Origin of the sequence: Chryseomicrobium aureum, assembly GCF_043182735.1 — a bacterium.
GTDB classification, from domain to species: domain Bacteria; phylum Bacillota; class Bacilli; order Bacillales_A; family Planococcaceae; genus Chryseomicrobium; species Chryseomicrobium aureum.
Genome location: NZ_CP171117.1, coordinates 1,546,336 through 1,604,006, shown reverse-complemented (window position 1 = coordinate 1,604,006; position 57,671 = coordinate 1,546,336). Strand labels below are relative to the sequence as shown.

The window sequence follows — 57,671 nt, the reverse complement described above, 5'->3', positions numbered from 1 at the left end:
AGAACTGACCTATTTGAATACGGAGTATTTGTTTACAGTCGTTCCTAAAATTGTCCTGAAAAAGTTTGTCGATAACCATGCCATCAATGAAGAATGCCGAAAGTTGATTCGCCAAGGCAAATGGGGCAACCCGATGTTTTATAAAGGCGATACAAACTTTAAACGGAAATTCTATTTAGTTGCCCGTCAGGTGAACTATTACCGGAAGTATAAGAATAATCAGTGGGAATCTTAACAAGCGCTTCATATGTCCTTTACAATGTTCGCTTATTATAAAGATAACCCCTTTTCCAAACTGGAAAAAGGAAACCGAGTCGGCAAATGCTGGCTCGGTTTTCTTTTTTTATGAAACTTTCCAGAAGGTCGTCCGTATAAAGTACAGACAACTGAAAGGAGATTACATAATGACTACAAAACGCGTACTTACAATTATCAGTGTGTCGATTGCTGGACTCTTCCTACTTATTGCACTTGCTACCTCATGGTATACAGTGGACGAATCTGAACAAGCTATTGTCATCACATTCGGTGATGCAGGTGACCCGATTACAGAACCAGGGCTAAAGTTCAAAATGCCATGGCCAGTCCAGACTGTTGAAAAATTGTCGAAAGAAACGTTTAGCCTTCAATTTGGCTATCAACAAACAGCAGACGGTGAAATCGTTTCGTATGATGATGAAACAAAAATGATTACAGGGGATGACAACATCGTCCTTGCTGACCTCGTGGTGCAGTGGCGTATTACAAATCCACGTGATTACCTTTTCAATTCAGAAAACCCGAGGGAATTGTTGCACTCTGCAACATCCGCTTCCATTCGATCTGTAATTGGTAGCTCACGTATTGACGATGCATTAACTTCTGGTAAAGCAGAAATTGAAGCTTCCACACGCGATCTACTAGCTGACCTTGTAACAAAATACGATATCGGCATCTCAGTCTTATCTGTAAACCTACAAGACGTTGAACTTCCGAATGAAGAAGTGCGTCAGGCCTTCACTGCAGTTCGTGATGCTGAAGAACAAAAAAATATTAAAGTGAACCAAGCTGGTCGTTACGAAAATCAACGCCTTGGAGAAGCAAATGGTGAAAAAGATGCCATTATCTCAAATGCTACTGGAGAAAAGATTGCTCGCATCGAACAAGCGCGCGGAGATGTAGCATTATTTAATGAGCTCTATGCGGAATACGCGCAAAACGAACAAATCACGCGGGACCGTTTGATATTGGAAACGTTAGAAGCGGTGCTTCCGAATGCACAACTCTACATCATGAATGGCGACAATGGACCAATGACGTACCTACCATTAACGGGTCCTCGTGCAGCTGCACCAGTCGTAACAGAAGGGACGGATAATGAATGACCGATAAAGATCCAAAGTTTGTCTCACTTGAAGAGCGGTTTTCTATGAACAAAAAGAAAAAGCCCGCTGGTAAAGCATCTGACTTTCAAATCGACTGGAAAAAACACGGCAAAATCATTGCAGGTGTCATTGTTGGATTCATCGTTCTAGTCATCTTGCTCACCAATGTGTATGTCGTGAAAGAAGGCGAGTACAAAATTGTGCGCCAGTTTGGTGAAATCGTGAAAGTTGTCGATGAACCTGGTCTAGGTGTAACCGTTCCATTTATTCAAAGTACAACGACTGTTCCGAAGTACTTAATGAACTATGAGATTTCAGAAGCAGAAATCAATACACTTGATAAACGACGCATCATCATTGACAATTATGCGGTCTGGAAAGTCAATAATCCGCAATTGATGATTGCCAATGCAGGAACGTTAATCAATGCAGAAGCTCGTATGGAAGAATTCATTTATTCGGTTGTCCGAACAGAACTTGGTCGTTTAGCGTATGCAGAAATCATCAATGATGAAGATTCATCACGCGGCAGTCTTGGAGAACAAGTCACAGCTCGCGTGAACGAATTGCTCTCGGCAGACAACTACGGAATTGAAGTGCTCGATGTGCGCATCAAACGCACAGATCTTCCAGTAGAAAATGAACAAGCGGTTTATCAAGACATGATTTCAGAACGTGAGAAGATTGCACAGAAGTTCTTATCTGAAGGGGATGCAGACAAACGTCGTATCGAAGCAGAGACAGACCGTGAAGTGCGTGAAATCATTGCCAATGCAGAACGTGAAGCAGCTGTCATCATCTCTGAAGGAGAAGCGGAAGCTGCACGTATTTACAACGAGTCTTTCTCAAAAGATCCGGAATTCTATAACTTGTTCCGGACGTTAGAAACGTATAAATCTACAATCGGTGAAGATACTGTCATTATGCTTCCATCTGACTCACCATACGCACAAATTCTTTCCGGGATTACACCGTAAAGACAACACCTTGCTTTCAGTCATGGTAAACTGAAGGCAAGGTTTTTTCGTTTATTAAAAGGAGTGACATGTAGTGACCAATCCAAAATTAGTACTGATTGACGGCAACAGTTTAGCGTACCGAGCATTTTTCGCATTGCCATTACTCACAAACGAGCAAGGCATCCACACCAATGCCACATATGGCTTTACAATGATGTTGCAAAAGATTGTAGAAGAAGAACAGCCGACTCATATGCTGATTGCATGGGATGCAGGAAAGACGACGTTCCGTCATGCAACATTCTCAGAATACAAAGGTGGACGCCAAAAGACACCACCTGAACTATCCGAGCAGTTTGCTTATATCCGAAAACTTGTAGATGCGTATCAGATTCCACAATATGAATTAGATCAATACGAGGCCGATGATATCATCGGTACGCTTTCACGCATCGCAGAAGAAAAAAATATCGAAACGATTGTGATTAGTGGAGACAAAGATTTGACTCAACTGGCTAGTGACAAGACGACCGTTCAAATTACAAAAAAAGGCATCACCGATCTAGAAAGCTACACACCTTCGTATATTCAAGAGAAATACGGTCTAACCCCTATTCAAATCATTGATATGAAGGGGTTAATGGGCGATACTTCCGATAATATTCCAGGAGTGCCTGGAGTAGGTGAAAAGACAGCAATCAAATTACTGTCAGCCTATGAAACCGTGGAAGGTGTGTACGCACATATCGATGAGATGAAGGCGTCGAAAATGAAAGAAAAGCTTGTTGCGAATGAAGAGTTAGCATACATTAGTAAACAGCTCGCAACAATTGAGCGCGCAGCACCGATTGAAGTCACTCTAGATACATTACATTACCCAGGTCCAGATATGGAGGCTGTCCATGAAATTTGGCACCAACTGCAATTCAAGACACTTTTAGAAAAGTCCGCATTCCAAACAGAGGCAAAAGAACTTAAAGACATTGATTTCGAAGTGATCTCTAGTTGGGAAGACAGTCACTTTGAGGACGACATGACGTTTCATATCGAGTTATACGATGAGCACTATCACACAACAGAAGTTTTGGCAGTCGTCCTTGCAACTGATTCAAAGCACTATGTGATGAAAGGGGACGCGGCTTTTTCGCAACCACTTTTCAAAGCGTGGCTTGAAGACGATTCAAAGCAAAAGCGTTGTTATGACGTCAAAGCGTTCCAAGCGGTGTCGAAACGGTTCGGATGCGAACTGAAAGGGGCGAGTTTTGATTTAGTTTTAGCTGCGTATATTTCGGATCCCTCCATTTCATCAAGCCAAGATCTTGCTTCCCTTGCAAAACACTTCGGATATACGGAAGTGGATGAAGAAGAAGCTGTGTATGGAAAAGGGGCTAAGAAAAAAGCTCCAGAAGACGAAGCATTGTTTCATCATGCCCTTCGCAAAGCAACTGCCGTGTGGGAGTTGAAGGAACCAGTCGAAGCAAAACTGAAAGAAACGAAACAGTATGATTTATACCATGAGCTTGAACTACCCCTTGCAAGTGTCTTAGGTGAAATGGAATCATTCGGAATCAAAGTGGACCGAGAAACACTAGAAAAAATGGGTGTCGAACTAAAAGGACGTCTAACTGAAATAGAACAACGTATCCATGCGATGGCTGGTGAATCATTCAATATCAATTCGCCAAAACAATTAGGTGTCATATTGTTTGAAAAAATCGGTTTGACACCCATTAAGAAAACGAAGACTGGCTACTCTACTGCTGCAGATGTACTTGAAAAGTTGCAAGGGGAACACGAAATTATCTCAGAAATTTTGTTGTACCGCCAATTAGGGAAACTTCAGTCGACGTATATCGAAGGTTTGTTAAAAGAGATTCATGACGATGGGAAAGTACACACACGCTATCAACAGGCATTGACGTCTACAGGTCGCTTGAGTTCAATCAATCCGAACTTGCAGAACATCCCGATTCGGATTGAAGAAGGCCGAAAGATTCGCCAAGCGTTTGTCCCATCTGAAAAAGAATGGGTAGTATTCGCCGCCGACTACTCACAAATCGAGCTTCGCGTCATGGCACACATGTCTCAAGACGAAAAGCTAGTCCGAGCCTTCCAAGAAGACCGTGATATCCATACGCAAACGGCAATGGATGTGTTTGGAGTAGCGGCAGATGAAGTAGACGGCAACATGCGCCGAGCTGCCAAAGCAGTGAACTTCGGAATTATTTATGGCATCAGTGACTACGGATTGTCCCAAAGCCTGAACATCACACGCAAAGAAGCGGCTCTGTTTATCGATAACTATTTGACGAGTTTTCCCGGTGTTAAACATTTCATGGATGATGCGATTACGAGTGCGAAACGGGATGGGTTTGTCACAACAATCATGAACCGCCGCAGATACTTGCCGGATATCACGAGTTCAAACTTCAACCTGCGTGGATTTGCAGAACGTACTGCGATGAATACACCGATTCAAGGGAGTGCAGCCGACATCATCAAAAAAGCGATGATCGACATGGACCGCGAACTCGAGTCACGCGGATTGAAAACCAAAATGCTTCTTCAAGTACATGATGAACTAATTTTTGAAGTACCTGTTGACGAGTTAGAAGAAATTCAAAAGCTCGTGCCGGAAGTCATGGAAAATGCCGTAGAACTATCGGTACCTTTGAAAGTCGATTTTGCATTTGGCACGACATGGTACGAAACGAAGTAAGGAGAGAACGCAATGCCTGAACTACCAGAAGTCGAAGGGGTCGTCGAATCCCTTCGCCCCTTTGTCATCGACCAAACGATCGTGGCCGTCCATGTGTCAGATCAAGTGAGAAAGAGTCATATAGAGGGAAAACAAGCGATTATTAAAGGCGCTACACCTGAAGACTTTCAAAACGCGATGGTCGGCTACCGGATTACCAGTTTGATCCGTCGCTCTAAATATATGTTCTTTGATTTGATGAACGAAAAAGGCGCTGCCGTTCTTGTTGGCCATCTAGGGATGACAGGAGCCTGGTTTCCCGTACATTCTCTTGATGAAATAACAGAAACTAAGTTTCGTAATCATGTTCATGTCGTGTTCGAACTGTCCGGTGGCTATTTACTAGTCTATTCCGATATTCGCCGTTTCGGGGAAATGCGTTTACTGAATGACATCTCTGATCATCCGCCACTTTTACAAATGGCGCCTGAACCATTTGCGGAGGAAGGGTTACCGCATTATTTAGAGATGGCACAGCGCACAAAATACGTTAATAAACCTATTAAAGAGTTCATCATGGATGGTCACGTCATTTCAGGGTGCGGAAACATCTATGCAACAGAGGCACTATTCCGCATGCGCATCCACCCAAGTCGAAAAGTGGGACGCATCTCAACGGCACGGAAAATTGCTCTTTATGAAGCAATTGTCGCTGTCCTTCGTGAGAGTATCGATCGAGGTGGAAGTAGTATTTCGGATTACCGTAACGTCAATGGAGGAGCCGGAAGTATGCAACACTTTTTACAAATGTACGGCAAGAAGACTTGTCCGACCTGCGGCACAGCCACAAAACAAAAAGTAATTGGGGGCCGGACATCTACTTACTGTCCGACCTGTCAGAAATAGGAGGGCCCTATGATTATTGGATTAACAGGAAGTATCGCTACCGGCAAAAGTACGGTAGCGAATCGTTTCAAAGAACATGGCATTCCAGTAGTCGACGCAGATTTGATTGCCCGCCAAGTCGTCGAGCCAGGAAGTGAAACGTTACAGAAAATTGCACAAGCATTCGGAGAAAGTGCACTTCATGCAGATGGCACGATGAACCGAGAAGAAATCGGGCGCCAAATTTTCGGGAATGAAGAGAAACGTGCCCTACTAAATGGCATTATCCATCCTGCAATTCGAAAGGAAATGCTTCGTCAAAAAGATCACCATCTGGCAAATGGGAAGAAAATCGTGATTTTAGACATTCCATTATTGTTTGAAAGTAAGCTCGAACATTTTGTAGAGCAAATCTTGGTTGTCGCTACTTCTAGAGAGATTCAGAAGCATCGTCTGATGGCTCGGAATGGATTGTCCGAACAAGAGGCTCTGGAGCGAATGAATTCTCAGTTATCAATCGATGATAAAGCCAAATGGGCGGATGAAGTGATTAGAAATGATGGAACTTTAGAAGAATTAGAGGCTCAAGTGGATGCACTTGTGAACAACTGGATGAAATCGCTTTCAGAATAATTGAACTTTTTTAGAATGTTTGGATTAGCGTACCATAACGACTCTAATGTGTTATACTAATTGCATATTAAGTGAATTAGTATCACATAGTTAACAGGAGGAACGGTATATATGACAGCTTCTATTGCGATTAACGGTTTTGGACGAATTGGACGCATGGTTTTCCGCCAAGCGATTTTAAAGGATGATGTAAACATTGTAGCAATCAACGCGAGCTACCCAGTTGAAACTCTAGCACATTTGATTCGCTACGATTCAGTACATGGTACTTTCCAAGGGGAAGTCGAAACAGCTGAAAACGCGCTTATCGTAAATGGAAAGCGCATTCAAATCGTGAGCGATCGCAATCCAGCAAACCTTCCATGGAAAGAGATGGGTGTCGACATCGTCATCGAAGCAACGGGTAAGTTCAACGAGCGCTCGGGTGCAGCTCTTCACTTAGAAGCTGGTGCAAAGAAAGTCATTTTGACGGCTCCTGGTAAAAATGAAGACATCACGGTCGTTTTAGGTGTAAATGACGACAAACTTGATTTAGAAAAGCATGACGTTATTTCAAATGCTAGCTGCACAACCAACTGTCTAGCTCCTGTAGCGAAAGTATTAAATGATGAATTCGGCATTGTAAACGGTTTGATGACAACAGTTCATGCATACACGAATGATCAAAATAACTTAGACAACCCACATAAAGATCTTCGTCGTGCACGTGCATGTGCACAATCGATCATTCCAACTTCTACAGGTGCTGCAAAAGCCCTAACATTAGTGTTACCAGAGTTGCAAGGGAAGATGCATGGTCTAGCACTTCGCGTTCCTACACCTAACGTTTCACTAGTTGATTTAGTTGTGGATGTCGAGCGTGATGTGACGGTCGAAGAAGTGAATTTGGCGTTTGAAAAAGCGGCAGCTGGTTCAATGAACGGGATTTTAGCAATTACGCAAGATCCATTAGTATCCGTTGATTTCAACACAACGACTGCTTCTGCTACGGTTGATGGGTTAACAACGATGGTAATCGGTGAGCGCAAAGTAAAAGTGCTTGCTTGGTACGATAACGAGTGGGGCTACTCTGCACGTGTTGTAGATTTAACACAGCGTGTCGCAAAATCTTTGGAAGCTATTACAGCTTAATAGTGTACGGATGAATGGAAGTCTCTCTTAATGGAGAGGCTTCTTTTTTACTAGAAAATCAAAATTCTATTGCATTTCCCGACAAGGCGTCCTATAATGAAAATCGTGCCAAATAGCACCGGCTACTTAAAGGGTTAGGACCTCTCTGGACTAACTTTCCCCCGTGGTAGTCACTTTGATTAAAAAATCCAGTCAAAGGGGGAAACGGACATTGGAAACAATGGGACGTCACATCATTGCTGAACTGTGGGAATGCGATTTTGACAAGCTGAATGACATGAACTTCATCGAACAAACTTTTGTAGATGCTGCACTTAAATCAGGTGCGGAAGTCCGCGAAGTTGCGTTTCACAAGTTTGCGCCACAAGGTGTAAGTGGAGTCGTCATCATCTCTGAATCACATTTAACGATTCACAGCTTTCCGGAACACGGTTACGCAAGTATCGATGTTTATACATGCGGTGACCTAGATCCAACAATTGCAGCCAATTATATTGCCGAAGCTTTGAACGCGAAAACGCGTGAATTGATTGAGCTTCCACGTGGTATGGGCCCAGTTGCAGCAAAATCATTACAAACTGTGTAATTTACAAGCAGAGGGGAATCTCCCTCTGCTTTTTCTGTGGGTGCAGAATAGGCCTAACTTTAGTATAATGAATGAAATACGAGCATATAGGAGCGCTAATTATGAGATGTCCTTCCTGCCAATACAACGGCACGAAAGTAGTCGATTCACGACCGGTTGACGAAAATAAATCCATCCGAAGAAGACGAGAATGTGAGCAGTGCGGCTTTCGGTTTACAACGTTTGAAAAAGTAGAAGAAACCCCACTCATCGTCGTGAAAAAAGATGGCTCGCGTGAAGAATTCAGTCGAGAAAAAATGTTACGTGGTTTGATCCGTGCATGTGAAAAACGCCCGGTGACACTCGAACAATTAGAAGAAGTCGTTTTTACGATTGAGAAAGAACTGCGTCGTACAGGCAATTCGGAAATCAAATCTGAAGTGGTGGGCGAGCAAGTCATGGAAAAATTGGCGGCTGTCGATGAAGTCGCATATGTACGCTTTGCATCTGTCTACCGTCAATTTAAAGACATCAATGTGTTCATGGAAGAGGTCCGTGAACTTTTAAAACGTAACCCCACTCAACACTAAAAGGAGGAGAGCAGATGGTACACAACGAACTGCAACCGATGGATCACTTTCAAACCCGTGTCGCTGCTCCTCTATCCAGTGACGATCTACAAACAGTAACGCTACTTTATCAACCACTTATTGGTCCGGAAGCTTTTACACTGTATCAGCACCTTTGGACGATGACGGGAACTCAACAAGTAGAGTATTCACACTATACTTTGATGAATGCGCTATCCTTATCAATCAATCGAATCTTTGAAGCACGCGCGCATTTGGAGGCAATCGGTCTACTACGCACTTGGCGGAGTGATTCTGGTGAAACACGGACATTCTATTACGAAGTTCAAAAGCCACTTTCACCTCAAAGTTTTTTTGCTGACCCGTTATTATCCGTGTTTCTATGGAATAAAGTAGGCGATCAAGGGTTTAAAAATCTTGAAAAACGCTATTTACCTTCTAACACGTGGAAATCATCTGCACTAGAAGTGACTCGCACATTCACGGATGTATTCCAACCAAACTTAAAAAATACGCGTGCTACACGTGATATCCGCCAACCCAAAACACAAAATTATGAGTTTGAGCATGAATTTGACTTCCAACTCCTACTCGACGGATTAAGTGAGCATCTATTACCAAGAAAATTGCTGACGACGGACATTAAACAACTGATTGCAAAGCTTGCATTTTTATATAGTTTTTCACCGCTCGATATGCAAAAAATTATTCTCCTCGCAGTCGAAGATCCGACAAAAATCTCTCCGGAGCGTCTAAAAAAATCTTGTGAAGATTATTTTAAATTGCATGCGAGGGAACAAGTCGGATTGCAATCAATTAAAACACCTGAAGTGCAACGTGAGAATTCTCCAGAATCGGCGTCTCCCAAACTTTCAAAAGAACAAGAGTATCTTGTTTATCTAGAGGAAAGTGCGCCGCTTGATGTGCTTCGTGATAGTGCGGGTGGAAAAGAGCCGTTCCCAGCAGACGTTGAACTGGTCAATCGATTTGCGACCGTTTACGAAATGCCAGTCGGTGTAATCAATGTTCTCATCCAATACGTCATGTTGCGGACGGACATGAAACTCACGAAATCGTTCGCTGAAAAAATTGCCTCTCATTGGGTGCGTAAAAATGTCAAGACTGCAAAAGAAGCAATGGAACTTGCGCGTAAAGAACATACGCAATACATGAAATGGAAAAATGGAGAGACCGCTCAAAGTGCCTCCGGGAAACCATATAAACGTCAAGAGAAGGTTCCGGACTGGTTAGATCAAAAACCAAAAGCTAGTAAAGTGGATGACTCTATAGATATAGAAGCAGAACGTCAAAAGTTGCTTGCTGAAATCAGCGCAACGAAAGGCCGGTGATCGAAGTGGAACCCATCAATCGAACGCTTAAACGGATGATTTCAAATCCTTCGTTTGCGACACGAATGGAAGAAATGAAACGAGAAGTATTAGAAAATCGAGATATCCAAGAGTTTCTACAAGAAAATGAGGCGGAAGTATCTCCTGCTGTATTGGAATCGAGTATGAGCAAACTGTATGAATACATCGAGCAGACCCACGACTGCAAAGGCTGTCCCAATGTTGCCGGTTGTGTGAATCTGATTAAAGGCTTCGAACCGCGTCTTGTAATGGGAAGAGGACGTATTGAACTTGACTATCTTCGTTGCCGAAACGGCCGCATCGAAGACGAGCGCCAATCGATTTCTGCTATGATACACAGTATGCATATGCCAAAAGACGTGTTGCAGGCCACTTTCTCGAATGTCGATTTGACGGATGGTTCGCGCGTGCTCGCAATTCGCGCTGCGAAAACGTTTATAGATTCGTATGAATCCTCAGGAGAACTTCCGACGAAAGGTCTTTATGTGCACGGGCCATTTGGTGTCGGCAAATCCTATATTCTCGGGGCGATTGCAAACGAGTTAGCAGACCGTCAAGTTGCTACGGTCTTAGTCTACGTTCCTGAGTTTCTGCGTGAGATGCGTCAGTCCATTCAAGAGAATTCTCTCAGTGAGAAAATGGAAGTGGTGAAAAATGCACCTGTATTGATGCTTGATGATCTAGGAGCAGAGACCATGTCGAGTTGGACCCGGGATGATATTATCGGCACGATTTTGCAACATCGAATGGCTCAAGGACTTCCAACATTCATCTCTTCAAACTTTACGTATGATGAACTCAAACACCATTTTACAACCACACAACGAGGTGAAAAAGAGCCTGTGAAAGCAGGACGTATCATGGAACGAATCAAAGCTCTTACAACTCCTATACAATTGCAAGGAAAGAACTGGCGAGAAAGTTACTAAACTTTTTCGTCTTTTTTGTTGATTTTCATTCTCAATGACGCTATACTAATCCATGGAAATGAAATTCATTATCAATTAAAAAGGAGCTATATCATGAAGAAATTATTCTCACTGATTGCCATCTTGGCACTATTCCTAGCAGCTTGTTCTTCTAACAACGAGCCAGCTGAAACAGAATCTTCTACTGAACCAGCAGCAACTGAGGAGTCTGGCGAAGTAAACCTTTATACAAGCCGTCACTACGATGTGGATGACGAATTATATGCACAGTTCACTGAAGAAACTGGAATCAAAGTAAACGTAATCAAAGGTGAAGCTGATGAGCTGCTCGAGCGCATCAAGCGTGAAGGCGAAGCAACTGAAGCAGATCTTCTATACACAGCTGACGTAGGTCGTTTGTTCCGTGCGAAAGAAGAAGGCGTTTTGGAAGTTGCGGAAAGTGATGTTTTAAATGAGCAAATTCCTGAGAAGTACCGTGATGGGGACAACCAATGGTTTGGTCTAACAAAACGTGCACGTGTTCTTGTATACAACCAAGACACTGTTCAACCGGAAGACCTTTCAACATATGAAGCATTAACAGAAGACGAGTGGAATGGCCGCGTGTTGATCCGTTCATCTGAAAATGTGTACAACCAATCACTACTTGCTTCATTCATCGCAATCGATGGAGAAGAAAAAGCTACTGAGTGGGCAGAAGGTTTAGTAAATAACTTCGCGCGTGACCCTGAAGGTGGAGACCGTGACCAAGCGAAAGCAATCGCAGCTGGTATCGGTGATGTTGCCATCATGAACACATACTACTTAGGCCAAATGTTAAACTCTGAAGACCCAGAAGAAGTAAAAGTCGCTGAAAACTTAGGCGTCTTCTTCCCGAACCAAGAAACAACTGGAACACACGTGAACATTTCAGGTGCGGGTGTTGTAAAAGGTTCGAAAAACAAAGAGAATGCTATTAAGCTTCTTGAGTTCTTATCAGCAGATGCAGCACAAGAAGTGTTTGCAGAAACAAACTATGAATACCCAGTAAATGAAGGTGTACCAGCTTCTGAACTTCTTCAGTCTTGGGGCGACTTCAAAGAGCAAGACATTCCTTTGTCTGAGCTTGGTACGAACAATGCAAAAACAATTATGATCTTCAACCAAGTAGGTTGGAAATAATACAGTGAGCCTCCCATTTCGGGGGCTTTTTTAGTGTTCTTGATTTGTCCTGAAAGTTTGAACACCCGGAGGTCAGGTTGCCTTTTCCCGGGCAATCGGAGTTTTCCTGAGACCCGGCAACGAAGCTGAAAGTGTTCTTCTTTCAGCTTACGTGGGGAGGCTCAGGGAAACTCCCCCAGGAAAAGGTGGCCTGACCGTAGGGGGTTCAAATTTCAAGCAATTAGTTTCCATAAAATCATTTGGGGCGCTAAACGAGGGTCTACGGTCGTTAAATACCAGTTCACGGTCGTTAAATATATGATTACAGTCGTTAATTGCCGGCTCTCGGGCCTTAAAGAAGTAGAAGGTGACAGGTATCTTTTGCCAGGAAAAGGTGACCTGACCGTAGGGGGGTCAAAAACCAAATAGTTGCTAAGTTGTGAACATTCATCGAGAATGAGTATCATTTCACATACACCAGGGCATTGGTCATGCTATAATGAAACTCGCGAAGAAATCGGATTTCAGAAGGGCCTGAAGCCACGTGAGAAAACTATCGTATTACTTGAACGGGTGGACTATCCTCTCGGTCATCATCGTACTTTCCTTACTCTCACCAATGCTACCCATTATCAGTGGACTAGTAGCACCAGCAAGTGAGAACTGGGAGCATATTCAAGAATATATGCTGTGGAACTATATGGAAACCACTTTCCTGTTGGTCTTCTACACGGCAATTGGAACCATTGTAATTGGAACGAGCCTTGCTTGGTTGATTGCCCAGTATGAGTTTCCATTCAGTCGGTTCTACAAATGGGCGTTGATTTTACCATTGTCGATTCCGCCGTTCATAGCGGCCTATACATACTCTGGTATGATGAGCTACACAGGTATTATCCAATCGACATTACGGAACGTTTTCGATGTTCAAGTCGATCAACGGTTCTTTGACATTATGAATATTCCAGGAGCTATTTTCATTTATACGATGTTCCTGTATCCATATGTTTACACCATCACACGAGTATTCTTGTCCCAGCAAGCGGCGTCACTTGTTGAAAGCGCTAAACTACTTGGAAAAGGGCCATGGTCCATATTCTTGCAAGTAGTGTTGCCGATCTCACGTGCTGCCATTATTGGTGGGGTAAGCTTAGTATCACTAGAAGTGCTTAATGATTACGCTGTTGTGAAATACTATGGCATCCAGACGTTTAGTACAGCAATCTTTCAAACTTGGTTTGGACTCGGGGATATAGATGCAGCAATCAAGCTAGCAGGATCTTTGATGACGTTTGTTGTGTTGATGCTCGTCATTGAGAAGCTGTTACGCGGAACAAAACAATTTAGTTACTCGAACACAAAAGTGAATCCGCTTCCGAAAGTCCAACTGAAGGGGTTTAAAAAATGGGGAGCATTCGGTTATGTAACGTTTATTTTCAGCTTGGCATTCTTGATTCCTGTCATTCAACTTGTCGATTGGTTTGTGTTGACATGGGGGTCTATTCCTAATGGTGAATTTACAACGTACATTCGAAACTCGGTATATGTTGCGGGAGTAGCTGCATTTGTAATTGTCATTGGCGCATTAATCGTTGGGAACTTCCAGCGCTTCACACGAGGACGTATCGGAAAGATCTTGCCGAAGTTTACAATTGTCGGGTACTCGATTCCAGGTGCGGTCATCGCCGTGGCAATTGTGACGATGTTCATTTGGTTAGACCGTCAACTTGCGCCACTTTATGCGGCGGGGGGCTTTAGCTCGTCACTTGTACTGAGCACAAGCGTCGTGATGCTAATTGTAGCGTACATCGTGCGATTCTTTGCAATCGGCTACAATGCGGTTGAATCAGGCTACGATAAGATTGGTGTCAATTTTAGTTTGGCTTCCCGAATGCTCGGTGCATCGGTGACAAAGACATTTTTCAAGGTCGACATCCCATTATTAAAAGGAGCTATTATTTCTGGCTTCATCCTAGTGTTTGTTGATATTATGAAAGAAATACCACTTACGCTGATTTTACGTCCATTTAACTTTGATACACTCGCAACAAAAGCATTCCAGTATGCCAGCGATGAAAAAATCATGCAAGCGAGTCAACCGTCCATTATCATCATCGCGATGAGTGCCTTGGCCATCTTTGTGTTTTATAAACTTCTGGATAAGGAGAATGCGAAATGACGATTGAGATAAAAGATGTATGTTTTTCGTACCGCAACAGCAAAGATTTAGCAATTGATCATTTTTCGATGTCGATCGAGACTGGGGAAGTGATTTCGATACTCGGACGAAGTGGAAGTGGCAAGAGCACAATGCTTCGGATCTTAGCAGGTCTTGAAATTCCTTCTAAAGGAAAATTTCAATTATACGATGACGTATTGTTTAATGAAAATCATTTCGTGCAGCCCGAAAAGCGGGGGATTGGACTGGTGTTCCAAGACTATGCACTCTTCCCACATATGACAGTGCTCGATAACGTGAAATTTGGTCTTAGCAAATTATCACGCACGGACCGATTGAAGCGTGCAAATGAAGTGTTAGAATTAGTTGAGATGACGGAATATAAGAAACGGTATCCGCATCAACTAAGTGGTGGGCAGCAACAACGTGTAGCTCTCGCACGTGCTTTAGCGCCAAATCCGAAGTTGTTACTGCTGGATGAGCCGTTCTCAAATTTAGATAAAGAACTGCAATACAAAATCCGAGAAGAATTGTACTCGATTTTAAAACGTGCTCAGATCACTTCGATTTTTGTGACACACGATGAAGATGATGCACATACGATTGCGGATCGCATCGTCAAACTCGACAAAGGAAAGATATCCAAGATTGGCCGCCCTTGCGACATGTTGGGTACACCACTCAAGCGTCCAGAGGTCATCCTGAAATAAGTCTTGCACAATCGTGCCCGTATCGGTATACTAATTTTCATAATCGTTACATGTAGTGACGAGGACATGATTTTTGGTCCTGCCATTTTAGAGAGAGAAGCCTAGGCTGTGAGCTTCTTATGGATAGCCCTTAAATTACCACCTCTGAACAGTATGCAAACCAATGCATACCGGCACCGGCCGTTATCCGACGTAGAGCTTCGTCTGCATCCGTGTAGACAGAAGAAGGGTGGAACCACGAATTTATTCCTCGTCCCTTTATTGGGACGGGGATTTTTTGCGTTCTGCACCACATGAAAAGGAGAGATTCGTATGATTCAATTGATTTATCCAGACGGCGCTGTTAAGGAGTTTGAACAAGGCACAACGATGGAAGATGTTGCTCAGTCAATCAGTCCAGGACTTCGAAAAAAAGCGCTCGCTGCTAAGATCGATGGCAAACTTGTTGATTTAAAAGCACCGCTTGCTGAAGGTGGAAAGATGGAAATCATCACACCCGACGCACCCGACGCACTTGAAATTTTACGTCATTCATCCGCCCATTTGTTAGCGCAAGCTGTGAAACGACTATATCCAGATGCAAAGCTTGGTGTAGGTCCAGTTATTGAAGGTGGATTCTATTACGATATTGATTCGGAGACTGCCATCACATCTGAAGATCTTCCTACAATTGAAAAAGAAATGAAAAAAATCATTAACGAAAATATTGCAATCACACGACACGATGTATCGCGTGACGAAGCCTATGCACGTTTTTCTGAAATTGAGGATCCTTATAAACTCGAATTGCTTGAGGCGATTCCAGCGGATGAACAAGTATCGATTTATGAGCAAGGTGAATTCTTCGACCTTTGTCGTGGTGTACACGTGCCATCAACTGGGAAGTTAAAAGAGTTCAAATTATTGAGTGTTGCCGGTGCTTATTGGCGTGGAGACAGTGACAACAAGATGCTTCAGCGTATTTACGGGACTGCATTCTTCACGAAAGAAGATTTGAAAGAACATCTTCGTTTACTTGAAGAAGCAAAAGAACGTGACCACCGCAAAATCGGAAAAGAGCTCAATTTGTTTATGAATCATTTGAAAGTGGGACAAGGGCTTCCATTATGGCTTCCAAAAGGCGCAACAATCCGCCGCATCATCGAACGGTACATCGTCGATAAAGAAGTACAACTTGGCTATGATCATGTGTATACACCAATCATGGCGAATGTGGAACTATACAAGACAAGTGGTCACTGGGATCACTATCAGGAAAACATGTTCCCTGTGATGGCAATGGACAATGAGGAGCTTGTTCTTCGTCCGATGAACTGCCCGCATCACATGATGATTTACAAAAACGGCATTCACTCGTACCGGAACTTGCCGATTCGCATTGCAGAGCTTGGCACAATGCACCGTTACGAGATGTCAGGTGCTCTATCCGGGTTGCAACGCGTTCGCGGCATGACTTTAAATGACGCGCATATCTTCGTTCGTCCAGACCAGATCAAAGAAGAGTTCAAACGCGTTGTTCAATTAATCTTAGAAGTATACAAAGACTTTAACTTAGAAGATTACTCGTTCCGTTTGTCATACCGAGATCCGGCTGACACTGAGAAATACTTCGATGACGATCAAATGTGGGAACGTGCACAAGGGATGTTAAAAGAAGCGATGGACGAGCTTGGTCTTGAGTACTATGAAGCTGAAGGCGAAGCAGCATTCTACGGACCAAAGCTTGATGTCATGGTCAAAACGGCTCTTGGAAAAGAAGAGACGTTGTCGACTGCACAACTTGATTTCCTTCTTCCAGAACGCTTTGACTTGAACTATATCGGAGAAGATGGAAAGCAACATCGCCCAGTCGTTATCCACCGTGGAGTCGTTTCTACTATGGAACGCTTTGTTGCCTTCCTTATTGAAGAGTACAAAGGGGCGTTCCCAACATGGTTGGCTCCAGTCCAAGTACAGATTATTCCGGTTTCAAACGAAGTACACCATGACTACGCGAAGCAATTAGAAGAGAAATTCAAATCAAAAGGCTTCCGAGTGCACATTGATGACCGTGAAGAGAAACTTGGCTACAAGATTCGTGAGGCCCAGATGCAAAAGATTCCGTATATGCTGGTTCTTGGGGATAAAGAAAAAGAAGCAGGCGAAGTGAACGTCCGTAAATACGGTGAACAAAAATCAGAGAGCATGGCATTTGAAGACTTCTTTGCGCATATTGTAAAAGAAGTGCAGTCATCTGTTGACAACTGATTATTCAGGTGCTATAGTAAATAAGGTTATTGAATACATGTTTGTGGTATAAGAAGAGGCTGCCCGCTTCTCACCTGTTCGACTCTTTGTTGACTGGTTCGCACAAGAACGACTTTCACATGCAATTTTGCATGTCGTATAGCGGCGGGCAGACAGAGATGTCTGCCCGCTTTTTATATGGGTACAAGTTGTGAATAGCAACTGCACTTCATACCCGACCTTGTATTCGCGATACTATTTGGAGGTGGATTATTATTAGCAAAGACATGTATGTAAACGAAGGCATCCGTGCAAGAGAAATTCGTGTAATTGACCAAAATGGTGATCAGCTTGGACTCAAAACACGTAACGAAGCACTCGAGATTGCTGCTCGCGTTAACTTAGACCTTGTCCTTGTGGCCCCTCAAGCCAAGCCACCTGTTGCTCGTATTATGGATTATGGTAAATTCAAATTCGAACAGCAGAAAAAAGATCGCGAGATTCGTAAAAATCAAAAAATCGTTGTATTGAAAGAGGTTCGTTTGAGCCCGACGATTGACGAACATGATTTCCAAACGAAACTTCGTAATGCCATTAAGTTCCTTGAAAAAGGGGACAAAGTGAAAGCATCGATCCGATTCAAAGGCCGTGCGATTACGCATAAAGAGATTGGACAACGTGTCCTTGATCGTTTTGCAGAAGCATGTGCAGAGGTTTCTACTGTAGAGCAGAAACCGAAAATGGACGGACGCAGCATGTTCTTGGTTTTAGCGCCAAAGAACGAGAAATAAGCATTTAGAAATTGTTTAGGAGGAATTCGACATGCCGAAAATGAAAACTCACCGTGGAGCAGCTAAGCGCTTCAAAAAGACGGGTACTGGTAAACTTAAGCACGACCGTGCATATGGTAGCCACTTATTTGGAAACAAATCTACAAAAGCGAAACGTAAACTTCGCAAGCTTAAAGTAGTTTCTTCAGGCGACTACAAGCGCATCCGCACACTATTAACGTACATGAAGTAATTCGACTATAAATGAAATAGCAGGAGGTTGTTTAATATGCCACGTGTAAAAGGTGGAACAGTAACGCGTCAGCGTCGTAAAAAAGTCATTAAATTAGCTAAAGGATACTACGGTTCAAAACACACACTTTATAAAGTTGCTAACCAAGCAGTTATGAAGTCTGGTATGTACGCATACCGTGACCGTCGTCAAAAGAAACGTGATTTCCGTAAATTATGGATCACACGTATCAACGCGGCAGCACGTTTGAATGGTCTTTCTTACAGCCGTTTAATGTTCGGTCTTAAATTAGCAGGTATCGAAGTTAACCGTAAAATGTTAGCTGACCTAGCTGTAACGGATGCTGCTGCATTCACTCAGTTAGCAGATGCTGCTAAAAAAGCAATGGACAAATAAATTCAAGCTATGAGCTCTCTTTCCTTTATGGAAGGGGAGTTTTTTTTCGTAAGTTGTGCTCCATTCCAGGGCTGCTTTCCGAGGGAGCGTCGTGAGACTCCTCGTCGCACACTCCTGCGGGGCCTCACGTTCCAACTTTTAATCCCTCCAGAGTCAGCCCCTCCATTGCGTACAACTTGCTCTTGGGGAAAACTAGTTACGAATCAACTCGTAACTTTGTTTTGTTCCTCCGGTAATTTTCCTATACACTAAGTAAAGAAAGGGGGCGTCTATACATGGAATACTTATGGATCATCGTCGTTGGGATGTCGATCGCTGCACTATTCACAATGCGCCATGACAAACGACAAGCACAAAAAGGAGGGCAGCGTGTTCCTGAAAACACACTGTGGTTGCTCGCAATTCTTGGAGGAGGACCAGGTGCTTACGCAGGGATGCAAATGTTTCGTCATAAGACCAAACATACATCTTTCCGAATCGGATTTTTAATGCTTGCCGTAGCACAACTGTTTTTACTTGTGTATCTCTACAATTAAAAAAAAGCCCGTTTACACGGACTCTCGGTAACCTTTCATCAACTGTTCGATTGGGTTCTTCCAGCTGATTACGGCATTTGGATAGCTAAGCTGAATCTCTTTTTCAAGGAATAAAAAATCTTCACGCGTCATTCCTTGCAGTTTTGTAGCGTCATGTGCCCAGACAAAAATGGAGACGACGTCGAATGCGTCTTCTGTTGTGCCGAGGTATTTTTCACCTTCAAATAACGCACCTTGGTACGCGATCAAAAAGTTTTTTCGCGCATTTTTACTGTCGTCATAAAAATAGTAGGACTCCTGTTGCACCGCTTCATCCAATTTTCGTTTTGGATCGAGTAAATACCGCATGACTTTATACAATGCGTAGGCGACAACAGCTATCAGTACGAGCCGAAATATCATGACACCACTCCCTTTATACATAACCATTCCATTATCTATACGAACCAAAGTTGATTTGGTTTCAAACTATTTGAAAAAGGTGTGAAAAACTTTGAATCTCCAATCTTTAGTGAAGATGCAACGAGAATTAGATAGCTATATTGAACAAAAACGTGGTATTGAAGAAGATGTTTTTGACCGAAAAGTGATTGCTTTATTAGTAGAACTTGGAGAACTGGCCAACGAAACGAGAAGTTTCAAGTTTTGGAGTGATAAGGGGCCTTCTGAAAAAGCGATTATTCTCGAAGAATATGTGGATTCGATTCACTTCCTGCTTTCGATAGGAATTGAAAAGTCACTTGCCGATGAGCTCATTGAATGGCCAGTCGGAGCAGAATATATGGATTTAAATGAAGCATTTCTAGCGACTTACAAAGGAATTTCGAATTTCCAACAAGTGCCGTCTGCAAAAAACTATACTTCAATATGGGAAGGCTATGCAGAAATTGCACGACTTCTCGGGTTCACAACGGATGAAGTAGTCGAGGCGTACCACGCCAAAAATGAAGTAAATTATACTAGACAACAGACAGGATACTAACTTGTTGTTTACATTCTATTCAGTCTTTTCGTATAATGGGAATAGATTGTTTAGGAGGTCGAAATAATGACGAAGCTAGATGAAACATTGACAATGCTAAAAGATTTAACAGATGCACGCGGAATCCCTGGCAATGAGCGTGAAGCACGAGAGGTTATGGAAAAGTACATCACGCCATTTGCTGATGAAATTTCATATGACAATTTAGGCAGCTTGATTGCGAAAAAGTCTGGTTCTACAGAAGATGGACCGAAAATCATGGTCGCAGGTCACTTAGATGAAGTTGGTTTTATGGTATCTCGTATCGACGACAAAGGATTCTTATTTTTCCAACCAGTAGGTGGATGGTGGAATCAAGTCATGCTTGCTCAGCGTGTGACGATTGTTACACGTAAAAAAGGGGACATTACTGGAGTCATCGGATCAAAACCGCCTCACATCTTATCACCAGAAGCTCGTAAAAAGCCAGTAGATATCAAAGATATGTTTATTGATATCGGTGCCTCTTCTAAAGAGGAAGCAATGTCTTGGGGTGTATTACCAGGAGACATGATTGTACCTTATTTCGAATTCCACGTGATGAACAATGAGAAATTGCTTCTTGCAAAAGCATGGGATAACCGTATCGGCTGTGCCATTGCGATTGATGTTTTAAAAGGCCTTCAAGATCAACAACATCCAAACACGGTCTACGGTGTTGGAACAGTGCAAGAAGAAGTGGGTCTACGTGGTGCGAAAACTGCAGCTATGAAAGTGCAACCAGATATCGCATTCGCAGTTGACGTCGGTATCGCAGGTGACACACCTGGTGTTACACCAAAAGAATCAACGTCAAAAATGGGCGAAGGTCCTCAGATCGTCTTGTTCGACGCTTCTATGGTCTCTCACAAAGGATTGCGTGACCTAGTTGTTGACACAGCAGATGAAGCAGGTATCCCGTACCAGTTCGAAACAATTGCTGGAGGCGGAACAGATGCAGGTGCTATTCATTTGACGATGAATGGAGTACCAGCAGTTGCAATCGGTGTTGCGACACGTTACATTCACTCACATGCAGGTATTTTGCATCGTGACGATTACGAAAATGCTGTGAAATTGATTGTTGAAGTCATTAAAAAATTGGATAAAGATACGGTTGAGACATTGAAGTTCAACTAATAGAAGTTTGACCTCTGGGTTACACGAAAGCGAGTTCGCTCCCTTTTGTGATAACTGCAGGGGTTATTTTATTTCATGCATTGACATACACTGTTATGTATATTTATAATATAAAGTACATGAATATACATTTTAGGGAGATGAGGATATATGAAGTTGTTAGAATGGGTGAACATTAAACCTGTGGAGAGTTTGAAAGGGAAGGATCTGTTGACACTTTTTGATTACTCAACTGAAGAAGTAAAAGAACTTCTTGAACTAGCAATAGATCTGAAGTTTTTAACAAAAGAAGAAAAATGCCCTCCGCTTCTTGCAGGGAAGACACTTGGGATGATTTTTGAGAAGCATTCGACACGCACGCGTATTTCATTTGAAGTAGGCATGCAACAGTTGGGAGGGCATGGTATGTTTATGCATTCTCGTGATTTACAAATCGGACGCGGAGAGAGCATTCCAGATACTGCGAAAGTATTATCCGGTTACTTAGACGGTATTATGATTCGTGCAAATTCCCACGAGATGGTAGAAGAACTTGCAGAGCATGCCTCGATTCCAGTAATCAATGGGTTGACTGATTTGTTTCACCCGTGCCAAGCACTTGCCGATCTCCTCACTCTTCAAGAAGTAAAAGGAGGACTTGCAGGGAAAAAACTTGCATATATCGGAGATGGCAACAATGTCGCGCACTCTTTAGCCATTGCCGCAGCGCACATGGGGATGCATATTCATATCGCATCTCCGAGAGAGTATGAACCTGTTGAGTGGATCAGTGAAAAGATCTCAAAACTTGCCATTACCAATGGAGGGTCATACGCAGTGACAAGTAATCCTGTGGAAGCTGTGAAATCTGCCGACTGTATCTACACAGATGTGTGGACATCGATGGGACAGGAACAAGAAGCGGAAGCACGACTTGCAGCATTTGAACAATTCCAAGTAAATGATCACTTAGTTGCGCATGCAAAGTCGGATTATGTATTTTTACACTGTCTTCCTGCGCACCGCGAAGAAGAAGTGACAGCGAGTGTGATAGATGGACCGAATTCTTATGTATTCCAACAAGCTGAAAATCGTTTACATGCACAAAAGGCAGTACTAGCCTCACTCTTATAATTTTCTAAAACGGCAGGTGTCCGCTATAGAACATTCGTGCCAGAGGGCATAAAAATAAGTACATAAAAATGGCCCGGGAGACGCTGGGCCATTTTTTAATGGATTGCTTTTTCAAGCAATTTAACAGCATCCTCGATCATCGAGTAGATGTCTTCGGAAGTGGAACCTGCGACACTTGATGAGATTGATTCGCGAATTTGAAAAGCCATTTCATCATCCCTCCGTTTCCTGTATAGTATGTTTTCTGATAGTCTTTTTTATACAAAAAGGTATGATACACTGAAAGAAAAAATAGGAGGCTTTTATGAAGCGCATCGAATCAAAAAGCAATGCACTCGTCAAGCATTGGAAGAAGCTTGTAACCGTTCGCAAAGAACGTGAAAAAACAAAAGAATTTCTTGTAGAAGGTCATCATCTAGTAGAAGAAGCACTCAAGGTGCCTGGTATGGTCAAACACATTATGATGGGCGACCATGCTACTCTCGATCATAAATGGCAGACCGAGGACATTCAACTGCTTGAAATCAGTCCAGAAGTTGTCCAGGAACTAGCAGATACGGAACATACTCAAGGGATTTTCGCACATTGCCAACAACCTGCATATAAGCTCGCACTCAGCGCATGGTCTCGTGTATTGCTGATTGACGCTGTGCAAGACCCAGGAAATGTCGGAACTATGATCCGCACGGCAGATGCAGCAGGAGTGGATGCTGTGATTTTAGGCAAAGGAAGTGCAGATGCATTTAATCCGAAAACCCTGCGTTCAGCACAAGGCTCAACATTCCATTTACCTGTTGTGAAAGCGGACCTCGAAGACTGGATCGCCAATTTAGCAGATGAAGGATTTGTCTTGATTGGAACTGCTCTAGAAGGTGCCAAGAATTATAAAGATGTCGCACCTTCTGACAAAATGGCGTTCATCTTAGGGAATGAAGGAGCGGGCGTGCAAGCGAACCTTTTAGAACAAGTGGATGCACGCGTGAAAATTCCGATTTATGGACAAGCAGAGTCGTTGAATGTAGCCATTGCCTCTGCCATCGTACTCTATCACTTCGGTGAAAAAGCTTGATATTCCTAGAACTGACTCGTATAATGAGTATGAAAATACAACAGCAATGACCGGGAAAAGTATAAGAAGAGCACAATGGCTCAGGGAGAATGTGGCTAGACTGAAACCACTTCCCATTGTCTTCTTAGAAGTTCACCCCAGGTAGCTGCCACTTGGACCAGAAATGTAAAGGTGGCCGGTTCCGAGCCGTTATTCGTTTGAGTGATGATGCTTTGAGCATGATAACTAGGGTGGTACCGCGATGATAACTCGTCCCTTTTTGGGGCGAGTTTTTTGTTTTGTCAAAATAAGGAGGAATCGACAATGGAAGCACAACTTTCCGCGTTAAAACAAGAAGTTCTTGAAAAAATCCAAGCCGCTTCAACAGTCAAAGAATTGCAAGACGTCCGTGTAGCTTATCTCGGAAAAAAAGGGCCTATCACGGATCTATTAAAAGGCATGGGGAAACTTCCTGCTGAAGAACGACCGAAGATGGGGGCGCTTGTTAATGAGATGCGCCAAGAAGTCACGGCTGTTTTAGATGCACGTATGACAGAACTTGAAGCGGCTGCAGTGGAAGCGCAACTTGCGAATGAGACAATCGACGTCACGTTACCAGGTCGTCCTGTACAAATCGGGAATCACCATCCATTAACAAAAGTCATCGAAGAAATTGAAGACTTGTTCATCGGTATGGGCTATGAAATCGCAGAAGGACCAGAAGTAGAGAAAGACTACTATAACTTTGAAGCACTGAACCTTCCAAAAGGTCACCCAGCACGTGATATGCAAGACTCGTTCTATATTTCAGAAGAGCTTTTATTACGTACACATACGTCACCCGTGCAAGCACGTACGATGGAAAAGAAAAAAGGGGAGCCGATTCGCATCATCTGTCCAGGTAAGGTATTCCGACGTGACAACGATGACGCAACACACTCACACCAGTTCATGCAGATTGAAGGACTTGTCATTGGCGAAAATATTCGCATGACGGACTTAAAAGGAACACTCGACTTACTCGGCAAGAAAATGTTCGGCTCAGACCGTGAAATTCGTCTACGCCCAAGCTTCTTCCCGTTCACAGAGCCATCCGTTGAAATGGATATCTCGTGTTTCAAATGTGGCGGTTCAGGATGTTCTGTATGTAAGCGCACTGGCTGGATTGAGATTTTAGGGGCCGGAATGGTTCATCCGAATGTTTTAGAGATGGCAGGATACGACCCGGAGAAAGTATCGGGATTTGCATTCGGAATCGGAGCAGAGCGCATTGCGATGCTGAAATACGGAGTCGAAGATATTCGTCACTTCTATACAAACGATATGCGGTTCATTCAACAGTTTGAACGCACGGAAGGGTAAGGTGGAAAGCATATGTTAGTATCACTAAATTGGTTAGCAAACTACGTCGATCTTTCAGGCGAAAACCCGTCTGAACTCGCTGAAAAAATTACGCGTTCTGGCATTGAAGTCGATGCACTCGAAGTTCGTTCACAAGATATGAAAAATATTGTGGTTGGGCATGTTGTTTCCAAAGAGAAGCACCCGGAAGCAGATAAATTAAACATCTGCCAAGTCAATGTAGGAGCAGACGAATTGTCGCAAATCGTGTGTGGCGCACCAAACGTCGATGCAGGACAAAAAGTCATAGTCGCCGTTCCAGGCGCACGTCTACCAGGCGGTTTCAAAATTAAAAAAGCAAAATTACGTGGGCAAGAATCGCATGGTATGATCTGTTCGCTTCAAGAGTTAGGCATCGAAGGGAAAGCAGTACCAAAAGCATTTGCAGATGGCATTTTTGTATTGCCGGAAGAGGCGGAAATCGGAGCAGATGCGCTTGAGTATTTATCACTCCACGACACAGTGTTGGAGCTCGGCTTGACTCCAAACCGTGCAGACGCGATGAGCATGCTTGGTGTGGCCTATGAAGTAGCAGCGATTTTAGGGAAAGACGTGAAACTTCCAGAAATTAGCTACACAGAAGGCTCTGAAAAAGCGGCAGATTACTTAGCATTAGAGGTGCAGGCGAAAGACGCAAACCCTTACTATAGTGCAAAAGTCATTAAAGATGTCCAAGTCGGACCATCCCCACAATGGCTACAAAACCGTTTGATGGCGGTTGGTGTACGTCCACACAACAATGTTGTTGACGTCACGAACTATGTCTTGATGGAATATGGTCAGCCACTACATGCGTTTGACTATGACCGATTGGAAACGAAAAAAATCGTTGTTCGTATGGCATCGGAAGGCGAAAAAATCACAACGCTCGATGATCAAGAACGCACGCTTGCGGAGACGGACCTTGTGATTACAAATGGTGAAGTACCTGTTGCAGTTGCGGGTGTCATGGGCGGTGCAAATAGTGAAGTAAGTGACGAGACGACAACGATCGTTCTTGAGTCTGCTTATTTCACAGGCAGTTTTGTTCGTCAAACGTCGAAGAAACTTGGCCTTCGTTCGGATGCATCGGCACGTTTTGAAAAAGGTGTCGACCCGAACCGTGTAGAAGCAGCAGCAGAGCGAGCGGCACAACTACTTGCAGAACTTGCGGGTGGAACAGTGTTAACAGGCTCAGTTGTTGTCGATGAACTCGATAAAACACCGAAAAAAGTCATAGTGTCTCCAGACTTCATAAACGAACGTTTAGGGATGAAAATCTCATTGGATGAAATGCAGCACATTTTGACACGTCTACAATTCCCGTTTGAGGTTGCAAACGGCTTGTTCTATATTGACGCCCCAACTCGTCGCCAAGATATCGTCATTCCAGAAGATATCGTCGAAGAGATTGCGCGTATGTACGGCTATGATCGCATTCCGATGACTCTTCCAGAAGGCGCACATCAAGCAGGTGGGTTGTCACCTTACCAAGCAAAGCGTCGTCTTGTGCGTCAAACACTTGAGGGGGCTGGCCTCTATCAAGCTGTAACATACTCATTAACGTCCCATGAGCAGTCGCAAAAGTTTGCATTGCACCAAGCAGACGTAACAAAGTTATTGATGCCGATGTCAGAAGAACGCAGCACCCTTCGTCAAAGTTTAATTCCTCACTTAATTGAAGCAGCGAGCTACAATGTTGCACGCCGTGTTGAGAGTGTCGCGCTTTATGAAGTAGGTTCAGTCTTCCTAGACAATGGGGTGGACGAGCTTCCTACTGAAATCGAGCATGTGGCTGGAATCGTGACAGGTCTTTGGGTAGATCACATGTGGCAAGGTGAGAAAAAACCAGTTGATTTCTTCGTTGTAAAAGGTATCGTGGAAGCTCTTGCTGCAAAATTAGGCGTGACACTTTCCTACACACAAGCGAAGATGGACGGCTTGCACCCTGGTCGCACAGCAGAAATCTTTTTAGGGGAAGAGCTAGTGGGCTTCATCGGTCAATTGCACCCGAATGAACAAAAGCGTGTTGATTTGAAAGATACGTTTGTATTCGAATTAAACTTGGAGCGGTTGATTACTGAACAGAAACCAACAATTAGCTACACGCCAGTTTCGCGTTTCCCAGCGATCACACGCGATATTGCATTAGTTGTGGACCGTGCATTGCCTGCGTCAACGCTTGAAACGATTATTCGGGGTTCGGGTGGTCGCTTAGTTTCAGCGGTTCGTCTGTTTGATTTGTACCAAGGGGAGAAGATGGCAGATGATAAGAAGTCTGTCGCATTCTCAATCACATATCAAGATGCAGAGCGTACGTTGACGGATGAAGAGGTTGTGGCGGCGCACGATAAAGTAGTCGCTGCTCTAGCATCAGAAGCAAATGCGGAACTACGTGGGTAAGTTTTAGAGTGAAATCCTGTTGAATCTTTTCCTAGTAAGGGCTTTATGACTTGAGGGCTGATTGTAATCAGCCCTTTTTCTAGTGGTTGGGGAGAAAAAGAGTAGGTTTAGGGGAAGTAGTGAAGGGTTTATAACAAGAAAAGTTGGTAGCTTGAAAACTGAGCGACCGTTCTTCTACCGAAAATGAAATTTCTTCTACCGAAATGCAGTTTTATTGTACCCAAAGTGTAATTTATTCTACCCAAGTCTAGATTTCTTCTACCGAAGTCGTTTTATGGAAACTAATTCGCACTTCTTAGTATAGAAAATAGCACCCTCTAAATCAGAAGGTGCTGTTTATCAATGTTTCAACTTCTCAGCGATCTTAATAGCCTTCTGTGTGTTCGCGAAATGCGCCTTTGTCAACGTCTTTAAATACGCCAATCCTTTCTTGTGGAGAATCCGTGCAGCAACCTCATCAACTTTTGCCCCGGCGCCTTTCGGAATTGTGACGCCGACCTGCTGAGACAACTTGTCCATCTCCTCTAAAAACGCATTGCGCGCTAAAATAGAGGCGGCAGCAACAGCAACATGCAGACCTTCTGCTTTTGTGGCGAAATACACATTCTCTTCGATGATTTCCTTTTGCTTCGCGATATGACGATAATAGATATTTTTCTCCGCAAACTGATCAATCAAAATTGCATCTGGTTTTTCATCACCGAGTTTCCGCAAGACGTGTTTTAATGCTTGATTGTGCAACAACGCTTTGATTTTACCCTGCGACCATTTTTTGTCAGTCGCGTCATTATACTTGGCCATGGGAAGGATAAGAATACTGTGGGTAAAGGCTGCTTTAATATCCGGTGCAACCTTTCGTATGAATGCATCGTTCAATTGTTTAGAGTCTTTGCACCCAAGTTCTTCGGCAAGCGAAATTTTATCGGCAGGAATATAGCATGCTGCAACAGTGATGGGTCCGAAAAAGTCACCCGTACCTGTCTCATCAGATCCGATAACGGACAATTTATGAAAACCTTCTGGCAGCAAATTCGACTGAATAGGTTCAGACGACGTAAAAGCTTGCCACTGTTCTGCTTCACGCGTGGCACCGTCTCCTTGAAACATCACTTTTCCAGACTTGTAAACGCTGATGCGTGTGTCTGGAAGCTTAGCGGCAAATACCATTCCAGGAGCTTTAGCAGGAATTGCGTGCAAATCATACTGCGAAATCAAATGATTTATTTGGGATTTATCTAATACGATGACAATGTTTGACATAGCTATGTTCCTTTCTTTCCATCTCTCTCCACTTCATGGTATCATAGTTATTAGGATTTTCTGAGGAGGTCTTGTCTTTGTCAGATCAAACAATTACACGAGTAGCTGTGGATATTTACGGTACTACATACAAAATGGCAGGGTACGAGCCAGCAGGACATATGCGTTTAGTCGCGACGATGGTCGATGATAAAATGCGTGAGATCCAATCGGCAAATCCAAGTCTTGACACGGCAAAGCTTGCCGTACTAACAGCCGTCAATACGATGCACGACTATTTAAAAGTGAAAGAACAACTAGAAGAACTTGAACAGCAATTGAAACAGTTAAAGGGCGGTCTAAATGATTGATATTTTATTACTGATTATTCTTGTTGGAGGCATCATAGTAGGGGCAAAGCGTGGACTGATTGTACAATTGATCCATATGATTGGATTCGTCGTCGCTTTGATTGTTGCCTTCAAGTATTACAAACCTCTCGCAGAAAAGTTTGTGCTGTGGGTTCCATTCCCAGCCATCACATCGAACTCGCAATTATCATTTGCAGTGGAAACACTAGATCTTGATCAAACGTTTTATCGTATCATTGCATTTGCACTTATTTTCTTTATTGTAAAATTTGCCTTACAAATCGTTGCCTCTATGTTTGATTTCCTTAAGTTTTTACCAGTGCTCGGACAAATCAGCAGTATTTTAGGTGCGATTTTAGGATTTATCGAAATTTACTTCCTACTATTTGTATTGCTGTATGTACTAGCGCTACTCCCTGTAGACATGATTCAGACGGCAATCGGTGGGTCAGCAATCGCTAATTTTGTTTTAGAAAATACACCTTTCTTATCAGAGGCGGTGAAGGACTGGTGGTATATCTACCAGGAGAACCGTTCCGCATAACGAATCAAAAACTTCTCTCGCCAGTTGGGAGGAGTTTTTCTCGCTTTTACGACAAAGGAGTGGTACGTCATGGATAAAAAAACAATCATTCGCGCACTTGAGCGCATTGCACTTCTAATGGAACTGCAAGGAGAGAACCCGTTTAAAGTCAGTGCTTTTCGAAAAGCGGCACAAACATTAGAACTGGATTCTCGAAGCCTCTCCGAGATGGAGGATCCGACAAAGTTAAAAGGTATTGGCGCCGCTACCGGAGGCGTGATTACCGACTTATTAAACGACGGAGAGTCGAGTCTGTTAAAAGAGCTCGAGGAAAAAGTACCACAAGGTTTAGTGGAGATGTTGCAAATCCCTGGAATGGGAGGCAAAAAAATTGCCAAACTGCACGCAGAACTAGGTATTGAAACACTTGAAGGACTGCGTGAAGCTTGCGAGAAGAACGAAGTCCAGGCCCTAGCAGGTTTCGGTAAAAAGACAGAAGAAAAGATTTTAAAAGAGCTCGACCAACTTGCAAGCCGCCCAGACCGGTATCCGATTTGGAAACTTGAACCGATTGTGGCGCACATTGAATCACTGTTACACAATCATGAAGCCGTCTCACGTGCATCTGTTGCGGGTTCATTCCGACGCACGAAAGAGACGAGTAAAGACCTCGACTTCGTCATTGCAACGACAGATGTCCCAGCAGTCAAGGAACTGCTGAAAGAAACATTAGATATCGAAGAAATGATTGCCAATGGAGATACGAAAATGTCGGTAGCACTTGCTAAACCGGAACGCGTGGATGTTGATTTCCGATTTGTGAAAGACGAAGAGTTTGTCTCGACACTGCATCACTTCACCGGCTCGAAAGACCACAATATTCGGATGCGTCAACTCGCGAAAGAGCGCGACTGGAAGATCAGTGAATACGGAGTGGAAAAAGAAGATGGGTCGGTGACGACATACGAATCAGAAGCAGCATTCTTCGCAGACTTCAATTTGCCATTCATTCCACCGAGCGTCCGGGAGTCCGGGCAAGAACTCGATAAACTCGATCTACTTGACGAGCTTGTGCAATTAGAAGACATAAAATCAGACTTACACATGCATACGACATGGTCAGATGGTGCCCATTCATTAGAAGAAATGATTGAGGGATGCCTAGCAAAAGACTATGAACTAATGGTCATAACGGATCATTCGCGCTATCTGCGGGTCGCGAACGGATTGACTCCTGAACGACTACGTGAGCAAAACAAAAAAATTAAAGAACTCCAAAAGTCATATCCCGGTATTCATATCTTATCTGGAACGGAGATGGACATATTACCGGATGGAACACTCGACTTTGAGGACGAACTCCTGGCAGAACTTGATTTTGTCATTGCATCGATTCATTCTAGCTTTTCGCAACCACAAGAGAAAATTATGGAACGCTTATATGCAGCAATCTCGAACCCCAATGTCGACATGATTGCGCATCCGACAGGTCGAATAGTCGGAGAACGTCCGGGATACGAGCCAGATGTAGAACAACTCTTACAATGGGCAAAAGAGTTCGATAAGATTGTCGAATTAAACGCAAATCCATACCGATTAGACCTTGCAGTGAATTGGTTAGAGCGCGCACAAGAGTTAGGGGTGAAAGTGGCAATCAATACAGATGCCCATCATCTTGACCATTTACGCTTTATGGATATCGGTGTACGTCATGCGCAAAAAGCATGGCTGAAAAAAGAATTGATCGTCAACACATGGGAACCCAAACAACTACTCGACTATTTAGCTCGTAAGTAAAAGGAGGCGCACAATGATTACAGAAAAAGCGCTGAAGACATTAGAATTTCCGAAAGTAATTGAACACGTCAAAACCTATACGACCTCTTCCGTCGGAAAGGCAATGATTGAAGAGTTGAAACCTTCAACAGATTTTTCGGAAATTGAACAGTGGACAGAAGAAACAGATGAAGCTTTAGCAGTTTTACGCGTGAAAGGCAACGTGCCACTAGGCGGTTTGTTTGATATTCGCCCGCATGCCCGCCGTGCGCAAATCGGTGGAATTTTGAGTGCAACAGAGCTTATGGAGATTGCCTCCACGATCCGAGCGAGTAAAATTATTCGCCGCTTCATAGAAGATGTGCGAGATGCAGAAGACTTCTCCGTAAAGCACCTACACGGATATACAGAAAGTATTCCAGTCTTGACAGAGCTTGAACATGAAATCAACGCGTGCGTGGATGAAAATGGAATGGTGCTAGACTCCGCGAGTCAAACACTACGCTCGATCCGGTCACAACTGCGCACGGCTGTCCAACGTATTCGAGAAAAACTGGATAGTTATACACGTGGTCAAAATGCCACGAAGATGTTATCCGATGCGATTGTGACGATTCGTAATGATCGCTACGTAATTCCTGTAAAAGCAGAATACCGCAGTCACTACGGCGGCATTGTCCATGATCAATCTTCATCAGGACAAACATTGTTCATCGAGCCAAACGCTGTTGTGCAGTTAAATAACGACGCACGAGCACTACGTGTGAAAGAACAAGAAGAAATTGAACGCATTTTAAAAGAACTGACGTTACAAGTCGAGATTGTGGCATCTGATTTATTCCATCTTGTCAAAACAATGGCTACACTTGATACAATTTTTGCAAAAGCGAAATACGGGACGGCTGAAAACTGTACGCGACCTCTCATTAATCAAGAAGGACGCATTCGATTAGTACGCGCGCGCCATCCACTCATTTCTAAAAGTGAAGCGGTCGCAAATACAATTGAGTTTGGGGATCCTGACACAGCAGTTGTCATTACCGGCCCAAATACAGGAGGAAAGACCGTTACATTAAAAACAGTCGGACTGTGCACACTGATGGCGCAAAGTGGTATCCCGATTCCAGCATTAGACGGTTCCGAAGTCGCTATTTTTGAATCGATTTTTGCAGACATCGGGGATGAGCAATCCATTGAGCAGAGTTTAAGTACATTCTCCTCCCATATGGTCAATATTGTAGACATCTTAAAGAAATTTGATGACAAATCCCTCATTCTTTTTGATGAGTTAGGTGCGGGGACTGATCCGCAGGAAGGGGCGGCACTGGCCATCTCTATCTTGGACGAAGTGCATGGAAAAGGTGCACGCGTGATGGCGACAACGCACTACCCTGAATTGAAAGCGTACGGCTACAACCGGCCGGGTGTTGTCAATGCTAGTGTGGAATTCGATGTCGAGACACTCAGTCCGACCTACAAACTCTTACTAGGCGTTCCGGGGCGAAGTAATGCTTTTGAAATCTCAAAACGACTTGGACTCCCACATCACATCATTCAACATGCCGAAAGCTTTACGGGAACAGACCGTAGTGAAGTCGATACGATGATTGCTTCATTGGAAGAAAGCCGTAAACGGGCAGAACAAGATGCAGATGAAACAAAACGTATTTTAGAAGAGTCAGAGCAATTGAAGCGTCAACTTGCTGAAGAACTTGCAGCCTATGAAGCGAAGAAAGAGCAATTAGCAGAGAAAGCGCGTGAAAAAGCGCGCAAAATTGTGGAAGACGCGCGCCGTGAGTCTGAAGCAGTTGTACAAGAACTTCGGGAGCTTCAAAAACAAGCAGCTGCTGGTGTGAAAGAACATGAACTCATTGACGCTCGAAAACGTTTAGAAAATGCTCTTCCTACAAATCCAGTGCTAAAAAAAGAAAAACAAAAGAAGCAGCGCGCAGAAAACTTGCAAGCTGGAGACGAAGTAAAAGTGTTGTCATTCGGTCAAAAAGGAACGTTGCTTGAAAAAGTCTCAGCTACTGAATGGGCGGTTCAAATCGGTGTGCTGAAAATGAAGTTGAATGAGTCTGACCTTGAATATGTGAAGCCGGACAAACCACTCAAAACTGTTTCCGTGCATAACGTTGCGGGACGTTCGGCTGGTGGTGTTAAATTAGAGCTTGATTTACGAGGCGAACGCTATGAAGATGCCCTGCTTCGAACAGAGAAATATTTAGATGATGCAGTGCTTGCCAACTATCCGCGTGTGTCAATCATTCACGGAAAAGGGACTGGAGCACTTCGAACAGGCATTCAACAGATGTTGAAGAAGGATCGTCGTGTAAAAAGCTATCGTTTTGGTGAAGCAGGCGAGGGTGGATATGGTGTGACAATCGTTGAATTAAAATAAATGAAACCTCTCACGAACTAAAACGTACATCTATGAAACAGTCAAAAGTAGAGGGGAATCGGTGTGACACTTTTATCATTTTGGAAACACCCACTTGTAGAATCAGCAGGTTATTTTAGTGTCGTAATCTTATGCCTTATTATTGCGATGGTTCTATTTGAAGTGGTCACGAAGTACGATAATTGGAAAGAAATTAAAAATGGGAACATAGCTGTTGCTATGGCGACTGGTGGGAAGATATTTGGTGTAGCAAATATCTTTCGCTTTTCCATCGAAAAGCATGCGTCTTTTTTAGAGATGATTGGATGGGGAACATTTGGATTTGCACTTCTCATCATCGCGTATTGGTTATTTGAATTTCTCACCCCATCCTTCAATGTCGATCAAGAAATCGAAAAAGACAATCGCTCGGTCGGTTTCATTTCCTTTATACTATCGGTCGGTTTGTCCTTTGTCATTGGGGCCAGTATCTCAAACTAGGAGTGACGTATGGAAAAGTTAGCTAAAGTTTTACTTGTAGTAAGTGTATTATTTATAGCAGTTGGTATATATTACGTATTTTTGCGCTAAACGACAAGGATTGCCTAGAATTCATTGAAATCAAGGCGATTCTTGTTATTTTTTTGATAGAAGTCATGAAAAACTTGATAAATTCATTGAATACCCATTCATTTTTTCATATACTAAAGTTAGGAATATTCACGCTATTCTAATCAAGGGGGGTCTTCACATGGCAGAAAAGGTATGGTTAAAGCACTACCCGGAACAAATTCCGCACACGTTAACGTATGAAGAAATACCGATTCAAGAGTTTTTAACAAGATCTGCAACAAAATTCCCATCCAACACGGCGATTCATTTCATGGGGAAAGAGATGAATTACCAAGAGTTGTACGAGTCATCATTAAAGTTTGCAAACTACTTACAAACACTTGGCATTGAAAAAGGGGATCGTGTAGCGATCATGCTGCCAAACTGTCCACAAGGTGTCATTGCGTATTATGGTATTTTATATGCTGGCGGAATCGTCGTTCAAACGAATCCACTTTATACGGAACGAGAAGCACAATATCAATTAAAAGATTCCGGTGCAAAAGCCATTATCACACTCGATATTTTATATCCACGTATTTCAAAAATCATGCAAGAGACAGACCTTGAAAACCTCATCATCACGGGAATCAAAGATTATCTTCCGTTCCCTAAAAACATGATTTACCCGTTCATCCAAAAAAAGCAGTACGGGTTCAGCGTAAAAGTAGAACATCGTGGATCCAATCACTTGTTTACAGAAGTCATGAAAGTCGGCAAGGCGGAAAAAATCACGTCTCACGTCGATTTTGAGAATGACTTAGCGATGTTACAATACACAGGGGGTACAACAGGATTTCCGAAAGGTGTTATGTTGACGCATAAAAATCTTGTCACGAACGTGACAATGTGTAAACATTGGCTATATGAGTGTGAAGACGGCAAAGAGCGTGTAATGGGAATCTTACCATTCTTCCACGTTTATGGAATGACCACAGTCCTCGTCTTGTCGGTAATGCAGGCAAACACGATGATCTTGCTTCCTAAATTTGATGTTGAAACCGCTCTCAAAACAATTGACAAGCAAAAGCCTACTTTATTCCCAGGCGCACCAACCATTTATATTGGTATCTTAAACTCACCAAACTTATCGAAATATGATCTTTCTTCTATTAATGCATGTATCAGTGGCTCGGCCGCTTTACCAGTTGAGATTCAAGAGAAGTTTGAACACGTCACGGGTGGACGGCTAGTTGAAGGATACGGATTAACAGAAACGTCACCAGTCACACATGCAAACTTGGTCTATACAGATAAGCGTGTGAAAGGCTCTATAGGAATTCCTTGGCCCGACACAGATTCTGCTGTATTCCAAATGGATTCTACAGAACCTCTACCAGTCGGAGAAGTAGGAGAAATTGCTGTACGAGGCCCTCAAGTGATGAAGGGGTATTGGAACCGCCCAGAAGAAACAGAAATGACACTTCGGGAGGGTTGGTTGCTCACAGGTGACCTTGGCTATATGGATGAAGATGGTTACTTCTATGTAGTAGACCGCAAAAAAGATATGATCATTGCTGGTGGGTTTAATATTTACCCACGCGAAATTGAAGAAGTGCTCTATGAACATGAGGCAATCCAAGAATGTGTGGTTGCTGGAATTCCTGATCCATACCGTGGTGAAACAGTGAAGGCATACATCGTCTTGAAAGAAGGCCATACCATTACAGAAGACGAGCTCAATGAGTATTGCCGTACAAAACTTGCTTCATTCAAAGTACCACGCTTTTATGAATTCCGTGATGAGCTGCCAAAAACAGCTGTCGGGAAGATATTGCGTCGTACATTGATTGAAGAAGAAAAAGAGAAAGTAAAGCAAGCACAAACGAGTTGACAGAAAACAAAATAAATACTACTATAAAAATATGAATGAATAGTCATTCATATTTTTATTTTTGGGGTTGAGATGATGAAGAAGGAAAAACCTAAATACCGACAAATCATTGATGCGGCCATAGTAGTGATTGCCGAGAACGGGTACCATCAATCCCAAGTCTCCAAAATCGCGAAGCAGGCAGGCGTCGCAGATGGCACCATCTATTTGTATTTCAAAAACAAAGAAGACATTTTAATTTCTGTGTTTGATGAAAAGATGGAAATGTTTGCGGATCGTCTACATGAAATCATCGAAGAACCAATCAGTGCATCTGAAAAACTATACAAAATGGTCGAAAATCATTTTACCGTGCTATCTGCGGATCGTCATCTTGCAACAGTGACTCAGTTGGAGCTTCGCCAGTCGAATCTTGCACTTCGTTTACGCATCAACGCAGTGTTAAAAAACTATTTGGTTTTACTCGATACGATACTAAAAGAAGGCATCGCAAACGGAGAATTCGATAAGAATATGGATATTCGCTTAGCGAGACAGATGGTTTTTGGTACAATTGATGAGACAACTACGACATGGGTGATGAACGAATACAAATATAATTTGGTAGCGCTCTCATCAAAAGTCCATCAGTTGTTAGTTAATGCCATCAAAGCTGAATAGGGGATGTGAACGAATGGAATTTCTTTCATGGGAAACTAAAGATCATGTGGCAGTCGTCACATTGAATCGTCCACCAGCAAATGCACTATCACGTCAATTGATTTTAGACATCAATTCGTTTTTAGACGATGTTGAAAACAATGACGACGTACGCGTAATTGTCTTCAAAGGGGAAGGACGCTTTTTCTCAGCAGGTGCAGACATCAAAGAATTCACGTCAATCACAAGCGGAGAAGAATTTTCAAAACTAGCGAAAAACGGGCAAGACATTTTTGAACGTGTAGAGACGTTCTCAAAACCAATCATCGCTGCGATTCATGGAGCAGCACTTGGTGGAGGTCTTGAGTTCGCAATGAGCTGTCACATTCGCATCGTGACGGAAAACGCGAAGCTTGGACTTCCGGAATTGCAGTTAGGTTTGATTCCTGGTTTTGCAGGAACGCAGCGACTTCCACGCTATGTTGGTTTCGCAAAAGCAGCAGAGATGCTCTTAACAAGTGATCCAATTAGTGGTACAGAGGCAGCGCATTATGGGCTTGCAAATCACGCTGTTCCAGAAGAACAGTTTGAGGAAACTGTACATACGCTGGCAGCTAAAATTGCAAAAAAGAGTCCAGTTGCGATGAAATACGCACTTGAAATGCTCCAATATACAAAAGATGACTCGTATCATAAAGGTGTAGACGCTGAAGCGCATTCTTTTGGAACCGTTTTCGTGTCAGAAGATGCCAAAGAAGGAATTACAGCGTTTTTAGAAAAACGTCAACCAAACTTTAAAGGAAATTAATTCACTTTTGGAGGGAATTCAATGAATATTTATGTTTTAGTTAAACGTACATTCGATACAGAAGAAAAAATCGTCGTTTCTGGTGGCCACATCCAAGAGGACGGTGCAGAATTCATCATCAATCCTTACGATGAGTATGCAATCGAAGAAGCTATTCAAGTCCGTGACGCACACGGCGGCGAAGTAACCGTCATCACAATGGGTGACGAAGAAGCAGAAAAGCAACTACGTACAGCTCTAGCAATGGGTGCTGACAAAGCAGTTTTAATCAATACAGAAGATGTGGAAGAATTGGATCAATTCAGTGCAGCACACGTGCTAGCGGAATACTTGAAAGACAAAGAGGCAGACCTTATTCTTGCAGGAAACGTCGCGATCGATGGTGGATCAGGTCAAGTAGGTCCTCGTGTTGCAGAATTATTAGGCATTAACTATGTAACGACCATCACAAACCTTGAAATTAATGGAGATACAGTTTCTATCAAACGCGATGTAGAAGGAGACACAGAAGAGCTTGAAACAAAGCTTCCACTTCTTGTGACAGCACAACAAGGATTGAACGAACCACGTTACCCATCTCTTCCAGGTATCATGAAAGCAAAGAAAAAACCTCTTGAAGAGATCGAGTTAGACGATTTAGATATTGACGAAGATGATGTAGAAGCAAAAACAGAAACAATCGAAATCTATCTTCCTCCGAAGAAAGAAGCTGGAAAAGTTCTACAAGGCGACTTACAAGACCAAGTTAAGGAACTTGTCGGCTTACTCCGCACGGAAGCAAAAGTAATCTAAATCTGATTTGAACAACACTGAAGGAGGAACTTAGCATGTCAACGAAAGTACTTGTATTAGCAGAATCCCGTGAAGGATCTTTACGTAACGTTTCATTTGAAGCAATCGCAGCAGGTAAAAAAATCTCAGGTGGCGGAGAAGTTGTCTCAGTTTTACTTGGTGATTCAGTCGGCGACTTGGCAGCTGAACTAGGTGCTTATGGTGCGGACCGCGTCATCACTGTAGAACACCCACATTTAAAACAATATACTTCAGATGGATACGGTCAAGCATTGATGGCTGTTTTCGAACAAGAAAAGCCAGATGCTATCGTATTTGGTCACACAGCTCTAGGAAAAGATTTATCTCCTAAAGTTGCAGCAAAACTACAAGTCGGACTAGTATCCGATGTAACAGATATCGAAGGAGAAGGAGACGACGCAGTATTCGTTCGTCCGATCTACTCTGGTAAAGCGTTCGAAAAAGTAAAATTAAAAGATGAGTTAAAATTCATCACAATCCGTCCAAACAACATCGCGCCTCTTGCGAAAGAAGAAGGCAAGACTGCTGAAGTTGGATCTGTATCAGTAGATATCACGAACTTACGTACAATCATTAAAGAAGTTGTGCGCAAATCAACAGACGGCGTCGATCTTTCGGAAGCGAAAGTTGTTGTAGCGGGTGGTCGTGGTGTGAAGAGTGCAGAAGGTTTTGCGCCATTAAAAGAACTTGCTGACCTATTAGGTGGAGCAGTTGGTGCATCACGCGGAGCATGTGACGCGGATTATGTGGATTACTCATTACAAATCGGTCAAACTGGTAAAGTTGTTACACCTGACTTATACATCGCAGCAGGTATCTCTGGAGCAATCCAGCATTTAGCGGGTATGTCGAACTCTAAAGTCATTGTTGCAATCAACAAAGACCCAGAAGCAAGCATTTTCAAAGTTGCAGATTACGGAATTGTAGGGGATCTTTTCGAAGTCATTCCACTTCTAACAGAAGAGTTCCGCGCAGTTTTATCGAAGTAAACCAACCACTCGGCTTCCTTCACGGAAGTCGAGTTTTATTATTAGGTGGTTCGGGTATCATTTGATATAATCGCATATAGATACAAATGAAGGAGGAATTATCGTGGCAGTTACACACACAACAGATGCAACATTTGCACAAGATACACAAGAAGGTTTAGTACTAGTAGACTTTTGGGCACCATGGTGTGGACCATGTAAAATGATCGCTCCAGTTCTTGAAGAGCTTGACGGCGAACTATCTGACAAAGTAAAAATTACAAAGTTAGATGTAGATGAGAACCAAGCAACTGCTAGCCAGTTCGGGGTTATGTCGATTCCAACATTGATCCTTTTCAAAGACGGTCAACCAGTCGATAAAGTGGTTGGTTACCAACCAAAAGAAAACCTTGCAAACTTAGTAAACAAACACGCGTAAGTCATAGAGCCGGAGTCCTTAGGGGATTCCGGTTTTTTCAAAGGACCACTCGAACACTTGTACGGAACGCGTGCAGAAAGTAGGTGCACATATGAACGAACTCGTTCGGCAAAAATCAGAGATCCTTCCCGAACAACCTGGGTGCTATTTGATGAAAGATGGCAACGGAACCATCATTTATGTCGGGAAGGCAAAAGTGTTAAAAAACCGAGTCCGCTCGTATTTCACGGGAACACATAATGGGAAGACTCAGCGACTCGTGCAGGACATCCAAGACTTTGAATACATCGTCACGTCGTCCGACTTAGAAGCACTCATTCTAGAGCTTCATCTAATCAAAAAGCATGACCCTAAATACAATGTCATGCTTAAAGACGACAAGACGTATCCATATATAAAAATTACAGGGGACGCCTACCCACGCATTATTACAACGCGCACAGTACGAAAAGATAACGGGAAATATTTTGGGCCGTATCCGAACGTCTATGCAGCGAATGAGACGCGGAAGCTCTTGGACCGTATTTATCCATTCCGAAAATGTGTGAAGATGCCCGACCGCTTATGCCTCTATTATCATATTGGTCAATGCTTAGGGCCGTGTGTGAAAGAAATCCCACGATCGGAATTCCAGTACATGATTGATGAAGTTTCCAAGTTCTTAAATGGGGGCCATATTAAAGTGCGCACAGAGCTTGAACAGAAGATGATGACAGCCGCAGAATCTATGGAATACGAGCGTGCAAAAGAATACCGAGATCAAATCGCGCACATCGATACCGTTATGGAAAAACAAAAGATGCAGATGAATGATTTCACCAATCGGGACGTCTTTGGTTACGCTGTCGACAAAGGGTGGATGTGTGTACAAGTCTTCTTTATTCGCCAAGGGAAGTTGATTGAGCGGGATGCGTCGATGTTTCCGATATACGGAGAGCCGGAAGAAGAGTTTTTAACATTTATCGGTCGTTTTTATGAGCAGCCGTCCCACATCAAACCGAAAGAACTTCTTGTCCCTGGAACTGTCGATGCGGAAATCATTCACCAGTTATTAGATGTAAAAGTAGCCGTACCGCAACGAGGGAAAAAACTAGAACTTGTGAATTTGGCCATCAATAATGCAGAAGTGGCCTTGAACGAAAAGTTCCATTTAGTCGAGCGTCAAGAAGAGCGAACTATTGGGGCAATAGAGCAACTTGGGCTTCATATGGGCATTCCTGCTCCGCGTCGCATTGAAGCATTTGATAACTCCCATATTTACGGGACAGATCCAGTTTCTGCGATGGTCGTATTTGAAGACGGAAAACCTTTAAGAAAAGAATACCGAAAGTACAAAACAAAGACGGCTGAAAAACATGATGACTACGGAGCGATGCGTGAAGTGATTCGTCGTCGTTATACACGTGTGCTTCGGGAACGTTTGCCTCTTCCGGATTTAATTTTGATTGATGGGGGAAAAGGGCAGATGTCGTCTGCGCGTGAAGTATTAGAAGATGAACTCGGCCTTGATATTCCTATTGCAGGTCTGGCAAAAGATTTGAAACACCAAACGGCAGAACTTCTTTACGGAGAGCCTCCGCTTCCTGTTGCCATGAAGCGGACGTCGCAAGAGTTTTATTTGCTGCAACGCATTCAAGATGAAGTGCACCGGTTTGCGATTACATTCCATCGCCAACAACGTCAAAAAAATAGTATCCAATCGATTTTGGATACGATTCCTGGCGTGGGACCAAAGCGCCGTCAACAACTTATGAAGCACTTTGGTTCGGTGAAAAACATGAAAGCAGGTACTGTGGAAGAGTTTATACAAGCAGGTCTTCCGGAGGCGCTTGCTGTTGCGGTTCAAAAAAAATTAACAGAAGAAACATTGCCTTCGCCGGAATAGTGTGCTAAAGTATTCCTAATTTCATATTCACTTTACGTGAAGATAGAGGTGCGAGCGTCAACAGTACCATTTTTGAGGATGACAGATCCGACGACAAAATGGGAAAGGGGCAATCGCCGAAATGAAGAGCTGCTGATCCAGCGCTTCGTTGGTCTTGTGTTGAACAAACCCAAGATTGTCAGAATACACATTCTGGAGGGCTATCTTGCATGGACATATACTTTGACCGTGTTAGACAAAATGCTTTCCATTCGTGGAAAGCATTTTTTTGTCCCATCCGCTACCGGAGGAGATTAGGAAAATGGCAATTGTCGTCATGAAATTTGGAGGAACATCGGTTGGCTCAGTAGAGCGTATCCGAAATGCAGCACGTCGCGTCATCATGGAATCAGAACAAGGGAATCAAGTCGTAGTCGTTGTATCTGCAATGGGCAAAACAACCGATCACTTGGTTACACTTGCAGAAGAAATCACATCGTCGCCATCAAAACGAGAGATGGATATGCTCTTATCGACTGGCGAACAGGTCTCGATGTCATTGCTTGCAATGGCACTTGAGACACAAGGCTACCCAGCCGTTTCTATGACAGGATGGCAGGCAGAGTTACAAACTGAAAAAGTGCATCGCAATGCACGAATCGTTTCACTGAAAGGTGACAAAATTCGTGCGAAGCTAGATGCTGGAAATATAGTCGTCGCTGCTGGTTTCCAAGGTATTACAGAAGACGGGGAAATTACTACACTTGGCCGCGGAGGTTCAGATACAACGGCCGTCGCAATTGCTGCAGCTGTTGGAGCCATACGCTGTGATATTTATACAGACGTGGATGGAGTCTATACATCCGACCCACGCTTTGTTGAAGGTGCACGTAAATTACAATCAATTGAGTACGATGAGATGTTAGAGCTTGCGAACTTAGGCGCAGGTGTCTTACATCCACGCGCTGTTGAGTATGCGAAAAACTACAAAATTCCACTGACTGTCCGCTCGAGTTTGACAGATCAGGAGGGGACAGTTATTGAGGAGGTTACATCGATGGAGTCGAATCTGATTGTACGAGGTGTGGCATTTGAATCCGATGTCGTTCGGTTAACAATAGGATATGAAAAAGCATTTAATGGGTCACTCGCTATGATCTTTACGACACTAGCAAAACACAATATCGATGTCGATATCATTGTGCAATCTATAGTCGATGGCACATCGCCAACGGTTTCGTTCACGATTAAAAAAGAAGCATTGTCCGAAGCGATTCAAGTATTAGAAGAGAAAAAACAAGAGCTAGGGTTCCAAGTGGCAGATTTCGAAGTCGGCCTTGCAAAAGTATCGATTGTAGGATCAGGAATGGTTTCCAATCCAGGAGTAGCAGCACAAATGTTTGATCGCTTACGCCAAGAATCGGTTCCAGTTAAAATGGTCAGTACATCAGAAATCAAAGTATCTGTAGTCGTTCCGCAACAACAGATGATTCAGTCGGCGAATGCGCTTCACGACGAGTTCCGCTTGTCGGAGCTCGAGGTACAAGTGTAAACTTTCGTTTGAGTAGATAAAGAACAGCTCCTTCTCGCACTCTCGTTGCGGGGAAGGGGTTGTTTTTTTGTACTAGAAGACTGCGAATTAGTTTCCATAATATGACTGAGGGCACAAACCAGCCATTTGAGGGCACAGAACCGCTCGATCGCGGCACAAACAACGAAATTGAGGGCATAAACAATTCTGAGAGAAATCTACCCTGTGAAAAAAATGACCATAAAAAAGAATGCTGATTTCGACATCAGCATTCTACAAAATAGTTACAATAGTGTGAACAAAACACGCAATTTGTTCACAAATGTGAGCAGATAAATGGGAGCGCTCTCACACCAGATGTAAACTAAAGACAACTGCTATTCTGATTTTGTTGTAAAAACAACAAGTGTAGATGAGACATCTTCCAGACACTCCGTCATCCGACTCTCTAACTGTTCAAGTTGCTCTGCTAAAAATCCTGCCTCAAGCTTGAAGCAGCGATCGGCCCGCGACGATGAACGAATCGTGTCCTGTAGGTGGAAGATGCTTTCACGCTTTGCTTGTTTATGTACTCGCAACTCGCCCCAGCCGGCTTGTTGAAAGAACGCACAAATCTCATCAACCGACTGACATCGGAATTTTCGAGCCAAATCTTTACCGGCCCAATATAAAACTTCCTGTTCATGTTTTCCTAATAGGTTGGCAATCAGGTGGTCACGAATCAATTCGTACCCAAACTGAGGAATCATTTTTTCTTGTGTCTTTTCCATACAGTCCACTCACTTTCCGAAATCAACGATATCAGTATAGCATGTAGTACTAAAATTTGCGTATGTGAAAAAAGACACAATGCATTGCAACCCTTAGAGACATCTAGACTTTGAGAAGGATTCTCAATCCCAAAGTGCCTTGACCTGCCTATACTAGGGGAGTACAATAGTTATGTTAAACTACAAGGCCGTTACGAACGACGATATTTCGCTCGTCGTAACATTCATTGAATTGTCACATCGCCGTGGCAACTCAATCGCAAAATTTGAGGGGGGTAACCATCTTGGCGAAAAACAACGAATTTCTTTGGCGTCGTCTGCATTCCTTATTAGGAATTATCCCGGTTGGGCTGTTCTTAACACAGCATTTAATTGTCAACCACTTTGCAACACGCGGAGAACAAGCATTTAACGATGCAGCACACTTTATGGAAAGCTTACCATTCCGTTATGCACTTGAAATCTTTGTAATTTTCTTACCTTTAATGTTCCACGCATTTTACGGAATCTACATTGCTTTCACTGCAAAAAATAACACGAAACGCTTTAGCACATTCCGTAACTGGCTGTTCGTGGCACAACGTATCACAGGGATTTTCTTAGTAGTATTCATTGCATGGCACGTATACGAAACACGCTGGCAGGTTGCAATCGGAGCAGATACAGCTGACTTCAACATGATGGCTGATATTCTAGCGAATCCTTGGATGTTTGGTTTCTACGTTGCTGGTGTTGTGGCAGCAACTTTCCACTTTGCGAATGGTATTTGGTCATTCCTAGTAAGTTGGGGGATTACACAATCCGCTGCTTCACAACGTTTGGCTACATACGCAACTCTAGGTATTTTCGTAGCATTGACAGTAGTGGGTATCCGCGCATTGCTTGCATTCGTCTAAACCACTACTAAAAATTCGAGGAGTGAGAAAAGCATGGCAAAAAGTAAATTGATCGTTGTCGGTGGAGGCCTTGCAGGTCTTATGGCAACTATGAAAGCTGCCGAAAATGGCACGCCTGTTGATTTATTCTCATTAGTTCCAGTAAAGCGCTCTCATTCAGTGTGTGCGCAAGGTGGAATTAATGGTGCAGTTAACACAAAAGGTGAAGGAGATTCAACGTACAAACACTTTGACGATACAGTGTATGGCGGTGACTTCTTAGCGAACCAAGGCCCTGTAAAGGCAATGGCTGATGCAGCACCTGGAATTATTCACTTATTTGACCGTATGGGTGTTATGTTCAACCGTACTCCAGAAGGTCTTTTAGATTTCCGCCGCTTTGGTGGAACACTTTATCACCGTACAGCATTCGCTGGTGCGACAACTGGTCAACAGTTACTATACGCACTTGACGAGCAAGTACGTCGCTACGAAGTAGACGGTTTAGTCACGAAATACGAAGGATGGGAATTCCTCGGTATTATTAAAGATGACGAAGGCGTTTGCCGTGGTATTAAAGCACAAAACTTAAACACTGGAGAAATCCAAGCGTTCCGTTCAGATGCTGTAATTATGGCAACGGGTGGACCTGGTATCATCTTCGGTAAAACAACGAACTCTATCATCAACACAGGTTCTGCAGCGTCTATCGTGTACCAACAAGGTGCAAAATACGCAAATGGTGAATTCATTCAGATTCACCCAACTGCAATCCCTGGTGATGACAAACTTCGTCTGATGTCAGAATCAGCGCGTGGTGAGGGTGGACGTGTTTGGACATACAAAGACGGGAAGCCTTGGTACTTCCTAGAAGAGAAATATCCAGACTACGGTAACTTAGTACCACGTGATATCGCAACACGTGAAATCTTTGACGTGTGTGTCAACCAGAAGCTTGGAATCAACGGAGAAAACATGGTATACCTTGACCTTTCTCACAAAGATCCACACGAGCTTGATGTGAAACTTGGTGGAATCATCGAGATTTATGAAAAGTTCACTGGTGATGACCCACGTAAAGTTCCAATGAAAATCTTCCCAGCTGTTCACTACTCAATGGGTGGTCTATGGGTCGATGACGATCAAATGACGAACATTCCTGGATTATTTGCTGCTGGTGAGTGTGATTACTCACAACACGGTGCAAACCGTCTAGGTGCTAACTCATTACTTTCAGCTGTATTTGGTGGTAGCGTTGCTGGACCAAACGCTGTGAAGTACATGAAAGGTCTTGAAAAGTCTGCTGCTGATCTTCCGGACGAAATCTTTACTCGTGAAGTGAAGAAGGAAGAAGAAGAGTGGAACAAAGTGTTGAATATGAAGGGTACAGAAAACGCGTACCTCATCCATAAAGAGCTTGGCGAGTGGATGACAGACAACGTAACAGTTGTACGTTACAACGACAAGCTAGAACAAACAGATAAAAAGATTCTTGAATTGATGGACCGCTGGGAGCGCATCAACATGGACGATACACAACAGTGGTCGAACCAAGGTGCTTCATTCACACGTCAGTTGAAGAACATGTTATACCTTGCACGTGTTATTACAATCGGAGCGCTAATGCGTAACGAAAGCCGCGGGGCGCACTACAAACCAGAATTCCCAGAGCGTAATGACGAGGAATTCATGAAAACAACAGTTGCGGACTTCGATCCAGCAACAGGTGCACCAATCATCACTTACGAAGCAATCGACGTATCGTTGATTCCACCTCGTAAACGTGATTATTCTTCTAAAGGAGGGAAATAATCAATGGTGACAGCTACTGAAGCAAAGAAAATTACTATTGAAATTCAACGTCAAGATACACCTGACTCGGAACCTTATTTCGAAGCCTTTGAAGTCAATTACCGTCCAAATATGAACGTAATTTCTGCACTTATGGAAATTCGTCAAAACCCAGTAAATAAAGAAGGGAAAGCTTCTAAGCCTGTAACATGGGATATGAACTGTCTAGAGGAAGTTTGTGGAGCGTGTTCAATGGTGATCAACGGTCGTCCGATGCAATCGTGTTCGGCACTAGTTGATAAATTGGAGCATCCGATTCGTCTGGAGCCAATGCGTACATTCCCAGTCGTTCGTGACCTTCAAGTTGACCGTACGCGCATGTTTGATTCATTAAAACGTGTGAAAGCATGGGTTCCAATTGATGGTTCATACGATCTTGGTGAAGGTCCACGTATGCCTGAGCGTAAGCGTCAATGGGCATATGAGCTTTCAAAATGTATGACATGTGGAGTTTGTCTAGAAGCGTGTCCAAACGTGAACGACAAATCAAACTTTATGGGTCCAGCACCTCTTTCACAAGTTCGTCTATTCAATGCGCATCCAACAGGTTCTATGAACAAAGATGAGCGTTTGAATGCAATCATGGGCGAAGGGGGTATCGCAAACTGCGGTAACTCACAAAACTGTGTAGTGGCGTGTCCAAAAGGTATTCCATTAACAACATCTATCGCTGCTCTTAACCGTGACACAACGGTTCAAATGTTCCGTAACTTCTTTGGTTCGGATTACATGGTGGATAACTAAGATTTAGATGTGAAGGACGCCCCTGTTACTTGAAAAAGTAACAGGGGTTTTTTCTGTCTGGCAACGCGGTGCCTGTCACCATTTACCATCAGTTCCCATTTGGTGACTGTCACCCTATAAAGTATCTTCCTTCGCAACCCGAACTATGCTATACTATTGACTGAATAGTCATTCATTTTAAGGGGGAGTACGAATGAGAGCTAGCTACATCCAAGATGTCGAGGCATGGCGCGACGAATTTCAATTTTATTCTGAAGTAAGTGTTCGGTTTAGTGAGACCGATATGTATGGGCACTTAAACAACACTGTGAACTTTGCGTATTTTGAATATGCGCGAATTGAATTTTTTAAACACATTCAATTAATGAACGACTGGTTAGATCCAAAAGGGGAAACAATACCAGTTGTGGCGGATCTCCAATGTGACTTCGTGAAACAAGTCTACTTTGATGAAAAACTCCGCATTTATGTAAAAGCAAATTCAGTGGGTACATCTTCTATGGACGTGCATTACATGATGGTCAACGAAAAAAATGAAATGACAGCAACAGGGCGAGGGACAATCGTACAAATTCACCGCCTTACTGGAAAACCAGTTGCTTGGTCAGAGGATACAAAAAAACAATTGCAACATGCGTAAATGGCACGCCTCTTCGTACTTATTCATATCGTATGGATAGACACGGGGAGGGATTTTTTGTTTCAATCCAATTATTTCATTTTGACGAAACGTGAGCAGGACGTATTCCAGCTTTTGCTTGCGGGGCTTTCTACAAAAGAAGTGGCTGCGACACTAGACATTCGAGAGAAGACGATGCGGAATCATATCTCAAATGTGATACAAAAATTAGGTGTTTCCGGGGGGAAAAGCAGCACTTGAAGAACTAGTACGATTAGGGGAAATTCAGTAAAGCACGACAGACTCTTGTAATTTCACGCAGAAGACGTCACAATAAGTACTACAAGGATATGCAAAAGCGAGGGATTTGATGACGAACGAACAGAATAGTCCGGTACAACACGATGCAGATCGCGTGGCCGTGCTCGAAAAAGAATTACGCTATATTTCGGGTGTAATTAAACAAAAAGGTAGACAAATATTAAATTCGTACACAATTACACCGCCCCAATTTATTGCCCTACAATGGTTGCACGAATCAGGAGACATGACGATTGGTGATTTATCGACTAAAATGTATTTAGCTTTCAGTACGACGACGGATCTAGTAGACCGCATGGAAGCGAATCATCTTGTTCAGCGTGTACGTGACGAATCCGATCGTCGCGTTGTCCGTATACACCTTCTATCAGAAGGAGAGCGCATCATTGAAGAAGTCATCAACAAGCGCCGTGCGTATTTAACAGCTGAACTTGAAACGTTCACAAAGCAAGAAGTCGAGCAATTGACAGAACTGCTTCACAAATTACACAAAGAAATGAAAATGTAAAGAACTGAGGAATTCGTGTGGATCGTCCGATTGGTATTCTCGATTCAGGTGTCGGCGGCTTAACTGTTGCAAAAGAAATTATGCGCCTGTTACCGAACGAACAAATTATATATGTAGGAGATACGGCGCGATGTCCGTATGGTCCGCGTAGCCCGCAAGAAGTTCGGAAATTCACCTGGCAGATTTCACTGGCTCTGCAGAAGATGGATGTCAAAATGCTGATCATTGCTTGCAATACAGCAACAGCTGTGGCATTAAACTCTCTGAGCCGCCAGATGCCATTTCCTGTGCTTGGCGTTATTTTCCCTGGTGCACGCGCTGCCTCTAAAGCGACGCGCAATCATAAAGTTGTCGTACTGGGGACAGTAGGCACAGTGAAAAGTGGAGCGTATGAGTATGCAGTCGCTGCTCTGAGTTCTTCGAGTCAAGTGGAAGCGCTGGCTTGTCCAACGTTCGTTCCCCTTGTAGAAAGTAATGAATATGACGGGGAATTTGCGCACAAGATGGTAGAAGAAGCGCTCACCCCTTTAAAAGGGAAAGACTTCGATACAATCATTTTAGGCTGCACGCACTACCCGTTGCTACAATCTCACATTGAGAATGTAGTGGGAGATCATGTGCATGTCGTCTCTTCTGCACAAGAGACAGCGAGCGATGTACGCGATTATTTAGATTTTCATAACCAACACAATACTAAACCCGGGAAAAAGCCGCCAATTTTTTATGCGACTGGCTCAATCCCGATGTTCAAGGATATTGCGGAGCGTTGGCTCGAACTCGACGCTGCGGATGTTCGACGAATTCAATTTTGACCCTCGACAGGATTTCCTGCAGAGGGTCTTTCTACGACAGAAAGGATGATAGGATGCGACATGATGAACGTACACCACAGGCAATTCGCCTTGTAACGATTGAAAAAGATTTTATTACACACCCAGAAGGCTCGGTTCTAATAACAGTTGGAGGCACGCGTGTCATTTGTAACGCAACGATTGAAGAGAAAGTTCCTCCATTTTTACGCGGGCAAGGCAAGGGGTGGGTCACTGCTGAATACTCGATGCTTCCACGCGCGACGCACAGCAGGTCTCCTCGTGAAGCAGCCAAAGGAAAAATCGGTGGCCGTACGATGGAGATTCAACGTCTGATTGGTCGTGCACTGCGCTCAGTAATCGATCTTGAAGCATTAGGGGAACGCACGATTTGGGTGGATTGTGATGTTATTCAAGCGGATGGTGGAACGCGTACAGCTTCCATCACAGGTGCTTTTGTTGCGATGACACTTGCTATTGGTCGACTGGTTGAAGAAAAACAACTTCCTGTATTTCCAATTAAAGACTTCTTAGCTGCTGTTAGCGTCGGAGTCTTAGAAGACGGAGCAGTTGCGGATCTAGATTATGTAGAAGATTATGCAGCGCACGTCGATATGAATCTAGTGATGACAGGAAAAGGTGAGTTCGTCGAGATTCAAGGGACAGGTGAGGAAGCAACGTTCACTCGCCAGCAATTGAACGAGCTTCTAGAACTTGGAGAAGGTGCGATTCGTGAACTGATTCAAATTCAAAAAGAAACACTTGGCGCACTTGCGGATGAAGTGGGGAACGAAACAGGAGGTCTTATGTGATGAAAGAGATTTTAATTGCTACAAAAAATAAAGGAAAAGCCAAAGATTTCGAATCGATTTTTGGTCCTCTTGGCTATACTGTCAAAACACTGGACGATGTCGCGTCACATCTAGATGTGGAAGAGACAGGTTCGACGTTTGAAGAAAACGCGATTTTAAAAGCAGAGGCACTTGCAAATGAACTAAACACAATTGTGATTGCAGATGATAGTGGGTTAGAGGTCGATGCATTAAATGGGGAACCTGGCATCTATTCGGCTCGCTATGCGGGTGTTGCCAAAAGTGATGAGGCCAACATGGATAAACTCCTTGAGAATTTGCAAGGGGTGGAAGGTGCAGCACGTTCCGCACGATTCGTCTGTGCTATTGCGTTAGCAACTCCTGGCGAAGCGACGAAGACGTATCGCGGGACATGTGAAGGCGAAATTGCGACAGAACGCAAAGGAGAATTTGGGTTCGGATATGACCCAATTTTCTGGGTGCCGAATCAACAAAAGATGATGGCGGAATTGCGTCCGGAAGAAAAGGCGGCAATTTCTCATCGCGGTGCAGCAATTAAGAAGTTACGCGCGGACTGGGACGGCCTAAATTAATTTTTCTGAAATACCATTGACTTTGATTCTAGGGATATCTATAATGAGAAATGTCTTTCCTGTCTGTGGATAGGAAAGTACTTTGACCCTGTAGCTCAGCAGGATAGAGCAATAGCCTTCTAAGCTATCGGTCGGGGGTTCGAATCCCTCCAGGGTCGTAATTTACTTGTAAGCCTTCTTCTTTCTACATTACAATAGAAAGAAGAAGGCTTTTTAATTACAGAACGTAAACTGCAGGAAGCAGGTGAGCTCATGAAAAAACAAAAACCAGAACGCCGTGGCAACATGATCATCTTCCCAGGCGCCCTCACCACCCAAATCGACAAAGCACTTCGTGCAGCGGACCGGCACGATTTCATGGAAGCTGTTCGTCAATTCGAGACGGCCACAGAACTTGGGACACTTGAGCCAGAAGCACAACTCATCTATGCATACTCCCTTTACGAAATTCGAGAATTCGAAAAGTCACTTGTACTATGTGACACACTGCTCCATGAAGGATTCGATCAATACGAAGAACTTATGGACCTTTACGTGACATTGCTCGTGGAACTGCGCCGCTTTGAAGAGGCCGATGCACTGATCACTACACTCATTGAAGAACGCGTATTATCACCAGAGCGAAAAGAAAAGTGGCTCCATCTTCGCGATCTGAGCGGACGACTAGCCGCGAATGCAGAAACTAAAGAAGTGCCGGAGCCACTTGCAGAGCTCAAACAACACGAATACGACCCTGAGACATTTTTTATGCAGCCGCTCGCTGTTCAATACCAGCGTCTCCTTGCAGCATTTGAAGGGGACTGTCAAAAACTTGAGCTCGAATGGAAACAAATTGTGGAACACGAATCTGTTCATCCAGTCATCCAGACACTTGCACTTTTACTGCTCATTTCTTCAGATAGTCAAAAAACGATTCGAGTGAAAAAATTTAACTGGGATCAGCCTTGGATTCCGGCAGCTCTGGATGAACCGTTTGAAAACAGTCGATTCACGCAACTCGTGTCGAAAATTGAAGAACGTCTTGAAAATGAACCGACGGCGTACCTTCTCATTCGCGATACGTTCCAACACCATTGCTATCTCCAATATCCATATGTATGGAACGGTTTTTCGGATGAAGAAGTGGTCGATGGGTATACGCTGTACTTTGAAGAACTCTTGCAAGGACAAATCAATAAAGCGGATCATCGCGTACTGCGCATGATTCATAAGATTGACCAGCTCTATGCTCTACTAGAAATACAATAGGTTGAAAGTGCCGTGAACTATGGTATAATGTACAAGTTGTCAATACATTTATTAATGGATTAGTCAAAAATGAAACCAATTGTTGGAGGTCGAATACATGTCTACGAAATGGGAAAAACAAGAAGGAAACGAAGGCGTATTAACGTTTGAAGTTTCTGCAGAAGAATTCAAGAAAGCTATCGACGAAGCGTTCAAAAAAGTCGTAAAAAACATCAACGAGCCAGGATTCCGCAAAGGAAAAATGCCACGTCAAATGTTCAATAAAAAATATGGTGAAGAAGCACTTTACCAAGATGCTATCGACATCGTGCTTCCAGAAGCGTACACGAAAGCACTTGATGAGTCAGGAATCGATCCAGTTGATCGTCCAGAAATCGACATCGAGTCAATCGAAAAAGGCGAGCCAGTTGTTTTCACTGCTAAAGTAACAGTAAAGCCTGAAGTTAAATTAGGTGAATACAAAGGTCTTGAAGTGTCTAAACTAGACGAGACAGTTACAGAAGAAGAAATCAACGAGCAACTGTCTAACCACCAAGCGCGTCTTGCTGAAATGTCAGTAAAAGAAGACGAAATCGTTGAAGGCGATACAGCAACAATCGATTTCGAAGGATTTGTTGGCGAAGAAGCATTCGAAGGCGGTAAAGGTGAAGACTACGATCTAGAAATCGGATCAAACACATTCATCCCTGGCTTTGAAGAGCAATTAATTGGTTCTAAAACTGGCGACTCTAAGGATGTTGTTGTAACATTCCCAGAAGAGTATCACGCTGCTGAACTAGCTGGTAAAGAAGCAACTTTCAAAGTAACAGTAAAAGAAGTTAAAGGAAAAGTACTTCCTGAATTAAACGATGACTTCGCAAAAGAAGTTGACGAAAATGTAGAAGGTCTTGATGCACTTCGCACAAAGTTAACAGAACAAACAACAGAAGAGAAAAAACAAACGGCTGCACAAGCACTTCGTGACGACCTAGTGAAAAAAGCGGCTGCAAATGCAGAAGTGGACATCCCAGAAGCAATGGTAACTTCAGAAGTTGACCGCATGCTTCAAGAGTTTGGCCAACGCCTATCTCAACAAGGTATGAACTTGGATCTTTACTACCAGTTCTCTGGTCAAGACGAAGACGCACTACGTGCACAAATGAAAGAAGATGCAGAAAGCCGCGTGCGTGTATCTCTTACATTAGAAGCAATCGCTGCTGCTGAAGGCATTGAAGTTACAGAAGAAGACATCAATGCAGAGCTTGAAAAAATGACAGCTCAATTCGGTATGTCAGTTGACCAAATCAAAACTGCTCTTGGCGGAACTGCTATCCTAGAAAACGATATCCGTTTCCAAAAAACAGTTGAGTTCTTAGTAGACAACGCGAAAGTAACTGAATAAGATACCATTTACGGAACAAGGTGCAGATGATTCTGTACCTTGTTCTTTACATAATCATTTCATTTGCTATACATACCATAATCTTGTAAACTAAATCTCTGAATAGGGGTGAGTACAGTGTTCAAATTTAATGATGAAAAAGGGAACCTAAAGTGTTCATTCTGCGGCAAACCTCAAGAGCAGGTACGCAAACTTGTAGCTGGCCCTGGCGTATATATTTGTGACGAATGTATCGATCTTTGCTCTGAGATTGTAGAGGAAGAACTAGGAACAGAAGAAGAAGTAGAATACCGTGAAGTTCCAAAACCACGCGAGATTCAAGGAATTCTCGATGAATATGTTATCGGACAAGAGCGTGCGAAAAAAGCGCTAGCTGTTGCCGTTTATAACCATTACAAACGTATCAATTCAAACAGCGTCATTGACGAAGTGGAATTGTCAAAATCAAATATCGTTTTGATTGGACCTACAGGAAGCGGGAAAACTCTTCTTGCTCAAACATTGGCACGTATTCTGAACGTACCATTTGCTATTGCAGATGCGACGTCACTTACTGAAGCGGGTTATGTTGGGGAAGACGTAGAAAATATCCTTCTAAAATTGATTCAATCAGCGGATTACGATATTGAACGTGCTGAAAAAGGAATCATTTATATTGATGAAATCGATAAAGTAGCGCGTAAATCTGAAAACCCATCGATTACACGTGATGTTTCCGGTGAGGGAGTTCAACAAGCGCTTCTTAAAATTCTAGAAGGAACAACTGCGAGCGTTCCACCACAAGGCGGTCGTAAGCATCCTCATCAAGAATTTTTACAAATCGATACTACGAACATCTTGTTCATCGTCGGTGGTGCATTTGATGGAATCGAATCCATCATCAAACGCCGCATGGGCGAAAAAGTCATCGGATTTGGTGCGGATCCAAACAAGAAAGACCCAGAAGCAGATAGCTTAATGGCAAATCTGATTCCTGAGGACTTATTGAAATTTGGTCTGATTCCAGAATTCATCGGTCGTTTGCCGGTGTTAGCAAGCTTAGAGACGTTAAATGTGGACGCACTCGTTCAAATCTTAACGGAACCTAAAAATGCGCTCGTCAAACAATACGAAAAAATGATGGAGCTTGATGGCGTCAAATTGACGTTTGAAACGGACGCTCTTTCGGAGATCTCAAAACTTGCGATCGAACGTAAAACAGGAGCTCGTGGGCTTCGTTCAATTATCGAAAATATCATGTTGGACGTCATGTTCGATCTTCCTTCTCGTGAAGACATCGTAGAATGTGTCATCACAAAAGAGACAATAACGGAAGGCACTCCGCCGAAGTTATTAAAAGAAGACGGTACTGAGTTCCAAAATGATACGAAGACGTCTGCTTAACAGCGAACATCCAGCTGGCTTTCCGTTAGCTCAACTTTGAGCTAATAGAAGGTCGGCTTTTTTAGTTTTAGATGTGTAGCTCGATTCCGTAAAACAAAAAGCATGTCTTTAGGGATATTTCCCCACTATCGAGTATACTAAATGAACAAGCTGGTCATTAGACCATGAAAGGTGGACGAAAGATGACCTCTCAAGAAACAACACGCTACCCAATACTTCCTTTACGAGGACTTCTCGTATTCCCAACATTAACCCTACATATCGATGTGGGTCGTAAAAAATCAATGGCAGCACTCCAAGCTGCGATGAAACAAGACGAGAAAATCGTCCTCATTGCACAAAAGGATATGGAACTAGACAATCCAGGACAAGACGATCTATACGACGTCGGCGTTCTTGTGCATATTCGTCAACTGATGAAACTTCCAAACGGAACGATGCGCGTCCAAGTCGAAGGTCTTGAGCGAGCTGTGGTGGAATCTTATGAAGATGCAATAGAGTTCGATCATGTAGTGGTTTCAACAATCACTGAATCGAAGCAGCCATCTCCAGAACAGGAAGCATTGATGCGAACATTGCACGCAGGCTTCACAAAGTTCAGTAAGCTATCCAAACAAGTGTCCGAGGACTCGGCTCGTGCTGCAACAGAAATCAACGAACCAGGTCGTTTGGCGGATACTGTGGCGACACATCTTCCACTTCGAATCACCGCCAAACAAGAGGTCCTCGAAACGCTTGATGTGACAGAGCGATTGATGTATTTGATTGAAAAGCTCGAAAATGAAAAAGAAATTCTGGATTTAGAAAAGAAAATTCAAATTCGAGTAAAAAAAGCGATGGAGCAAACGCAAAAAGAGTTTTATCTTCGCGAGCAGATGAAAGCCATTCAATCAGAGCTTGGTGATAAAGACGGCAAGACAGGTGAAGTGTCTGACTTGCGCAAGAAGATTGAATCCACTGGCTTCCCTGAAGCGACGATGAAAAATGTGTTAAAAGAACTGGATCGTTTCGAACGGATCCCGGCTCAGTCACCAGAGAGCGGAGTCATTCGCAACTATTTGGACTGGATGACTTCACTTCCATGGACGACGAAGACCGAAGATCAACTCGATATTCACCGTTCTCAAGAGATTTTAGATCGTGACCACGATGGTCTCGAGAAAGTAAAAGAACGAATATTAGAGTATCTGGCTGTTCGTCAACTTACGAAATCACTCCGTGGACCTATCCTTTGTTTAGTGGGACCGCCTGGAGTCGGGAAGACGTCACTAGCTAAATCGATTGCAGAGTCGCTTGACCGGAAATTTGTCCGTGTCGCACTAGGTGGCGTGCGCGATGAATCAGAAATTCGTGGACACCGCCGCACGTATATTGGGGCCATGCCAGGACGAATTATTCAAGGAATGAAAAAAGCAGGCACAATCAACCCGGTGTTCTTACTCGATGAAATTGACAAGATGAGCAATGATTTCCGAGGCGACCCGTCGTCTGCGATGCTTGAAGTACTGGACCCGGAGCAAAACAACTCGTTCAGCGATCACTATATTGAAGAGTCGTACAACTTATCAAATGTATTATTCATCGCAACAGCGAACGATTTATCTTCCATTCCAGGTCCTCTTCGTGACCGCATGGAAGTCATTTCATTAGCCGGTTACACAGAGATGGAAAAAGTCGATATTGCAGAGCATCACTTGCTTCCGAAGCAAATGAAAGAGCACGGTCTGACAAAATCGAAGATCTCGATCAGCCGCGATGTACTGCTTGATGTCGTGCGTTATTATACGCGAGAAGCAGGCGTTCGTTCACTTGAGCGTACAATCGCAGGGATCTGCCGAAAAGCGGCTCTCCAAATCGTTAAAGGTGAAAAGAAAAAAGTTACCGTGACTCCGAAGAACTTGGATTATTTCCTGGGCAAGCGCAAGTTCCGACATGGCCAGGCTGAATTGTCGAATCAGGTAGGTGCAGCAACAGGTCTTGCTTACACGTCTGTTGGTGGAGACACGCTTCAAATTGAAGTGTCTTTATCAGCCGGAAAAGGCAAACTGCAACTAACAGGAAAACTTGGCGACGTTATGAAAGAGTCTGCGCAAACTGCTCTTTCCTATGTACGCTCAAATGCTGAATCGTTAGGGATTGCTACCGATTTCCATGAGAAATATGATATCCACATCCACGTACCGGAAGGCGCTGTTCCAAAAGATGGCCCATCGGCTGGTATTACGATAACCACTGCACTAGTATCCGCATTAACAGGCCGTCCCGTGAAGCGCGAAGTCGGGATGACAGGTGAAGTAACATTACGTGGTCGAGTCTTACCAATTGGTGGACTAAAAGAAAAAACATTGAGTGCGCATCGTGCCGGTATTGATACAATTATCATACCGAAAGACAATGTACCGGATATGGACGACATTCCGGAAAGCATTCGCGAAGAGTTGACTTTCCATCCAGTTTCACAGGTGGAGGAAGTATTGGCCATCGCACTAGAGGAGAGTAATTATGCAAATTAATAATATTGAGTTATTGATCAGCGCAGTGC

Annotated in this window: 54 protein-coding genes, 1 tRNA gene, 1 pseudogene, 1 riboswitch and 2 other annotated features (2 of these 59 only partly in view); of the genes and pseudogenes, 53 read left to right on the top strand and 3 right to left on the bottom strand. The window is 43.4% G+C overall.

Annotated elements, in window-relative coordinates:
• The 19 genes from ACF3OH_RS08400 to ACF3OH_RS08310 all read left to right on the top strand — a co-directional run.
• Positions 1-235 carry the end of a carboxylate--amine ligase gene (locus tag ACF3OH_RS08400; RefSeq protein WP_204590313.1) on the top strand. The gene continues 983 nt to the left of window position 1, outside the view, so the window shows 235 of its 1,218 coding nt (coding positions 984-1,218); its start codon lies beyond the left edge, outside the window; the stop codon is at positions 233-235.
• Positions 236-404: 169 nt separating this feature from the next.
• Positions 405-1,364, top strand: a complete 960-nt coding sequence (gene hflK / locus ACF3OH_RS08395) for an FtsH protease activity modulator HflK (RefSeq protein WP_392454045.1) — start codon at positions 405-407, stop codon at positions 1,362-1,364.
• 44 nt (positions 1,365-1,408) lie between these two features.
• On the top strand, positions 1,409-2,341 hold the full coding sequence (hflC, locus tag ACF3OH_RS08390; protein WP_239584904.1) for a protease modulator HflC: 933 nt from the start codon (positions 1,409-1,411) through the stop codon (positions 2,339-2,341).
• A 73-nt stretch (positions 2,342-2,414) separates the two neighbouring features.
• Positions 2,415-5,042, top strand: coding sequence for a DNA polymerase I (gene polA, locus ACF3OH_RS08385; protein WP_392454044.1), 2,628 nt, complete (start codon positions 2,415-2,417; stop codon positions 5,040-5,042).
• Positions 5,043-5,054: 12 nt separating this feature from the next.
• The gene (gene mutM, locus ACF3OH_RS08380; protein WP_392454043.1) at positions 5,055-5,927 is read left to right on the top strand and encodes a bifunctional DNA-formamidopyrimidine glycosylase/DNA-(apurinic or apyrimidinic site) lyase; all 873 of its coding nucleotides are present in this window, start codon (positions 5,055-5,057) and stop codon (positions 5,925-5,927) included.
• Positions 5,928-5,936: 9 nt separating this feature from the next.
• Positions 5,937-6,539, top strand: a complete 603-nt coding sequence (gene coaE, locus ACF3OH_RS08375; protein ID WP_392454042.1) for a dephospho-CoA kinase — start codon at positions 5,937-5,939, stop codon at positions 6,537-6,539.
• A 111-nt stretch (positions 6,540-6,650) separates the two neighbouring features.
• On the top strand, positions 6,651-7,670 hold the full coding sequence (locus ACF3OH_RS08370) for a glyceraldehyde-3-phosphate dehydrogenase (protein ID WP_392454041.1): 1,020 nt from the start codon (positions 6,651-6,653) through the stop codon (positions 7,668-7,670).
• Between the two features lie 211 nt (positions 7,671-7,881).
• Positions 7,882-8,256, top strand: a complete 375-nt coding sequence (speD, locus tag ACF3OH_RS08365; protein ID WP_204590320.1) for an adenosylmethionine decarboxylase — start codon at positions 7,882-7,884, stop codon at positions 8,254-8,256.
• Positions 8,257-8,357: 101 nt separating this feature from the next.
• On the top strand, positions 8,358-8,825 hold the full coding sequence (nrdR, locus tag ACF3OH_RS08360; RefSeq protein WP_204590321.1) for a transcriptional regulator NrdR: 468 nt from the start codon (positions 8,358-8,360) through the stop codon (positions 8,823-8,825).
• Between the two features lie 14 nt (positions 8,826-8,839).
• Positions 8,840-10,174 (top strand): replication initiation and membrane attachment family protein, encoded by a 1,335-nt coding sequence (locus ACF3OH_RS08355; RefSeq protein ID WP_392454040.1) that lies wholly within the window; start codon positions 8,840-8,842, stop codon positions 10,172-10,174.
• Between the two features lie 5 nt (positions 10,175-10,179).
• Positions 10,180-11,124, top strand: coding sequence for a primosomal protein DnaI (dnaI, locus tag ACF3OH_RS08350; protein ID WP_392454039.1), 945 nt, complete (start codon positions 10,180-10,182; stop codon positions 11,122-11,124).
• A 93-nt stretch (positions 11,125-11,217) separates the two neighbouring features.
• Positions 11,218-12,285, top strand: coding sequence for an extracellular solute-binding protein (locus ACF3OH_RS08345; RefSeq protein WP_392454038.1), 1,068 nt, complete (start codon positions 11,218-11,220; stop codon positions 12,283-12,285).
• A 598-nt stretch (positions 12,286-12,883) separates the two neighbouring features.
• Entirely contained in the window at positions 12,884-14,443 is a 1,560-nt protein-coding gene (locus ACF3OH_RS08340; RefSeq protein ID WP_392456742.1) for an ABC transporter permease, read from the top strand.
• On the top strand, positions 14,440-15,153 hold the full coding sequence (locus tag ACF3OH_RS08335; RefSeq protein ID WP_392454037.1) for an ABC transporter ATP-binding protein: 714 nt from the start codon (positions 14,440-14,442) through the stop codon (positions 15,151-15,153). The genes ACF3OH_RS08340 and ACF3OH_RS08335 overlap by 4 nt, the downstream gene beginning before the upstream one ends.
• Positions 15,154-15,465: 312 nt before the next feature.
• Positions 15,466-17,400, top strand: a complete 1,935-nt coding sequence (gene thrS, locus ACF3OH_RS08330; RefSeq protein WP_392454036.1) for a threonine--tRNA ligase — start codon at positions 15,466-15,468, stop codon at positions 17,398-17,400.
• Positions 17,401-17,444: 44 nt separating this feature from the next.
• Positions 17,445-17,584, top strand: a sequence feature (ribosomal protein L20 leader region).
• 67 nt (positions 17,585-17,651) lie between these two features.
• The gene (infC, locus tag ACF3OH_RS08325) at positions 17,652-18,170 is read left to right on the top strand and encodes a translation initiation factor IF-3 (RefSeq protein WP_338032455.1); all 519 of its coding nucleotides are present in this window, start codon (positions 17,652-17,654) and stop codon (positions 18,168-18,170) included.
• A gap of 31 nt (positions 18,171-18,201) precedes the next feature.
• The gene (gene rpmI, locus ACF3OH_RS08320) at positions 18,202-18,402 is read left to right on the top strand and encodes a 50S ribosomal protein L35 (RefSeq protein WP_094944135.1); all 201 of its coding nucleotides are present in this window, start codon (positions 18,202-18,204) and stop codon (positions 18,400-18,402) included.
• Between the two features lie 36 nt (positions 18,403-18,438).
• Complete coding sequence (gene rplT, locus ACF3OH_RS08315) at positions 18,439-18,798, top strand: 50S ribosomal protein L20 (protein WP_094944136.1); 360 nt, start codon at positions 18,439-18,441, stop codon at positions 18,796-18,798.
• 275 nt (positions 18,799-19,073) lie between these two features.
• Complete coding sequence (locus ACF3OH_RS08310; RefSeq protein WP_392454035.1) at positions 19,074-19,334, top strand: DUF1294 domain-containing protein; 261 nt, start codon at positions 19,074-19,076, stop codon at positions 19,332-19,334.
• 12 nt (positions 19,335-19,346) lie between these two features.
• Here ACF3OH_RS08310 and ACF3OH_RS08305 read toward each other — a convergent pair whose 3' ends face one another.
• The gene (locus ACF3OH_RS08305; protein WP_392454034.1) at positions 19,347-19,736 is read right to left on the bottom strand and encodes a sigma-w pathway protein ysdB; all 390 of its coding nucleotides are present in this window, start codon (positions 19,734-19,736) and stop codon (positions 19,347-19,349) included.
• 91 nt (positions 19,737-19,827) lie between these two features.
• Here ACF3OH_RS08305 and ACF3OH_RS08300 point away from each other — a divergent pair, with 91 nt between their 5' ends.
• The 6 genes from ACF3OH_RS08300 (at position 19,828) to pheT (ending at position 27,418) form a co-directional block, all read left to right on the top strand.
• Entirely contained in the window at positions 19,828-20,316 is a 489-nt protein-coding gene (locus tag ACF3OH_RS08300; RefSeq protein WP_392454033.1) for a dUTP diphosphatase, read from the top strand.
• 66 nt (positions 20,317-20,382) lie between these two features.
• Positions 20,383-21,474, top strand: coding sequence for a M42 family metallopeptidase (locus ACF3OH_RS08295; RefSeq protein ID WP_392454032.1), 1,092 nt, complete (start codon positions 20,383-20,385; stop codon positions 21,472-21,474).
• 150 nt (positions 21,475-21,624) lie between these two features.
• On the top strand, positions 21,625-22,587 hold the full coding sequence (gene argF / locus ACF3OH_RS08290; protein WP_392454031.1) for an ornithine carbamoyltransferase: 963 nt from the start codon (positions 21,625-21,627) through the stop codon (positions 22,585-22,587).
• A gap of 304 nt (positions 22,588-22,891) precedes the next feature.
• On the top strand, positions 22,892-23,656 hold the full coding sequence (locus ACF3OH_RS08285) for a TrmH family RNA methyltransferase (RefSeq protein ID WP_392454030.1): 765 nt from the start codon (positions 22,892-22,894) through the stop codon (positions 23,654-23,656).
• A gap of 37 nt (positions 23,657-23,693) precedes the next feature.
• Positions 23,694-23,916: a binding site (T-box leader), on the top strand.
• 43 nt (positions 23,917-23,959) lie between these two features.
• The gene (gene pheS, locus ACF3OH_RS08280; protein WP_392454029.1) at positions 23,960-24,997 is read left to right on the top strand and encodes a phenylalanine--tRNA ligase subunit alpha; all 1,038 of its coding nucleotides are present in this window, start codon (positions 23,960-23,962) and stop codon (positions 24,995-24,997) included.
• Positions 24,998-25,009: 12 nt separating this feature from the next.
• Positions 25,010-27,418: a phenylalanine--tRNA ligase subunit beta gene (gene pheT / locus ACF3OH_RS08275; RefSeq protein ID WP_204590333.1), complete on the top strand. Its 2,409-nt coding sequence runs from the start codon at positions 25,010-25,012 to the stop codon at positions 27,416-27,418.
• 339 nt (positions 27,419-27,757) lie between these two features.
• Here the strand turns inward: pheT and rnhC are convergent, their stop codons facing one another.
• Complete coding sequence (gene rnhC / locus ACF3OH_RS08270) at positions 27,758-28,678, bottom strand: ribonuclease HIII (protein WP_392454028.1); 921 nt, start codon at positions 28,676-28,678, stop codon at positions 27,758-27,760.
• Between the two features lie 77 nt (positions 28,679-28,755).
• On the opposite strand from rnhC, the gene zapA reads away from it, so the two are divergent.
• From zapA to ACF3OH_RS08205, 13 genes are all read left to right on the top strand, one after another.
• The gene (gene zapA, locus ACF3OH_RS08265) at positions 28,756-29,028 is read left to right on the top strand and encodes a cell division protein ZapA (RefSeq protein ID WP_204590335.1); all 273 of its coding nucleotides are present in this window, start codon (positions 28,756-28,758) and stop codon (positions 29,026-29,028) included.
• Positions 29,021-29,572, top strand: a complete 552-nt coding sequence (locus ACF3OH_RS08260) for a CvpA family protein (protein WP_392454027.1) — start codon at positions 29,021-29,023, stop codon at positions 29,570-29,572. Before zapA ends, ACF3OH_RS08260 begins: the two co-directional genes overlap by 8 nt.
• Positions 29,573-29,641: 69 nt before the next feature.
• Entirely contained in the window at positions 29,642-31,348 is a 1,707-nt protein-coding gene (gene polX, locus ACF3OH_RS08255; RefSeq protein ID WP_392454026.1) for a DNA polymerase/3'-5' exonuclease PolX, read from the top strand.
• 13 nt (positions 31,349-31,361) lie between these two features.
• On the top strand, positions 31,362-33,728 hold the full coding sequence (locus ACF3OH_RS08250; RefSeq protein WP_392454025.1) for an endonuclease MutS2: 2,367 nt from the start codon (positions 31,362-31,364) through the stop codon (positions 33,726-33,728).
• Between the two features lie 63 nt (positions 33,729-33,791).
• Complete coding sequence (locus ACF3OH_RS08245; RefSeq protein WP_204590339.1) at positions 33,792-34,208, top strand: DUF350 domain-containing protein; 417 nt, start codon at positions 33,792-33,794, stop codon at positions 34,206-34,208.
• A gap of 250 nt (positions 34,209-34,458) precedes the next feature.
• Positions 34,459-36,153, top strand: coding sequence for a long-chain-fatty-acid--CoA ligase (locus tag ACF3OH_RS08240; RefSeq protein ID WP_392454024.1), 1,695 nt, complete (start codon positions 34,459-34,461; stop codon positions 36,151-36,153).
• A gap of 75 nt (positions 36,154-36,228) precedes the next feature.
• The gene (locus ACF3OH_RS08235) at positions 36,229-36,813 is read left to right on the top strand and encodes a TetR/AcrR family transcriptional regulator (RefSeq protein WP_204590341.1); all 585 of its coding nucleotides are present in this window, start codon (positions 36,229-36,231) and stop codon (positions 36,811-36,813) included.
• Between the two features lie 13 nt (positions 36,814-36,826).
• Positions 36,827-37,600: an enoyl-CoA hydratase gene (locus tag ACF3OH_RS08230; protein WP_392454022.1), complete on the top strand. Its 774-nt coding sequence runs from the start codon at positions 36,827-36,829 to the stop codon at positions 37,598-37,600.
• Between the two features lie 21 nt (positions 37,601-37,621).
• A complete protein-coding gene (locus tag ACF3OH_RS08225; protein WP_204590343.1) occupies positions 37,622-38,392 on the top strand; it encodes an electron transfer flavoprotein subunit beta/FixA family protein in 771 nt (256 codons plus the stop codon).
• A gap of 35 nt (positions 38,393-38,427) precedes the next feature.
• A complete protein-coding gene (locus ACF3OH_RS08220) occupies positions 38,428-39,402 on the top strand; it encodes an electron transfer flavoprotein subunit alpha/FixB family protein (RefSeq protein ID WP_392454021.1) in 975 nt (324 codons plus the stop codon).
• Between the two features lie 103 nt (positions 39,403-39,505).
• Positions 39,506-39,820 (top strand): thioredoxin, encoded by a 315-nt coding sequence (gene trxA, locus ACF3OH_RS08215; RefSeq protein WP_204590345.1) that lies wholly within the window; start codon positions 39,506-39,508, stop codon positions 39,818-39,820.
• A 91-nt stretch (positions 39,821-39,911) separates the two neighbouring features.
• Positions 39,912-41,705 (top strand): excinuclease ABC subunit UvrC, encoded by a 1,794-nt coding sequence (uvrC, locus tag ACF3OH_RS08210; protein WP_392454020.1) that lies wholly within the window; start codon positions 39,912-39,914, stop codon positions 41,703-41,705.
• A gap of 35 nt (positions 41,706-41,740) precedes the next feature.
• Positions 41,741-41,916: riboswitch (Lysine riboswitch) on the top strand.
• Positions 41,917-42,006: 90 nt separating this feature from the next.
• Complete coding sequence (locus ACF3OH_RS08205; RefSeq protein ID WP_392454019.1) at positions 42,007-43,236, top strand: aspartate kinase; 1,230 nt, start codon at positions 42,007-42,009, stop codon at positions 43,234-43,236.
• A gap of 356 nt (positions 43,237-43,592) precedes the next feature.
• Here ACF3OH_RS08205 and ACF3OH_RS08200 read toward each other — a convergent pair whose 3' ends face one another.
• Positions 43,593-43,985 (bottom strand): DUF2507 domain-containing protein, encoded by a 393-nt coding sequence (locus tag ACF3OH_RS08200; RefSeq protein WP_392454017.1) that lies wholly within the window; start codon positions 43,983-43,985, stop codon positions 43,593-43,595.
• A gap of 284 nt (positions 43,986-44,269) precedes the next feature.
• On the opposite strand from ACF3OH_RS08200, the gene ACF3OH_RS08195 reads away from it, so the two are divergent.
• The 15 genes and pseudogenes from ACF3OH_RS08195 to yihA all read left to right on the top strand — a co-directional run.
• A complete protein-coding gene (locus tag ACF3OH_RS08195; protein ID WP_392454016.1) occupies positions 44,270-44,881 on the top strand; it encodes a succinate dehydrogenase cytochrome b558 subunit in 612 nt (203 codons plus the stop codon).
• Positions 44,882-44,914: 33 nt separating this feature from the next.
• Complete coding sequence (sdhA, locus tag ACF3OH_RS08190; protein WP_392454015.1) at positions 44,915-46,672, top strand: succinate dehydrogenase flavoprotein subunit; 1,758 nt, start codon at positions 44,915-44,917, stop codon at positions 46,670-46,672.
• A gap of 3 nt (positions 46,673-46,675) precedes the next feature.
• Positions 46,676-47,455: a succinate dehydrogenase iron-sulfur subunit gene (sdhB, locus tag ACF3OH_RS08185; protein ID WP_392454013.1), complete on the top strand. Its 780-nt coding sequence runs from the start codon at positions 46,676-46,678 to the stop codon at positions 47,453-47,455.
• 193 nt (positions 47,456-47,648) lie between these two features.
• Positions 47,649-48,095 (top strand): acyl-CoA thioesterase, encoded by a 447-nt coding sequence (locus ACF3OH_RS08180; RefSeq protein WP_392454012.1) that lies wholly within the window; start codon positions 47,649-47,651, stop codon positions 48,093-48,095.
• 57 nt (positions 48,096-48,152) lie between these two features.
• Positions 48,153-48,366 (top strand): annotated as a pseudogene (locus tag ACF3OH_RS08175) (LuxR C-terminal-related transcriptional regulator).
• A gap of 78 nt (positions 48,367-48,444) precedes the next feature.
• Positions 48,445-48,903 carry a MarR family winged helix-turn-helix transcriptional regulator gene (locus ACF3OH_RS08170; RefSeq protein WP_392454011.1) on the top strand — a complete coding sequence of 153 codons (459 nt, stop codon included), beginning with the start codon at positions 48,445-48,447 and terminating at the stop codon, positions 48,901-48,903.
• Positions 48,904-48,920: 17 nt separating this feature from the next.
• Positions 48,921-49,715, top strand: a complete 795-nt coding sequence (racE, locus tag ACF3OH_RS08165) for a glutamate racemase (protein WP_338032454.1) — start codon at positions 48,921-48,923, stop codon at positions 49,713-49,715.
• Between the two features lie 53 nt (positions 49,716-49,768).
• Entirely contained in the window at positions 49,769-50,524 is a 756-nt protein-coding gene (rph, locus tag ACF3OH_RS08160; RefSeq protein WP_392454010.1) for a ribonuclease PH, read from the top strand.
• Positions 50,524-51,117, top strand: coding sequence for an XTP/dITP diphosphatase (locus ACF3OH_RS08155; RefSeq protein WP_392454009.1), 594 nt, complete (start codon positions 50,524-50,526; stop codon positions 51,115-51,117). Before rph ends, ACF3OH_RS08155 begins: the two co-directional genes overlap by 1 nt.
• 84 nt (positions 51,118-51,201) lie before the next feature.
• Positions 51,202-51,275: transfer RNA gene (locus ACF3OH_RS08150), tRNA-Arg, on the top strand.
• Positions 51,276-51,369: 94 nt separating this feature from the next.
• Complete coding sequence (locus ACF3OH_RS08145; protein ID WP_392454008.1) at positions 51,370-52,365, top strand: hypothetical protein; 996 nt, start codon at positions 51,370-51,372, stop codon at positions 52,363-52,365.
• 97 nt (positions 52,366-52,462) lie between these two features.
• On the top strand, positions 52,463-53,746 hold the full coding sequence (gene tig / locus ACF3OH_RS08140) for a trigger factor (RefSeq protein ID WP_392454007.1): 1,284 nt from the start codon (positions 52,463-52,465) through the stop codon (positions 53,744-53,746).
• A 117-nt stretch (positions 53,747-53,863) separates the two neighbouring features.
• The gene (gene clpX, locus ACF3OH_RS08135) at positions 53,864-55,129 is read left to right on the top strand and encodes an ATP-dependent protease ATP-binding subunit ClpX (protein ID WP_392454006.1); all 1,266 of its coding nucleotides are present in this window, start codon (positions 53,864-53,866) and stop codon (positions 55,127-55,129) included.
• A 182-nt stretch (positions 55,130-55,311) separates the two neighbouring features.
• Positions 55,312-57,642 carry an endopeptidase La gene (gene lon / locus ACF3OH_RS08130; RefSeq protein WP_392454005.1) on the top strand — a complete coding sequence of 777 codons (2,331 nt, stop codon included), beginning with the start codon at positions 55,312-55,314 and terminating at the stop codon, positions 57,640-57,642.
• Positions 57,632-57,671: the 5' end (the start) of a ribosome biogenesis GTP-binding protein YihA/YsxC gene (gene yihA / locus ACF3OH_RS08125; protein ID WP_392454004.1), read on the top strand. The gene runs 554 nt beyond the window's last position; 40 of the gene's 594 nt are visible here — the first part of the coding sequence; its start codon is at positions 57,632-57,634; the stop codon falls past the right edge of the window. Before lon ends, yihA begins: the two co-directional genes overlap by 11 nt.

Bases quoted from the DNA above. Each gene is read 5' to 3' on its own strand.
- rnhC (WP_392454028.1), bottom strand. From the start codon at position 28,678: ATGTCAAACATTGTCATCGTATTAGATAAATCCCAAATAAATCATTTG.
- uvrC (WP_392454020.1), top strand. From the start codon at position 39,912: ATGAACGAACTCGTTCGGCAAAAATCAGAGATCCTTCCCGAACAACCT.
- ACF3OH_RS08335 (WP_392454037.1), top strand. From the start codon at position 14,440: ATGACGATTGAGATAAAAGATGTATGTTTTTCGTACCGCAACAGCAAA.
- pheT (WP_204590333.1), top strand. From the start codon at position 25,010: ATGTTAGTATCACTAAATTGGTTAGCAAACTACGTCGATCTTTCAGGC.
- nrdR (WP_204590321.1), top strand. From the start codon at position 8,358: ATGAGATGTCCTTCCTGCCAATACAACGGCACGAAAGTAGTCGATTCA.
- ACF3OH_RS08145 (WP_392454008.1), top strand. From the start codon at position 51,370: ATGAAAAAACAAAAACCAGAACGCCGTGGCAACATGATCATCTTCCCA.
- ACF3OH_RS08235 (WP_204590341.1), top strand. From the start codon at position 36,229: ATGAAGAAGGAAAAACCTAAATACCGACAAATCATTGATGCGGCCATA.
- ACF3OH_RS08340 (WP_392456742.1), top strand. From the start codon at position 12,884: ATGCTACCCATTATCAGTGGACTAGTAGCACCAGCAAGTGAGAACTGG.
- argF (WP_392454031.1), top strand. From the start codon at position 21,625: ATGAAGTTGTTAGAATGGGTGAACATTAAACCTGTGGAGAGTTTGAAA.
- ACF3OH_RS08295 (WP_392454032.1), top strand. From the start codon at position 20,383: ATGACGAAGCTAGATGAAACATTGACAATGCTAAAAGATTTAACAGAT.
- ACF3OH_RS08355 (WP_392454040.1), top strand. From the start codon at position 8,840: ATGGTACACAACGAACTGCAACCGATGGATCACTTTCAAACCCGTGTC.
- ACF3OH_RS08225 (WP_204590343.1), top strand. From the start codon at position 37,622: ATGAATATTTATGTTTTAGTTAAACGTACATTCGATACAGAAGAAAAA.
- ACF3OH_RS08205 (WP_392454019.1), top strand. From the start codon at position 42,007: ATGGCAATTGTCGTCATGAAATTTGGAGGAACATCGGTTGGCTCAGTA.
- coaE (WP_392454042.1), top strand. From the start codon at position 5,937: ATGATTATTGGATTAACAGGAAGTATCGCTACCGGCAAAAGTACGGTA.
- ACF3OH_RS08250 (WP_392454025.1), top strand. From the start codon at position 31,362: ATGATTACAGAAAAAGCGCTGAAGACATTAGAATTTCCGAAAGTAATT.
- ACF3OH_RS08345 (WP_392454038.1), top strand. From the start codon at position 11,218: ATGAAGAAATTATTCTCACTGATTGCCATCTTGGCACTATTCCTAGCA.
- thrS (WP_392454036.1), top strand. From the start codon at position 15,466: ATGATTCAATTGATTTATCCAGACGGCGCTGTTAAGGAGTTTGAACAA.
- polX (WP_392454026.1), top strand. From the start codon at position 29,642: ATGGATAAAAAAACAATCATTCGCGCACTTGAGCGCATTGCACTTCTA.
- tig (WP_392454007.1), top strand. From the start codon at position 52,463: ATGTCTACGAAATGGGAAAAACAAGAAGGAAACGAAGGCGTATTAACG.
- ACF3OH_RS08305 (WP_392454034.1), bottom strand. From the start codon at position 19,736: ATGATATTTCGGCTCGTACTGATAGCTGTTGTCGCCTACGCATTGTAT.
- ACF3OH_RS08310 (WP_392454035.1), top strand. From the start codon at position 19,074: ATGGAATACTTATGGATCATCGTCGTTGGGATGTCGATCGCTGCACTA.
- ACF3OH_RS08260 (WP_392454027.1), top strand. From the start codon at position 29,021: ATGATTGATATTTTATTACTGATTATTCTTGTTGGAGGCATCATAGTA.
- mutM (WP_392454043.1), top strand. From the start codon at position 5,055: ATGCCTGAACTACCAGAAGTCGAAGGGGTCGTCGAATCCCTTCGCCCC.
- ACF3OH_RS08155 (WP_392454009.1), top strand. From the start codon at position 50,524: ATGAAAGAGATTTTAATTGCTACAAAAAATAAAGGAAAAGCCAAAGAT.
- pheS (WP_392454029.1), top strand. From the start codon at position 23,960: ATGGAAGCACAACTTTCCGCGTTAAAACAAGAAGTTCTTGAAAAAATC.
- lon (WP_392454005.1), top strand. From the start codon at position 55,312: ATGACCTCTCAAGAAACAACACGCTACCCAATACTTCCTTTACGAGGA.
- rpmI (WP_094944135.1), top strand. From the start codon at position 18,202: ATGCCGAAAATGAAAACTCACCGTGGAGCAGCTAAGCGCTTCAAAAAG.
- hflK (WP_392454045.1), top strand. From the start codon at position 405: ATGACTACAAAACGCGTACTTACAATTATCAGTGTGTCGATTGCTGGA.
- rph (WP_392454010.1), top strand. From the start codon at position 49,769: ATGCGACATGATGAACGTACACCACAGGCAATTCGCCTTGTAACGATT.
- ACF3OH_RS08170 (WP_392454011.1), top strand. From the start codon at position 48,445: ATGACGAACGAACAGAATAGTCCGGTACAACACGATGCAGATCGCGTG.
- sdhB (WP_392454013.1), top strand. From the start codon at position 46,676: ATGGTGACAGCTACTGAAGCAAAGAAAATTACTATTGAAATTCAACGT.
- ACF3OH_RS08285 (WP_392454030.1), top strand. From the start codon at position 22,892: ATGAAGCGCATCGAATCAAAAAGCAATGCACTCGTCAAGCATTGGAAG.
- ACF3OH_RS08370 (WP_392454041.1), top strand. From the start codon at position 6,651: ATGACAGCTTCTATTGCGATTAACGGTTTTGGACGAATTGGACGCATG.
- ACF3OH_RS08200 (WP_392454017.1), bottom strand. From the start codon at position 43,985: ATGGAAAAGACACAAGAAAAAATGATTCCTCAGTTTGGGTACGAATTG.
- ACF3OH_RS08180 (WP_392454012.1), top strand. From the start codon at position 47,649: ATGAGAGCTAGCTACATCCAAGATGTCGAGGCATGGCGCGACGAATTT.
- rplT (WP_094944136.1), top strand. From the start codon at position 18,439: ATGCCACGTGTAAAAGGTGGAACAGTAACGCGTCAGCGTCGTAAAAAA.
- sdhA (WP_392454015.1), top strand. From the start codon at position 44,915: ATGGCAAAAAGTAAATTGATCGTTGTCGGTGGAGGCCTTGCAGGTCTT.
- hflC (WP_239584904.1), top strand. From the start codon at position 1,409: ATGAACAAAAAGAAAAAGCCCGCTGGTAAAGCATCTGACTTTCAAATC.
- ACF3OH_RS08240 (WP_392454024.1), top strand. From the start codon at position 34,459: ATGGCAGAAAAGGTATGGTTAAAGCACTACCCGGAACAAATTCCGCAC.
- ACF3OH_RS08230 (WP_392454022.1), top strand. From the start codon at position 36,827: ATGGAATTTCTTTCATGGGAAACTAAAGATCATGTGGCAGTCGTCACA.
- ACF3OH_RS08220 (WP_392454021.1), top strand. From the start codon at position 38,428: ATGTCAACGAAAGTACTTGTATTAGCAGAATCCCGTGAAGGATCTTTA.